This is a genomic window from Mucilaginibacter sp. GW822-FHT03E02 (assembly GCF_058801545.1).
In genome coordinates this window covers 4900610-4958280 of record NZ_JBXANJ010000001.1, presented here as the reverse complement: position 1 = coordinate 4958280, position 57671 = coordinate 4900610, and the positions used below count along the sequence as shown (strand labels likewise).

The window sequence follows — 57671 nt, the reverse complement described above, 5'->3', positions numbered from 1 at the left end:
TTTTGTACGTGTAATTAAGCAAGCCAACAACTTCGCGAAGATTTGCGCCCCAGGGATGCGCCAACGATTCGCCATTATCGGCGTAGTTTATCACCGAACTACGTTCTGAGTAAGTATATGGCTTAACATTATTGGTTTCAAGCAAATAATTCAGGCCTTTAATGTTAAACAAGTTTGCTCCCCTGAAGCCGACTTGCCAGGCATATTTGTTACGGGAGCTACCGTTACTGGAGAAGAAATTTTTACCTTCAAATTCATCCAACGCAAACTGGCCATAAGCCGTGATACCATCGGTAATTTTATACCTGCCGGTAAAGCCCAATAAAGCATTATCCGGCGATCCGTTGGAGGCCTCCACCGGCCTCAGGAATATTAATGGATTAATGTAGGTAAAATCAAACCCGCGCTGGTGGCCGGCATCGTCTTTGGCACCCCATATAATCGAATCAAAAAATCCGAAAGCTAAGCGGTCACTTACATTCCAGTCTAAATAGTGAAATACAGCAAACTTCTTACGGTCATTGTTATCAACCCTTGCCGACAAAGGATCGTCCATATAAGTCCACATGGCCATATACCTAACATCGCCCAATGTGGCCGTTACTTTAAAAAACGGGTAAGGCGACGCATAATCAGATAAAAGTACCGAACGGTAACCATCGCCTATAAAATTTTTATCGCGCCCCAGGCTAACATTTAAATATTTACTTGGGGTGTAAGATACCAGCCCCGTAATGTACGACCAGCGGTACTCGCTGCCGTAAAGGCTGCCGTATGCCTGGCCGCGCACTATGCCCACCTGGTTGGTGTAAGTAGCCAGGTACTCCGGCAACTGCGCCCGGTTTTCGTAACCTGTTATGTTATAAGATAGCTGGCTGCCCAGGGTACCACCAATTTGTAGGCCCAATGAGCCAAAGCTTGTATTTTTTTTACCCGAAAAATCGCGGCTCAAATTAAAATCGGGCAGCAGGTCGGCGTAAAAGGTGGCGTTATTGCTTTTTACATCTATCTGATGCTCGCTAAAAAAACGGCCTTTAAAGCCACCTGCATTGTTCATCAGTGAATCATAATGATGTTTCAGCAATGAATCGTCCAAAAACGGTTTTAAAGAACTATGTACCCGGGTTTTGGTGGAGTAAACATCTTCGTTAAGTTTTTGGTAAAACTGGTACGAATAGGGTTGATACTCAGACTGGGCCTTTACAATTCCACCTGTTAAAACAAATAATATAATAGCGGTAAATATTTTTTTCATATGTAGAATTGATAGATCAATTTTTGTTATTCAAAATAATTCAGCGTTGCAAAGCCGCCCTTTTTCAAATACTCGTCTTTTTTTACCAAATGCAAATCGGCCTGCATCATATCGGTAACCAGGGCCTGCAAATCATACTTAGGTTTCCACCCTAATTTTTCAAATGCTTTTGTGGCATCGCCAATCAACAGGTCAACCTCCGTAGGCCTAAAATACCTGGGGTCAACTTTAACTACGGTTTGCCCAAACCTTAAAAAATCAAGGTTTAAACCAAGTTCAAAAGCACGTTGTTCATCAATATCAATAATCACGCCGCGTTCATACTCATCTCGGCCGCTAAACTCAACTTCGATACCTAACTCGTTAAAAGCCATTTTTATAAAATCGCGCACGGTAGTTGTTACACCGGTAGCTATAACAAAATCCTCGGCTTTGTCTTGTTGCAGCATCAGCCACATGGCCTCAATATAGTCCTTGGCATGTCCCCAGTCGCGTTGCGCCGATAAATTGCCCACATACAGGCAATCCTGCAAACCTAAGCCAATTTTTGAAGCTGCCCGCGTAATTTTACGCGTAACAAATGTTTCGCCCCGGATAGGGCTTTCGTGGTTAAATAAAATGCCGTTACAGGCATACATGCCATAGGCTTCGCGATAGTTTACGATTATCCAATAGGCGTACATTTTTGCCACCGCATACGGCGATCTTGGATAAAACGGTGTAGTTTCACTTTGTGGCACCGCCTGAACCAGGCCATAAAGCTCGGATGTGGATGCCTGGTATATTTTGGTTTTTTTGGTAAGATCAAGCAGCCTCACCGCTTCTAAAATGCGGAGTGTGCCTATTCCATCAGCATTGGCAGTATACTCGGGGGTATCAAAACTTACTTTAACATGGCTTTGGGCGGCCAGGTTATAAATCTCATCAGGTTGCACCTCCTGAACCAGCCTTATCAGATTGGTAGAATCGGTAAGGTCGCCGTAATGAAGTTTAAATTTTACATTAGCTTCGTGCGGATCCGCATATAAATGATCAATCCTGTCAGTATTTAATAACGACGATCTTCTTTTTACGCCATGTACTTCGTAGCCTTTTTTTAGCAAAAACTCAGCTAAGTATGCGCCATCCTGACCAGTAATGCCCGTTATTAAAGCTTTTTTCATCAATATTAAAGTGCTAATACTTCTATATTACAATATTATCCAATTTAATTGTAAATACAGCCATTAGGCCATACTTAAGTTCATTAGATTTAAGCGTTGTATGATTTTTGCCGCGACGTTATGAATTTTCCCTGTACTTCATATTGGTTAATTTATTGGGCTTCAGGTACAGGTAATCGTTTTTAAAATCAAGTATCATATTAAAACGTTTTAACAAATCATTGCCCAAATAGTTTATCTCAAAACCAACCGGATTTTTAAAGCCTAATATTAGCGTTGGGATATTGGTAAGGTTAAAGCTGTTCAATTTAAAGGCCGGCGATAATACTGTCTTTGTTTCATATGCTGTTCCCCGCGGATCGTGAAGGACAACGGTGCGAATGAGTTTTAAATTGGCGGCAAATTTTTCTCTCGTGGCCCAGGCGCTATCTAAAATGATGGCTTGTTCAGATCCTATATCCATACTGAAATTACCTGTATGTTTTTTGCCGTTTATTACAAACGTGCCTTTAATGTACGGAAACGAACGTGCGAATTCCATTTTTGATCTGATATAGCCGCTTAAAGCGCGTGGTAATTCAGAATGGATAATCAGCAAATTATGGTCATAATCCACCTCTACCTGTTTGCCTTCAAACACGTTCCAGCCAATACGGCCATCCATTTCATGTGCGGTTACGTTGGTGGTAAGCACCTCGGGGTTGTTTACAACCAGGTTACCCATTTGCAGCTTAAAAACCTTGTTAAGGTTGTTGTAGTTGGGCTTGGTTTTACCGGCCAGGGCATCGGGCTGGTTTGATAATAATTTTGTTTTGTGCAATATGGCATCCCGGGTTAAATGAAAATCAAAAGAGCTGATATCAAAGTGCAGGTTTAATGTATCGGTATTATTAATAACGGCAACTATCTTAATAGCGTTAAAACCAGTAAGGGTAAAAGGAATGGTATCGTTTTTAACTGCTATATTTTTTATTTTATCATCGGGCGGGATGGCACTGGCAATTTGAGTGTAGCAGGAATCTTTACCGTTTAGCAGGATAATAAAATTGAACCGTGTACCCGGTTTTACTTTTACCCTGATGGAATCAATATCGGTATAAAATGTAACCCATTTGGTTTTTCGCGTCCTATCAGCGGTAAAAATATCAGGCCTGGCCGTTGGCGAAAGCGACCATACATTTTTATCAAAATAGCCACCATCATTTATTGATACACTTTTTGACGTAGCTTTTATAACCGGCGGTTTTGATTGCGCAAGGATTTGTTGAGTAACAATAAGTGATAGAAAAAGGTAGATATATTTCATGGTAAGGTTGGATGATTTGCATTACAACGCGACAAATCAAATATACGTATACCCGGTGCATAACAGCAAGTCGGCGGCTTTAGTTGTTATGTTTTATTATGATCTTATTGATATAATGAGCTATCAAGGAAGCAATCGCTTTTAAACATCTCAAGTAAAAAAGGGAGTAAAAATGATGGCTTGTTTCACGCAAAGACGGTAAGAAACAAAGGCGCGAAGAGATTTGCTCTTTTTTTCTTTGCTTCCTGGCGTTTTGCGAAAAAAATAACCGGCTTAATCAAATCCGATATCTTTCAATGCAATTATAACATAGAAAACACGACCGAAATCTTAAAAACGATTCCCTGAATGAGTTACGACATTGAATAGTAAAAGAAATTATTATGTAAATTTGTATATGGTGCGACCCTCATACCGTATATTACTAACTGCCGAGCAAGAAGGCGGATTTAGTGTTTCTGTTCCTGAGTTACCTGGCTGTTTTACCGAAGGAGAAACTATTAAAGAAGCCATTGATATGGCTAAAGAAGCAATCAGGTTATACATAGAAAGTTTCGATTCATGAGCACCGTAAAAGAACGCCGCTACATTAACACCGCCCTTGACAGTTACCGCGAAAAACTGGATACCATTCCTGATGAGCAGTTTACCGAAACTCCGCCGGGGGGCGGGTGGTCATACGCCGAGGTTTACAGCCACATATTGCAGGCTACCTTAGGTTCGTCAATAGCATTGGAGCGGTGTACGCATGGCAACTGCCCGCCAACTAAGGCTGGCGTAACCTGGAGTGGGCGCCTGTTATTGCTGATGGGGATGTTCCCGCCGGTAAAAGTTAAAATACCTGATGCTGTTTCTGATAAAATGGTTGCCGCTAAAATAAGCAAAGAAGACGCCAAAAACCTGATTATCAAATGCCGTAAGCGAATGGATACCACCGCGCCGCTTATTGACGCGGCCCCGGCAGCAAGCCGTTATAAACATCCGCGTTTGGGCATGCTTAACGCCAGGCAATGGTTCAGGTTTATCCGGATACACCTGGAGCATCATTTAAAACAGTTGGAACGTATCAAAAATAAATTATCGCAGACATGAAACCTTTCACATTTAACAGAGTCTTAACAGTGTGATAATGTTAGGTTTCTGATATTTGTAAAAATCATTGTGATGAATTTTGAATACACTTATTTGGTTGTTATAGCTTTGCTGCTGTTGGTAGGTATCTTCTATATCAGCCCTTATGAATTAACTGTTAATGAGGACGAAGACGACGAATAATCGTTTTTTCAATATTTATTTAAAATTCAATAACCGGCAAAACCTGCCGCCTGTGCAATTAACCCCCCCTAATTTAATGGCAAAACGTGAAGTAGATATTGTAGTAATATCCGATGTGCACCTTGGTACTTATGGTTGTCATTCAAAAGAATTGCTTAAATATTTAAAAAGCATTAAGCCTAAAATACTTATCCTTAACGGCGACATTATTGACATCTGGCAGTTCAGCAAATCATACTGGCCCGAGGCGCATATGAAAGTGGTTAGGCGCATTTTAAAATTTGTTACCGAGGGCATCCCGGTATACTACCTTACCGGCAACCACGACGAGATGCTGCGTAAGTTTGCCGATTTTGACCTGGGGTCCTTCAAACTGCTCAACAAAGTAGTATTAAATATCGACGGCAAAAAAGCCTGGATTTTTCACGGTGATATATTTGATGTTACCATGCAGCACTCCAAATGGCTGGCCAAACTGGGTGCCGTAGGCTACGATACCCTGATACTCATTAACAGCATGACCAATTGGCTATTAACCGCCATTGGCCGTCAAAAAATGAGTTTCTCGCAAAAGGTGAAAGCCCGTTTTAAGGAAGCTGTAAAGTTTATAAACCAATTTGAGCAAACCGCCGCCGACCTGGCTGTTGACAAAAATTACCAATACGTAATTTGCGGCCATATACACCATGCCGAGATCAGGCAGATAGAAAATACCGACAAAACGGGTTCTGTACTCTATCTTAACTCGGGCGATTGGGTTGAAAGCCTATCCTCGCTTGAATACCAGAACGGTAACTGGACTATCTTCAAATACAATCCCGAAGAATTTAACACAGATGCCGACGAGGACGACAAAACCGACGCCGAAGACCTTGATGCCAAAATGGATGTTAAAAATCTGTTAGACAGGTTTAGACAGGAAACTGAGTAAAACAAGCTATTTATCGACCATCGAATTACGCTAATGTCGTGTCAACGATAAATTGACGGACTGTATTTAGCCAAAAGTCTTAAGTTCTAAGTCAAAAATGGGAAAATTCAACTTTAGACTTATGACTTAGTACTGTTGGCTTAACACTAATAAGCTTTACGATGCGATGGTATGCGCGTTGCGCTGTGCGCCTAAGTTTTTAACCTGCCTGGCAATTCCGTCGGCATCAAAACCACATTCGGCCCAAAGTTCGGGTTGTTCGCCATGTTCAACAATCCTGTCGGGTATGCCTAAGCGTTTCACCTGGGTTTTCTGATAGCCGTTATCGGCCATAAATTCAAGTATCGCGCTACCCATACCTCCTTCAAGGCAGCCGTCTTCAACGGTAATTACTTTATCAAATTTCCTGAATACCTCGTGTAGCAAAGCCTCGTCAAGTGGCTTCACAAAACGCATATCGTAATGAGCAGGATAGTAGCCCTCGTTATTTAGCACGGCTATGGCTTTTATAGCCTCGTTCCCAATGGCGCCGATAGAGAGTATCGCTACATCTTCACCGTCGCAAATTTTGCGGCCTTTACCTACAGGTATAGCCTTGAAGGGGCGTTGCCAGTCAACCATGACACCATTACCACGGGGGTACCTTATTACAAAGGGGCCCATGTTTTCCTGCTGGGCTGTGTACATCAGGTTACGCAATTCTTCCTCGTTCATTGGTGCCGATACCGTCATGTTCGGGATACAACGCATATAGGCCAGGTCATAAGCGCCATGGTGGGTTGGGCCATCAGCACCAGCAAAACCGGCACGATCAAGACAAAGCACCACATTTAGTTTTTGTATGGCCACATCGTGTATCACCTGGTCATACGCCCTTTGCATAAAGCTGGAATAGATATTACAAAACGGAACCAGTCCCTGGGTTGCCAAACCTGCCGAAAAAGTTACGGCGTGCTGCTCGGCAATACCCACGTCAAAAGCACGGTTAGGCATAGCCTTCATCATCAGGTTTAATGAACAGCCCGAAGGCATTGCCGGCGTAATACCCATTATTTTAGGGTTTTGCTCGGCCAGTTCAATAATACTATGGCCAAACACATCCTGGTATTTAGGTGGCTGTGGTTTATCGTATTTAGCTTTCTTTATCTCACCGGTAATTTTATCAAACAAACCGGGGGCATGCCACTTGGTCTGGTCTTTTTCGGCCAGGGCGTAGCCCTTACCTTTGGTGGTAACGCAATGCAATATTTTGGGTCCCGGAATATCGCGCAGGTCTTTTAAAACTTTCACCAGATGGTTTACATCGTGGCCGTCTATCGGTCCAAAATACCTGAACTTTAAAGCTTCAAAAAAGTTGCTTCGTTTAAGCAGGGTCCCTTTTATGCTTTTTTCTAATTTCTGGGCAATTTTAAATGCATCCGGACCAATAGCAGATAGCTTGGCCAGCACATGCGCAATATCGTCCCTGAAACGGTTATAGGGTTTTGACGTAGTAATATCCGTAAGGTATTCCTTCAAAGCGCCTACATTAGGATCGATAGACATGTTATTGTCGTTCAGGATCACCAATAGGTTGGAGTTTTCGATACCGGCATGGTTCAATGCTTCAAAGGCCATACCGGCTGTCATGGCGCCATCACCAATAACGGCTACATGCTGCCTGTCGGTTTCGCCTTTGTAGTGCGATGCCACTGCCATCCCCAAAGCAACAGATATAGATGTTGATGAGTGGCCAACACCAAAAGTATCATATTCGCTTTCAGATCGTTTAGGAAAACCGCTGATGCCTTTATAAATCCGGTTAGTATGAAATTCTTCACGACGGCCGGTGAGTATTTTATGGCCGTAAGCCTGGTGACCTACGTCCCAAACTAATTGATCGTAAGGGGTGTTTAAAACGTATTGCAATGCAACTGTTAGTTCCACAACCCCCAGGCTGGCGGCGAAATGGCCGCCATTTACCGATACAACATCGATGATATACTGGCGCAACTCCTGGCAAATCTGTCCAAGTTGATCTTCACTAAGTTGCTTTAAATCAGAAGGGTAATTTATTTTTGATAATAAATCGCCGGCCGGTACCTGCATTGACATTTGTAATCTGTATTTAACCTACAAAGTAAACTAATTATTTATAAATAAAGCATATCGATTTGTATTAAAAAAGAGTGCGAATAAGGTGAAAGGCGAAAGGTAAAAGGGGAAAGGCATGGAGCGTTATTTTAAAAGGCTTCATTTTTGTTTTACCGTTGCGGTTTTGTTGCGTCTTTGATTTTATGGCAATTCATAATGTGTTGATTTTTAATTAAATATGACTTTTTACTGTTTCGCATGTTGCGCAACGCAACATCGGATTATCAGGATTTGAATTTAGATGAATGCATTTTTCGCAAATCCGAAATCGAACATCCGAAATCCGATATCAAAAATCGTTACTTTTACCGCTGATACATGATGACCGACGAGAGCTTTGCCATACATTTACCCCAGTTTGAAGGTCCGTTTGATCTGTTGCTGTTTTTTATTGAGCGCGATGAACTGGACATCCATGATATCCCCATTGCCAAAATCGCCGACGATTTTTTGAACTACATCCACCAGATGACCAGCCTGAACATGGAGCTGGCCAGCGAGTTTATATTTGTTGCCGCAACGCTAATGCGCATTAAGGCCAAAATGCTGTTGCCCCGCTACGAGGCCGAAAATGCCGCAGATGATACCGATACCAAGGAAAACCTGATTCGTAAACTGATAGAATATAAAAAGTTTAAGGAACTGTGCGACGAACTACGGCCGTATGAAGAAGAGCGCTTTAAACAGGAGAAACGCGGCAACATTAAGCACGACCTGGAGCAGGTAGAAAAAGTGGTGCTTCCCGGCGAAGAGCTATCAGAAATAAGCCTGTACAAGCTGATGATGGTGCACGAACGCCTGATGCGCAATTACCTTAACCGCAGCGAAGAGGTGAAGCATACTGTGGTTCAGTACCCTTATACTATCGAAAAACAAAAGCAAGCTGTTGCCGACCTGCTTAAGATCAATAAAATGCTCGATTTTAAGGCGCTCGCTAAAGAATCGGAAAATAAAGTTCATTTTGTGTACAACTTTTTGGCCGTGCTGGAGATGCTGCAACAGGAACTGATAGAAATACAAATAGGCCTGGGGTACAATAACTTTTGGATATCGCCTAAGGAGATATGAGACGTTAGATTTGAGATTTGAGACAGAATATGGCTGGCGAAATGAAGGTTTATTTACAACCAGATTGCCGCTGTTATATTTGACGGAGAATCCGCTGTTAATGTTAAAAAAATAAAAAAAGGTAGCGGCAACCAATCTAATAACGAACTTTGTTGGGCGATGGATAATTGACTGGCTGATGTTGCCCTTCGTATCGCAAATACATAATATCCAAATGAAAAATCAATCAGAAGTTCCCGCTCCCAAATCCGAAATTAAAAGGCATATCTTTTTCGATCTTGATCATACCATCTGGGATTTTGATAAAAATGCGGAGGAGGCTTTGCATGAACTTTATCACCTTCACCAGCTGGAACGCATCGGCCTTACTTCTGCCGGTTTGTTTATTGAAACTTATACCCGTAATAACCATCAGCTATGGGCACAATACCATAACGGGCAAATCACTAAAGACGAACTGCGTGATGCACGGTTTAAACGCACGTTTACCGATCTTGGTTTGCACCCCGACCTGATGCCTGTTGATTTTGAGGATGCTTATGTACAGCTGTGCCCCACAAAAACAAACCTGTTTCCGCACGCTCATGAAACACTCGCTTACCTGCAATCAAAATACACGTTGCATCTCATCTCCAACGGATTTAAAGACTCCACCCGGATAAAAATTGCAGGCAGTAACCTGGCAGGCTATTTTAAAAACATCATCATCTCTGAGGATGTAGGCGTCAACAAACCCGATAAAGCTATATTTCAGCATGCGATAGACCTTGCCGGAGCCAACAAAAAAGAAAGCGTAATGATTGGCGATAGCCTGGAGGCCGATATTTACGGCGCTTTAGGGTTTGGCATGGACGCCATTTATTTTAACCCCTTTAATGCGCCAAAGCCGGAAGATGTACCCGTACAGATAGGGCATTTGAAAGAGTTGGTGGGGATGTTTTAGGGTCTTAAACGGCTGTATATTTTTAGCCCGCACCAAGTGTTAATTATAGTGCGATAATTAACCTATTTTTTTTATTATTGGTTTATGCGAAGAAAAGACGATATCCTTTGGAAAGCTATACTGGAAGACGTGTTTGATGATTTTCTTTGCTTTTTCCATCCTGACGCAGCAACAATTTTTGACTTTGATAAAGGCTTTGAATTCCTTGATAAGGAATTAGAGCAAGTTTTCCCTCCCGAGGACGATCAGTATGCGCCAAAGGTAATTGATAAACTAGTGAAAGTATTTACACGTAGCGGAAAGGAGGAATAGATCCTGGTGCATGTTGAAGTACAGGGTCAATATCATAGGGACTTTGGCAGTCGTATGTTCACCTATTTTTATCGAATATTAGATAAATATAAAAGGCCCATTGTGGCGTATGCTATATTTACCGAAGCCAGTACAAAAGCGAGGCCCGATCATTTTTATATAGATTTTATGGGTACACGTTTGCATTATACTTTTAACGCTTATAAAATAGCAGAACAAAGTGATGAAATGCTTCTTGCCAGTAATAATCCTTTTGCACTGGTAGTGCTTACAGCAAAGACCGCACTTGCTGGCAAAGAGATTAAAAACAGCCTTGGGCGTGATGAACTTTTGCTGACATTAAAGGTTAATTTGGCAAGGTTATTATTTTCCAAACAGATAGCGAAAGAAAAGATACGGGGATTAATGAATTTTTTGAAGTATTACGTTCGCTTTGAAAATCAAGAGATAAATGTTAAATTTGAACAAGAGGTTAGGTATTTAACAGAAAGGAGCAGCACAATGGGTATAGAAGAATTTTTATTAGACAGGGCAAAAAAAGAAGGCGAAAAAAAAAGTAAGTATGCCATTGCCCGCGAAATGAAAAAAGAAGGATTGCCGATTGAACAGATAGCTAAATTCACCAAACTTTCTGCTGAAGAAATAGCGAAACTTTAAGCTTTGATAATAAGCACATTTTAGCGACAAATTATTTTGCCCACCTTGTGGTGTACGCAGGACAATAATAAACCTAATCAGCGGCTTTAAAAGCAAGCATCATAGCAAAGCAGTTTACCCCTAACAGTAAGCCCACTTACCTTCCGGCTACTTCATCTTCCAATTCCTGGTACCAATCAGCCCCATATTTGCGGATCAGGGGACCTTTTAAAAATTCGTGAACACGTACTTTTAGTTCGTCGCCAAATGTACACGCGGGGCTGCAAATGCTCCAGCGGTCGTAATTTAACACATCAAACTCCGGGTAGGCAGTAATGCGGATGGGGTATAAGTGACAGGAGATGGGTTTTTGCCAGGAAACGGCACCTTCTTCATAAGCTTTTTCGATACCGCATTTAGTAATCCCGTTTTCCCAAATCACGTAAGCACATTCTTTGTTGGTATCCACACATGGGGTAGTATAATCGCCTTCAAAATCCTTAACATAAGTGCCCACCTTTTCAATGGTTTTGATGCCCTTGGCTGTAAGATATGGCTTTACCTTTGGATATATTTCTTTTAAGATATCAAGTTCGTCGGCATTTAATGGTGCGCCCGAATCGCCTTCCAGGCAGCAGGCTCCTTTACATTTGTTTAAATTGCAAACAAAGTTTTCTTTTACTACATCCTCGTGCACCAACACGTTACCTACCTCAATCATATTTTAATTTACTTCATTATCGGGTTTAATGGATACTTTAATCCGCTTGCGGCCTGCAGCTCCATTGTTATACTGCCTAAAATAACTTCAACATGCGCCTTTACAGGTATCCTGTTGCCATCATTAGTAATCCAAAGGTACAACTTACTATCCTTACGAAAAATACGGCCAGGGATAATTGTAGGGTTAAATTTTAAACAGTTAAAAGTGCCCATATCACATTTAATAGTTTCTGTACCAACGTAGGTGATATTCATTTTATGAAAGCCATCCTCCAAAAAATATTGCAGATCAAATGTATCGCCGGTTTTAAGCCGGGATACATCAATTGTGCGGGCAAAATAATATGCCGATACAAAATCAAATGAATCGCCTTTGTATGAAAATTCGCCTTTATTGGCGGTTACTTTATTGTCTTTTTGATCAAAGGTAGCTTTGTCGGTATGCTTCCATTTGCCTTCGTGCCTGTCTTCGCTGTAAAAGTAAGGCAACAACGTATTTTGATCTACATACGAATCGTAGCGATTGCGCACCTTGTAAAATATATCAAAGGTTCCGGCTGTTTTTCCTTCGGCAATTAAATGAAATGCGTTACCCGGTAATTTTTTATCGCTGGCTTCAATCCTGATATTGGCTTCGGCGGCGGTAAAAAAACCATATTGCATTTTATAACTCAGCTTTTCGCCCACTTTAAATACCGGCTCACTTACTTTTGCAAGTTCCTGTGCAAAGCCCGAAGCGTAAAACAGTACAAAGAACAAGGAGCACGAGAAGATTTTTTTCATTAATGTTTGCTTTTAACTGAAGCCAATTTGTGTTTATAACCAGCACATGAATAGGACAACCGATACTATAAATGGTTTAAACCCATTTTTATTGCATGAGCCGGAAACTATTGGTCATGGGGGCAATTAAAAGCAAATAGTTAATATTAATCCTTACGCTTATAAATTGGCACGGTTGAGCATGGCTCGCCAAACATAATGCTTTTTACTATCGGGGTTAATTTTTTGGTAAGCTCCACATAAGCCGAAACCGGCACCGCTATATCTCCGCATCCTTTTAACACAATACGTTGGCCCGCGTATTGTTCCAAATTGGCTTTCGCTATCTCTTTTTCAAACAAAACAGTTTCCAATACATCCGCGTTGCCAAAAACAACTTCGCGGGCGTAAGGCGCCATACGGTTTGCCAGTAACATGTAGGCCCAGGTTGGCACAATAGCATCAGCGCTACAGGTAATGCCTACGTTTTTGTCCTGGTATTGCGTAAAGTCGTGTTCCTTTATAAAATCACGTAAATCTTTTTCACGCAGCATCAGGCCATGGAACAGGTTATCTTTAATGTCGTAAATAACGCGTTCGCCTGCCGGGTAAAACGATGCGGGATCTAAGGTAACCAAGCCGCTTTGGGCTACTTTGTTTACTATATTTTCCTGTATATCCATAAGTTTAAATTCTAAATCCTATTTGCACTAAATTCTAAATCCTAATTTTTAAACTCTAAAATGTAAATTGAGTTTGATTTTGCCTTGTAAATCTCCATTCCTACAGATGACATATCCCATTTTCCTGTCATCCTGAGGAACGAAGGATTTATCCAATTTCCCTGTCATCCTGAGGAACGAAGGATCTATCAGCTGTTCATGACTGATAGGAAAGTTCGCGAATAGATCCTTCGTACCGCCCCATGACATGTTTTCTTTTCGAGGTGCGCGGGCATGTCACCCTGAGCCTGTCGAAGGGTCGCGCGGAGAGGCCTTTGCCCACTATGGTTCGACAAACTCACCATGACAGCCTTTTTACGATGTCATTCCCCCTTCAGAATTTCGCGAAATTTTACTACTCAGCATGACAGTTTTTTATTTTTAACAACTTTAAAACCCACCGGCAAAAAAAATCCGGGAGACAGGTTTAACGCTGCTCCCGGATGTAAAATTACTTTAATTTATATTATAACAGTTTAGCCCTGTTATCTTTTACATTGGCATTATCTTTCAACGCATCTAATACCTGTCCGTCGGCACGTTGTACTAAGTTCTGCGCTATTTGTTGTTTTTGCCTTAAGTTGTTGGTAAGCGGTGCAGGATTGGTAAAGCCATCAACAATATAAACAAATACGCCTTGTTGGCCGTTAACCGGTTTTGAAAGCTTATTAGGCTGAGAACCGAAAATAGAACCCACAACTTTGTATTCGGCACCTGCCTGGCCCGGTATAATCGGGTTAGCAAAAACAATATTTTGTACCGGAACTGCTTTGGTACCCACTTTTTGAGCTACCTGATCAATTGATGATGATCCGTTGAGCGCAGAAGCAAATTTTTCATTCAGTTGTTTTGCTTTTACTTCGTTACGCACGGCAGGTTCAATTTGCTTTTTAACAACGTCAAGCGGTAAAATGCCCTTAGGTTTAATTTGAGTTAAACGAGGGATGATGTATTGATCGCCAACTGTAAATACTTTATCGGCAAGGTCGCCTTTATCGGCCTTAAACGCCCATCTAACAACTTCGCGGGCATTATCTAAGCCTGGCAGGCCTGAGGCGGTGCCGGCAACATCATCAGCAGTAAGTTTTTTAACACCTTCTTTTTTAGCTTCGGCATCAAAATTATCTTTTGTTAAAGCAGCTAAAAATCCCTGGGCTTTACTGTAAGCTACGGTTTGTGTTTTACTGCTGGCAACAATCGGTTTATCAACAACAGCAACTTTAATTACTTTTACCGACCCTTTTTGATCCTCAACCTGGATAAGGTGAACACCAAATTGAGAGGTAACCACAATCAAGCTTCCTTTACTTGCTTTAAATGCCGCGTTTGCATATTCAGAAGTTATCTGGCCCTGGCCACCGGCCATTAAACCATTTACATCAAATGACGGTATTTCTCCACCTTTAACAGCGCTGCCTTTATCTGTTGAAAAATTGGCAACAAAATCTGTAAACGGCCGGCCGCCTTCAATTAATTTTTTAAGTGAATCTGCTTTAGCCCTTGCTTTTTCGATGCCACCTTCAATTTGAGGGTTAATCAAAATATGTCTTGTCCGCACAGAGTCGAAAGTAGTTTTAACATCGCTCAGTTTGGCAATTTTATAGCTTCCGTTTGATACGTAAGGGCCATAAACAAAACCTTTGGCAGCGTTAAACATCAAAGTATCTAATTTAGGCTCAAACGTGCCCTTCTTCTGGAATACAAGCGGAGTTTTTGTTTCAGAGTTAATCTGTACAAAAAGCGAATCGTTGGTGCTTACTTTAATGCTATCAACCAGTTTATTTACTTCGGCTTTAATAGCCGCGCTATCCTCTTTAGAAGGGGCACCATTAAAAGCTACATAATCAAATGACCTGGTTTCCTGCTGATTTTTAAACTCAGCTTTGTGGGCATCATAGTAGGCGCTGTAATCGGCATCGGTTAAAGTAACCTTTGCATCGGGGATAGACGCGTAATCAAGTGTAGCGTATTTAAAGCTAACCAATTTATTTTTTGCCTGGTAATCATCATTAGCTTCCAATGAATTTACGTACAAGCCATTGGTAACAATAGCCATGTATTTGGTTTTTTGTTTGGCCTCAAATACCTGTGTCAAAAAATCGCTCCACTGGCGTTTGGCAGCGGTATCGGCTTTTGATGACGATATAAAGCTTAAATACTGGTTTAGCTTGTTTTTATCAAACTGGCCGGTTTGCTGATCGGCAAACTGGGGTACGCGGGTTATCTGCTGGTCGGGGTTGTTACCTTTAACCATAGCAATCGATTCGTCCTCGCCCACAGTTAAGCCCAATTTATCAATCTCTTTGTTCAGCAGCAATTCGCTTATAACCTGGTTCCAGGTTGTTTCCTGAACATAGTTTAATATCTGGGGCGAAAGACTTTGCCCTGATTGCCTGAACTGGCTTGTGTTTTGGTCGAGTTTTTTATTAAACTCATCTAATTGAACCTTTTCGCCGTTTACTTCGGCAAGTTCGTTGCGGTCGTCTTTAAAAAAAGACCCACCTGATCTTACTACCTCGCTCACGATGAATGCAAAAAGTGCAACCCCAATAAAGATTGCCAGGATTTTTCCCATCCGTTCGCGCAAGAAACCCATTATACCCATATACTTCTGTAATTATTATATTCTTTTAAAAGAGGGCGCAAGATACAATTTTTAGTAAAATTCTATAACACAAAATTTTCCTTAAAAAAACAACATTATTGTGTCACTTTTTCGTCAACGTGAAATATGCCGGTACTGCTTTTTAGAGTTGGGTGCAGGAAAGCGTCGTCGCTTTCAAAACTATCACCGTTCATCACGTTGCCACCGTTCATGGTTACCTGTACAGGTTTGTGCGAATAAACTTTTTTTGTGGTCTGGTCCCAGTAAAGTTCGTCAGATTTATAGGTTTCGCCTTTGGCATTGGTTGCCACTACGTTTTTGTGAAACTCAATAAGCTTTTTAGTATCGCGGGAAATACCCGTATCCGCAACAATATTGCCCGATTCCTGCTGGGTTTGTTTATCGTAAAGTATAACTTTTACGCCTTTAGGCATCACCTTATAGGGGTCTTTTGTTTGGTACTGCAACATAAGCGGTGCCAACAGGTGCAATTTAACCCTTGCCGAATCGCTCATAATCAAATCAACCCCGGTTGTTGGTTCAACTACTATCCCTACTTCGTTAGATGCAATCTCTTTAACCTTATTCAGGTCGTTTTCGCATGAGGCTATCAACAAGCCAAACAAAGGCAATAACAGCAGGCTCGCGCCCTTCATATATTTTGCCCCGCTGTACATGCTGTTATTAATCAAATTTGTATTTGGTAAACCACCTGTCGTTAAGCGTAAAGCCTAAGTGCAGGTTAACGTAGTTTTCTTTAACCAGGCCGTTTGCCAGCGTTCCTCTTTTACCAACCTCGGCCGAGAAGTTGATCTTGTAAAAACTACCGTTATTAGGGCGTAAAGGCAAGCCAAAGCCGGCAGTAACAGCTACCCTTTTTATACGGGTATTATTAACAACCATATAAGTTTCATCGTAAATACCACCTATGCGGTAATCAACAGTGGCCAGGTAGTTGCGTATGGTAGCTATGTTTGGCGTAATTTGCGCTCCTACATTAATGGTGCGGCTATTTACCAAACCCTGGTTTTGACCATCAATAGTGTAGTTTGACCATTGCCCCATCGAGTAGTCGGCTCCAATTAAAAATTTACCATCATTTTGGAACGATACCCCAAACCTGTTTATTTGTGGCAGTTTCAGTTTTACTGATGACCCTTGTTTATTTATCACACTATCAACTGCAATGTTGGGGTTACCGTTGGCATCGTTGGTATAGTGGCTTACAATGAAGCTTGATTGTGAGTTGAGTTTTGATCCCGCTGATGCCGAGTAACCCAGGATAACATGTTTGGTTTCGGATAGATCAATAGAATATTGTAAACCGTAATCATAATTTAAACCGCCAATAGCATTGGTTTGCTCAATTTTTGTATTTAAAAAGCCTGCAAGTCCGGGCGTTTCGGTGGTTGTATTATCTTTTAAATTACCGAATATATAGGAAACATTACCACCTATTAACAAATGTTTGGCAATTGTAAAGCCATAACCTATATACGCTTTTGATAAGCCGCCATCGCCATTATAAGTATAGTTAGTAGTATTGGTATCGGCCGGCGACGAAGTACCCAGGCTGCTAACCGATTTTTTATAGTTATATCCACGTTCGCTGTAAGGCAACAAACCAAAACTTAATGCCGAATGCTTGCTTACGGGAATACCAAAAGCGATGTGGCTTAACCTGAAGTTTTTATTGCTTTGGCTGGTTTGCCCGGTTTGGCTCAGGGTTGAAAAGTTGCTGTAGATACCTATATCGATAGTAGTTAAATTGATAGCCGCGTATGATGCCGGGTTAAGGAAGTTGATGTTATTAAACAAACTGATCCTGTTGGTAGCAACGCCGATGCCGCCTGTACCAAGGCTTTGGGCTGTTGATTGTGGGCTGATATCGCCCAAACCGAACCTTGAATATGGAGAACTGGTGGTAGACTGCGCGTTTGCTGCAAATACAATTACTGCAGAAAATAGAAGTGTTAAAAGAAACCTGGTATATTTAATCATTATGCTTTTGTATAGCTGCGTTTAATCCTTTTAAAACCAAATAAGGTTCAATTTTTATACAGGGGGCAAAGATGCTGTTTTTTAACAGCGTATCAAAAAAAATACTGTCGCCCCCACTTAGCACAATATTTAGTTGGTTATCAATGGCTTTATAGCTTTCAATAAACCCGGTTAACTCATATTTTATACCGTTTTGCACACCCGAGCGTATAGCGGTTTCGGTATTGTTTCCGTAGCCTGGCGTAAAACCTGCATCGGCATTTATAAGTGGCAAACCGGCAGTATAATAATTTACTGCCTTATAACGCATATTTAAACCCGGTGATATGCTGCCTCCAAAATAATTTCGGTTGGCGTCAACATAGTCGTACGTTATGCAGGTGCCGCCTGCTATTACCAGCGTATTTTGCCCTGGGTATATATGGCTTGCCCCTATTACGGCAGCCATTCTATCAGTACCAAGTGTTTCGGGGGTTAGGTAGTGGTTTTGTATTCCACTGGTCATGGTGTTATTAAATGTAACCAGCGGTATTTTTGATGTTAAGCTTGTTTGCCAGGGCTCCACATTTTTTTTTACCGACGATACTATTCCCTTGTCAACTTTATACTCACTGATCAGTTCATCCGGCCTGGTTATGGGTACATCTTCAAATTGTTCAACCGTAAGTAACTCATCAAGCTCAAATACAGCAATCTTTGTAAATGTGTTACCTATATCGATAACCAGGCTGGTCATCAGGCCCTAACTACTGATAATATTGATTCGAAAATAGCCAGTCCGTCTTCGTTAGCCAACAACGCGTCAGCAGCCCGTTCAGGGTGAGGCATTAAACCAAATACGTTGCGGGCAGCATTGGTGATACCGGCAATATTTTCCAATGATCCGTTAGGGTTGGCGTCAGCCGTAATATTACCGGCTTCATCGCAATAACGGAACATTACCTGGTCGTTATCATTTAAGCGTTTTATCACGTCGGCACTGGCAAAAAAGTTACCCTCGCCGTGGGCAATAGGAATTTTGTATGCCTGGTTCTGCTCTAAACCAACAGTAAGCAACGATTGGGTTGTTTGCGGTTTAAGATAAATGTTGCGGCAAATGAATTTACGATTTTCGTTATGCAGCAAAGCGCCATCCAGCAAACCGGCTTCGGCTAATATCTGGAAACCGTTACAAATACCCATTACGTAACCGCCTTTTGCAGCAAACTGGATAACTTCCTGCATAATTGGCGAAAAACGGGAGATAGCACCTGAACGAAGATAATCGCCAAAGGAGAAACCGCCGGGTAAAACAACAAAGTCTACACCTTGTAAATCATGGTCTTTATGCCATAACCTCACAACCTGCTGACCCATTATTTTTTCCAATACATATATGATGTCTTCATCACAGTTAGAGCCGGGGAATATAACTACGCCAAATTTCATCTGATTTGTTTTTTGTGTAAGTTTTTATGGTACTACAATCGCCTGGTTGTTTGTTTAAACAGCAGCCAATAATAGTTTCACGCTACAAAACTAATATAACCGCTGAAATTTGGACGAATGTAAAAGTTAAAATTTGTTAAACTGAAAGTAGATAATGCTGATTAACAGCAATAAAAACAGGCTTTCGTAGAACCATTTTTTAGTTGCATACAAAAAATAATAGGCAAAAAACACCGCGGCGGGCACTATGCACAACAAAAAATGGTTAAGGTGAAAGGAGGCGTTCACGTAAAATGAAAAGCCGGCAATCAAAAAAATAAAAAATAAAAGCTGGAAAGATTTACGGGTTTGCACGTAACTTTTAAAGAAATTTTGCTGCAATTTAAAAATGCAAAGCACCAATATCAATAAAACAGGTATCAGCAGCAGGTAATTATAGGAGTTGATGCTGATATGATCAGGAAACTTTTTACCCAGTGGCAGCCAGATATTGTAAAAAACGGCAATTTTATCATTTAGATAGTAAAACACCGCCAAAAAGAAAAAGATGGTGGCATACCCCAAAATGCCCGATACCCATTCGCGCCAGTTGAATGGCTTAAATAATATAAGCGATATCCAAATGATCAAAAACAGGTAAATAAACGGGAAGTAAATAAGCGAGCCAAGAGCCACTATCATGCCTGCATCATAGGATATTGATTTGGCATTATCGCCTTTGTACAGGCTAAATAGCTTAAACAGCATCCATATCAGCAAAAAGTTACAAATGAGCGGCGCACTCAATATCAAAAAAGGCGAAAACAACCCCGATAGCGTTACATACATCAAAGCAGGCAAAAAAGAGGGCTTGCTTAATAAATTATAGTGATTTATTAAATAGTTAAGCAGCAATGCTTGTATCAGTATCAATACTGCTGCAATAAAAATATTCAGCCCGGGCGACAGCGCGTATTCGTAAGCAACCGGCACCAGCAGGCGTGCAAACGGCTCAACAAACACAAACTCCAGTTTACCGGGCACCTGTATCATATAGCCCAGCCGGGTAATGAACAATACAACCACCAGCCACAATACATTCAAAGGATTAAAAGACCGGAAAACCTGGATCATAGCGGGCGATATTTTGCGGCGGTAAAATTAGCACAAAAAGCCAAAAGAGTGGTAATAGATTTAAGGTGATCTGTTTACTGTGCTCCTTCAGATTCGTGCAATTGCTTATTTATAGCCTGTAATTTTGCTATGGTGGCATTCATGTCGGCCTGCTGCCTTTTAAACTCACGGGGTGTTATATAAAAGTAGGCAAAGGCTAACCAACCCAATGAACAAACACAGGATACTATCGCCCCAAAAAAACTCATTTTTCTTTCAAACTCTATCATATATAAAAACAAGCCCAGTCCCAAAAACAGGAAGTATAATTTTAATACCCTGGTTTGAATGAACTGCTGCTTTTTTTGTATCGACGTTAATTCGGCCAGGTAAGTAAAGGTATCCGTTTCGGGGTGGCTTTTAAACAGGCCCATATACAGGCCATTGCTGACAATCATAAAAGCAACTATGGCAAATACAATAAGCACAACACCAATGGTAGTAGTAAGTACACGGGTATCTAAATTGACCCCAACGTATATTATCAAAACTACAGTTGCAAACAATACCAGGTTGGTCCATATCAGTTTATTCCTTGTTTTATTTTTTATGCCCATGGCCTTTTTTATTACGGCTTTAATATCGGGTTTGTCGCCGGCGGGCTGTTGCTGCCAAAGCACTTTTAAATCAATATTGCTGCTCATATTTTTTAAATTTTTGAGATAGTTTTTCTTTAATCCTGTAAACCCTTACCCTAATGTTGGTTTCAGATAGGCCTGTAATACTGGCTATTTCGGCTTGCTTTACATCTTCCAGTTCCAACGAAATAATGATGCGGTCAATCTCGGGCAGTTGGGCTATACATCTATACAGCAGTTGCACTTGTCCTTCGGTATCGGGTGGCGGTTTATCTTCCAGTTCGGCCGGCATCTCGCCTGGTGGCATCCGGTTTTGTTTTTCCAACTGGCGCAGGCAATGGTTTGATGCGATACGGAAAATCCAGGTACCTATTGCTGATTCGTTCCTGAACTGACCCAGCTTTTGCCAAACGGTAATAAACGTATCCTGCGTAACATCGCGGGCACGGTCATGATCGTTCATATAGCCCATGCATACACGGAAGATTTTGCTGTAATATGTATCGTAAATTTCTTCGAACGACATGCCCTTGTTTTGTTTTCGGTTGTTAGATACGGGATTGTTTAAAATGCTACATTTATTTTCGATGGCAAATTTGCCGTATCTTGAACCGGCAATTGAAATATATAAATTATTTTTAGCCTGCTGTCCTATTCCATAAAACCCGATCGTCTTACAGCTTTAATCACCAAAATTTAAATCATCATGAACGAATTTTTATTGATCTTCAGACAAGTTGAAGAAAACGCAACAGAGTCACGCTCGCCCGAGCAAATGCAGGCAACCATGAAATTATGGATGGATTGGCTGGGCGGCATTGCCGCGCAAAACAAACTGGTTAGTAATGGCAACCGCCTGTATAACGGCACAGGATCGGTGGTAAGGCCCGATGGTATAGTTACCAACGGCCCTTATGTTGAAATAAAAGAATTGATAGGCGGCTACTCCATGATCAAGTGCGATACTTTGGAAGAGGCTACCGAAATTTCAAAAGGCTGCCCCATTTTGCTGGTTGGCGGCAACGTTGAGGTACGCCAGGTTGTGCCCATGAATATGTAATTTTATGCTGCCACCTCCCTGCATCCGGGAGGTGGCTTTATACCACCATGAACAAAACTGAACTGCTGCCGCATTTATTCCGTACCGAGTACCGCAAAATAGTATCGGTACTGTACAAGCACTTTGGTTTTGAGCATCCCGAAATTGCCGAAGATATTGCCAGCGAGACTTTTTTAAGTGCCGCCGAAACCTGGGGGCTTAGGGGCCTGCCCGAAAACCCGGTAGCCTGGCTTTACGCCGTAGCCCGCAACAGGGCCAAAGATTATTTAAAACGCAATAAAATCTTCGACCAAAAAGTCACCCCTATCCTGCAATCGGCACAGGCAGATTACGCTGAGTTTGAAATAGACCTATCGGATAAACACATTAATGACAGCCAGCTACAACTGATGTTTGCCATTTGCCAGCCGGTGTTGCCTGCCGAAGCACAGGTGAGCCTGGCATTAAGAATTCTTTGCGGGTTTGGGATTGATGAAATTGCCGATGCTTTTTTATCCAACAAAGCCACCATCAATAAACGCCTGTTCAGGGCAAAGGAAAAACTGCGGGAAGAAAAAGTGAAGATTGAATTCCCGGCAACCTCACAAATAAACGAAAGGCTGCAGGCTGTTTTAACCACCTTATATTTATTGTTCAACGAAGGTTATTACTCTACCAGCCAGGATACCACTTTACGCAAAGACCTTTGTTTAGAGGCGATGCGCCTCACCTACCTGCTCATCGAAAATGAACTAACCAACCTGCCCGAAACTTATGCCCTGATGGCGCTGATGTGCTTCCACTCCTCGCGTTTTGATGCGCGTACCGACGAGCATGGCGAAATGGTACGGTATGACGACCAGGATACCAGCCTTTGGGTTGATGAGCTGATACACAAAGGAAAATACTACCTGGAACTGGCATCTAAAGGTAACCAGGTAAACAAATACCACCTGGAAGCCGCCATTGCCTACTGGCATACCGTAAAAGAGGATACGATAGATAAATGGGAAAGCATTCTGCAATTATACAACCGCCTGCTGCAAATTGCCTATTCGCCGGCCGCCGCACTCAACCGCACCTATGCTTTGTACAAAGCCCGTGGTAAGCGGGATGCCATTGTTGAAGCCGAAAAACTAAAGCTGAACGACAACCACCTGTACCATGTATTATTGGGCCATTTGTATAAAGATGCAGATAACACGCTGGCCAAAGCCCATTTGCAAACCGCGCTAAACCTGGCCAAAACAGCAAGCGAGAAAAACCGGATCAAAAAGGATTTAGCGCAATTAAGGTGACCTGAGTTTCGTTAATTTTATGACGGATAATATGGCTAACCATCGTCAATTATTTTATTGGCCTGGTTTAATTTACCTCCCGGCCACAAGGACGAAACGGTGCGAAGCCGGCAGTTTTAAAAAGTAAGATACCCGGTTTTTCAGGCTGCTTTTTCTGAACTTTTGCGCAAAAAAATCCATTTTATTTTTGTGTCAATAAATGCACTATTTGTGTCAATAAATAGCGCATTTATTGCTAAAAAATATAAATTAAATGCCTTATTTTTACCTATTTATGCGTGAATAAAGGATGGTTTTGAAATATAAAAGGAAGCGTGTAAATTTGTACTGTTTACCCACAAATAAAAACGGTTTCTATGTTATTTTGCAAGCATCGCGTTTGTGGAATTCGCTTTAATTTTGTGAATTAGCGCTTATCAATTTTAACCTTCCACATTACACGCCATAGATCCAATTTTATACCTCTATTTAATAATACCCACATGGCCTACGACGAACAATTAACTAACCGCGTACGCGAAGCATTAAGCGAACAGCCCAAAATTGACGAGATTAAAATGTTCCAGGGATTGTGCTTTATGGTTGATGATAAAATGTGTGTTTGCGTACGCGACACCGGCCTGCTTTTCCGCATTGGTCAAAATCAGGCAGCTGTTGAATTGGAAAAAGGCGATTGCCGCCAGATGATAAACGGTGGCCGGGTAATGAAGGATTATGTTTGGGTTGATGGCGACGACATTGGCGCCAATAAAAAATTTGACTATTGGATAGGTTTGGCTTTGGAGTTTAATAAGGTAGCTAAGAAAAGTAAAAATAAAAGAAGCAAGGATAAGGGATAAATTTCGTGTGCTTGTATTTCCACAGCCATCTAATATTGATAAATTCGGCAACTCAAATACGTGATAGCGGTTTCTCAGAATAAAAACCATCTAAAAATCTATTTCAGCTCAAGATCTTATTATTACAATAGTTTCTTTAATCAAAATGAAATCACCTTACCTTATTATCCTTTTTTTCTTATTTGGCTGCCAACATAATAAACAATGGGTCTGTAAAGGCAACTGCGACAACGGCTTTGGCGATCAGCAATGGAAAGATGGAAGTTATGCAATTGGACATTGGATAAATAGCAAGCTATCTGGATCCGGAGAAAAGTTCTTTGGCACTTCGTCGGAGTTTGTCGGAGATAAATACATTGGAGAATTTAAAAACGACAACTTTGATGGACACGGGATGTATTTCGATAGTAGTGAAGACTCACGTCACACAGGGGAGTTCAAAAATGGGATTCCTAACGGACATGGTGTTACACAATTTGGACCCCGTGCTAAATATCCCAACAGCCATTATGAAGGACAATATAAAAACGGTATTTATGAAGGCTTTGGCAAGCTTTCCTTTGGAACAACCGGTGCGTATGCTGGCAATAAATACGTTGGATATTTTATAAATGGAAAATTTGGTGGGCAAGGCAAATATTCATGGCCAGGTATTGGATACTATGCGGGTGCTTTTAAAGATAACTATCGGGAAGGAAAGGGAACCTTTGTATTTGAAGATGGCACCGTATTCAACGGTGTATGGGTTGACGATTATAATGCCGAGTTTTCGAAACTTTTAAAACTGCATAAACCCCCAATTAAATCTCCCGATACGCCATCGGTTTACCCGAACAAAGCGTACGGCCATTAGAATAACGGTTTGTGGGGACACAAGCCGAGGGAAAAACATCGCCATTTATTATTCTTCCGTGCTACCCTGTATAGCCGATGGCATTTCGTACCTGTCCAGCGATTTTTGTAATAACATTTTCATCTGTTTAACCAAAATCCTGGGCCCCAATACTTTTATTTTTGGACCGAAGCCCAGCAGTTCGCGCTCCAGTTCAAAATTCATGATCACGCGGATGGTAAAAACTTTGCCGCCATTCTCTTCGCTTACTACTTTTTGGGTATGGTGCAGGGGTTTGGTAATCACGTAAGGCGCGTTGGCATCGTCAATCCAGAACACCACCTGCGTATCGCGCTGGCCCGGTGATTTGGTTACGCCGATAACATCATTATAATAAGTGCCAAAATCTATCGATTTATTTTCGCGGTACTCATCGGCATGCTCTTCTATGGATTGAATCCTGTCGAGCGCCAGGTTTAGCATTTGGGCGTTTCTTTTATGCGGCATCCCCAGTACGAACCAACGGTTGCGGTATTCTTTTAGTAAATACCCACTAAAACAAAAGGTGTTAGCCTCACGTGCTTTGAATGATTGGTAGGTAATGCACATGGTTTTTTTGGCTACGATGGCTTTGCGGATAACCTCGATATACTCCAATCCTTTCAGGTTATCGTTCTTCTCAAAATCGATAACGGGCGTGCTGTGTGTTTTTTGGGAATAGATTTTATCCTCCAGCTTGCTTACCATTTCGTTCAGGTCGGTAAAGTGGTTAAAGCCTTTAAATTGTTTTAGCAGGCTTGATACCTCGCTCAAAACTTTTAAATCCTGCTGGTTGATGGGGCTGTTGGTAATACTGTAATTTTTATCGGCATAGGTGTAATATTTTTTATCAACCACAATAATTGGTGCCTCGTAGCCCAGCTTATTACTGCGCATCATCTCGATATCGGCCTGTACCGAGCGTCGGCTCACGCCTTTATCAATACCTTCAAATTCATATAAGGCATCTGAACACGCATCAATCAAATCGTCAAGCGTCCATTTTTTATAGCGGTTTTGCAGGCAATTGTCAATAGTACGATAGCGGATAAGGGCATTGCGGTTTACAGGCATATTTGTTGATTTCGGAATTCGGATGTTCGATTTCGGATTTATTTTGGATGAATTTATAAAATATTTTTTACTGCGCAAAAAGGCTGCGCAGTGGCTATTTTATTTTGTATCATCAACAAGATAATAATGGTCATGGAAAAAGAAAAGATCAGCAACAACGAGCTAAAAAATCTCGGTATTAATGACGTGGATATATTGGTAAGCTTTGGCCGCGTGGCATCGGGCTTATTGAAAAATGAGGTGATGAGCAAAGCGGATATACTGGCCAACCTGGAAGCTTTAATTAACGACCCGGCACCCTACCTGTTTAACAACGATGGCAAGTTTAAAAACCTTGCCGAAAATGTTATCGCTTTGCGTAAAGAGGGGAAATTTTTAAAACAGGAAAGTAACACATTTAAACTAAAAGAAGAAGCTGCCGATTTCCCAGTTTGGGGATTGGAACATATAGAGTCAGGCGCATTGGCACAAATGCGTACCGCCGTAAAACTGCCCATTGCAGTTGCAGGAGCTTTAATGCCCGATGCGCACCAGGGGTATGGCCTGCCTATTGGCGGTGTATTGGCCACCAGGGCCAACACCATAATACCCTTTGCGGTGGGCGTGGATATTGCCTGCCGGATGTGCCTGAGCATTTTTGATTTGCCTGCCCAAATGATAGATACCGAAACGGATAAACTGAAAACCATGCTGGGCGACCATACCTACTTTGGTATTGGCTGTACCACGAGGTTGCATTTCGATAGCTCGTTGTTTGACAGCAATACCTGGAAGGAAACCAAGGTGATCCGTTCATTAAAAGATAAGGCTTACGCGCAGTTGGGTACCAGCGGAACAGGTAACCATTTTGTGGAGTGGGGCGAGCTAAGCATTGCCGATGGCACTTTGGAAGGCATACCTGCCGGTAATTACCTGGCTTTGTTGTCGCACTCCGGTTCGCGGGGCTTTGGGGGTAGCGTGGCCAATCATTACTCTAAAATAGCCATGGACAAAACCAGGCTGCCTGCCGAGGCCAAACACCTGGCCTGGCTGGATTTGGATAAGGATGAGGGCCAGGAATACTGGATTGCCATGAACCTTGCCGGCGAGTATGCCAGCGCCAACCACCACGAGATCCATAACAAAATAGCCGGCGCGCTTAACCGGCAACCTGTTATGATGATTGAAAACCACCATAATTTTGCCTGGAAAGAACAACTGGCCGATGGTACCGACGTAATGGTGCACCGTAAAGGGGCAACGCCGGCAGGCAAAGGCGTGTTGGGTATCATCCCCGGATCTATGAGTACGCCTGGTTTTGTGGTTCGTGGTAAAGGCGATGCGGCCAGCATCAACTCGGCATCGCACGGCGCAGGCCGGTTAATGAGCCGGAGCGCCGCTTTTAAAACATTGGATAAAGCAGCCATTGCCGCCAATCTGATTGATAAACGCATCACGCTGATGGGTAGCGATATGGACGAAGCCCCAATGGCCTACAAAGATATACACACCGTAATGGCTGCCCAAAGCGACCTGGTTGAAGTGCTGGCCAAATTTGAACCGAGGATTGTAAGAATGGCAGATGCAAGGGAGAAGCCGGAAGATTGAAGCATATTTATACGATTATTGACAAAATTAATACCTAAACCTGCGTTGGTTCGTTTCACGGGCCAGCGCTAATTTTATTTAAGGTGAAAACTATCCCATCGACTGTCGAAATATTGCGTTGGATTGTTTTTTCCCTCAGTCAAGCCATATTATTTAATACTATTTTTTTTCTTCCTAACCCTATTGTAAATGAGCTATTTTCTGCTTAACTTCATACTACCAATTTCAAATAAACCAAATATACAGGAGAAGTCGTCATGAAGAAAAATGTCACCGTAGTTAATCAGCCCGAGAAGGCGGAGGCTACAAAATCTGAATCAGTACCCTGCCAAAGTTTTAACCCCAAAATGTATCGCGATCATACGCGTTGCGACCATTTGCATGGGCGGGTTAATAAGTTTCCGTTCGGCAGCAGCCACGGACCGTTATCGTTTTAGAGAGAACTTTATAACGACCTCTTTGCGCAGGCAGGCCATCCCTTGGCCTGTGTGTTTAAGGGTGCACACTTGCGTGCTTAAAAGTATGCGCCCTTAAATTTTTAGTCTTAAGTCTAAAGCCTTAAGTTCTAAGTCAAAAAAGAATTAATTAGCTTTTGATTATACACCTTAATACTATTAAGCGGGCTGCCTTTCATCGAAACCTTCAAATTCTACATCAACAAGAATAAATTGACTTTGGACTTAGAACTTAAGGCTTAAGACTTAGCCCTAATTCCCCCCAACCGGATCGGGCTTAGCCGGACTGGCCGGATCATAAACCGCCACCCCTACCCTCGAATCGGCGCAGCCGTAGTACAGGTACCATTTCTTTTTAAAGTAAACCATCCCCTCAATAAAAACTGTTCCGTTAACATATTGCCCGCTTTTTTCAAAAGGTTCCATCGGCCTTAAAAAAGGCAGGTCGAGCCGGGTGATATTCTTAGCCGGATCTTTACCATCAAACAAGGCCTGCCCCGCGCAGTACGAATTGGGGTTAAACCTGGTATCCCTGCCTTCGGCAGGTTTGTTTTTGCCGTTATAAAATAAGATGATTCCCTTACCGGTCATCAACGCGGGCGGGCCGCACTCGGTAAGGTCGCTGTCAAAATAGCCTGGGCGTGGCGATATCAGTTGTTTCAATGCCATGTTTTTATCTACCACCGGCGCCCAGTCAACCAAATTGGTTGATGTTGCTGCATACACATGCTGCTCACCCCAGTATAGCCAGTATTTGCCATTTATTTTAACGATCACCTGTTTGCCATTCACCACCTTGGTCAGTATCGATGCTGATTTACTGGCGATGTTAAAAAATTGGCCATGGTAAGCTGTTTCAAAAATAGGCCCGTGCTTTTTCCAGTGGATAAGGTCGGTTGAGGTAGCTACACCCAGGCGGGGCAGTTTACGGTTCCATTCGGTATAAAACACAACGTAGGTACCGCCAGGGGTAACGGCCACTCGCGGGTCTTCACAGCCACCGGGCCATTCATAGGGTTTGGCAGCGTCGTTGGCCGGATAAAGCACGGGGGCTTTTCGCCTTGTAAAATGCAAGCCGTCGCTACTTTCGGCATATCCCAGCCGCGATGTGCGGAAACCAATGCCAATACCAAACTTATCTTCGGCCCGGTATAAAACCACCACCTTGCCATTTTTAACCGCCGCGCCCGGGTTAAAAGTATCGTTAGCCTCCCAGGCCACCGGCTTTTTACTCATCGGGTCAATAAATGTCAGGTTGGTATCGGGCGATATAATAGGGTTCAACTTTGCCGGGCGCGCAAAACCGCCAAAAGCCCAGTCGGGCAGCACATTGGTTACGGCCTGCCCAAAACATGCCTGGCTTAACAGCAGCAACACGAAAGCCCTGGCTATTTTAAAAATTGGTTTCATAAACGGATTATATTGGTTTACAATAGTACGTGGTATTGCGGGGAATAAAAATTAAATGTTTGAGGGGGGGATATAGCGATTGGGTTTGAAACTTTGAGTGTTTGAACGTTTTTTAATTCCCTCCCCACGGGAGGGGTGCGGTTGGAAATGAGCGCAAAGGCAGGGAGGGGTTTATATGAGCGACGAGTTATAAAGCGGCTTGAACGCCTGATTTAACCCCTACCTTCCCTTCCCCGAGGAAGGAATCGCACAGGCCACACGATGAGCGACGAGTTATAAAGCGGCTTGAACGCCTGATTTAACCCCTACCTTCCCTTCCCCGAGGAAGGAATCGCACAGGCCACACCTCTTTTTTCTTTTAAATACCCAAGGTTTCAAACCAGCACTGTGCCTGTGTTACCCCAAATAAAACTCACTATTTCAAAATCCTCCCCCACTACGCAAAAAGGCTGCGCATTCTGCTCCTTACTTTGTATCCTATTACAAAACATCAATAAATAATTATACATTAAGCACAGCTATCAATTTATGTTACTCACTATATCCACCACCCATTTTCCGGCCGATGATCTGAGCTTTTTGCTGCACAAGCATCCGGCGAAGATCCAGTCTGTCGATATTTCTTCGGGCAAGGCCCATATATTTTATCCGGAGGTAAGCGCGCAAAAATGTACTGCCGCTTTGCTGCTTGATATAGACCCTGTAGGCCTGGTACGCAGCGCAGGCCCGAAAGGGAACGATTTTGCACTGGAGCAATACGTGAACGACAGGCCCTATGTAGCCAGTTCGTTCATGAGCGCAGCCATTGCCAAGGCTTATTCATCGGCCCTTAACGGCCGTTGTAAAGACAAGCCCGAACTGGTTGATATAGCCATGCCCTTTACCGTAAAGCTGGCCGTATTGCCTGTTAAAGGAGGCGAAATACTATTGAAAGCGCTTTTTGAACCTTTGGGATATACCATTAATGCGATACAGCATCCACTGGATGCAACTTACCCTGACTGGGGCAACAGCCGTTATTTTATCGTAGAGTTATGCAACCAGGTAACCCTGCAGCAATTGCTATCGCACCTTTATGTGTTAATCCCCGTTTGTGATAACGATAAACATTATTGGGTAAACCAGGAAGAGGTAGAAAAATTACTGGCTAAGGGCAAGGGCTGGCTGGAAACACATCCCGCAAGGGAACTCATCGTTCGCCGGTACATGAAAGGCCAGCATTCACTGGCAAACCAAACACTGGATGTTTTACTGAGTAAAGACCAGGCTGACCCCTATGCTGCTGAAATGGAAACTCCCCGAATAAATGATGCGGAAGAGCCGCAGTTACGCATTCACGACCTGCGTTTACAGGCGGCCAAAGATGAATTACTATCTGCCGGCGCCAAACGCGTAGTTGATTTGGGTTGTGGCGAGGGCCGCCTGATCAAACTGTTATTAGCCGAAAAGCAATTTGAGTTTGTTTTAGGGATGGATGTAAGCTACCGCTCGCTGGAAATTGCCAAAGATAGGCTGAAGCTGGACCGGATGACCGAAAGGCAGTTGCAGCGGGTACAACTCATGCAGGGCTCATTAACCTACCGAGATAAACGCCTGCAAGGCTTTGACGGCGCTGCCCTGGTAGAAGTAATTGAACACCTGGACGAACAACGTTTAACCGCGCTGGAAAGATCGGTGTTTGAATATGCCAAACCGGAAGTGGTAGTAATAACCACGCCCAACGCCGAATACAATGTTCGCTTTGCCGATCATGAAGCAGGTAAAATGCGCCATAACGATCATCGCTTTGAATGGACAAGGCCCGAATTTGAAGCATGGGCAAACCGGGTGGCCACACAGTTTGGCTACACCGTATCATTTAAACCCATTGGCGAGGTTGACCCCGAGGTAGGTGCATTGAGCCAGATGGCGGTATTTAAGCAAGGAGAAAGTGGGTTGTAAACTCGAATTTGGCGAAATACTGAACGGGGAATGACGTATATCGCACGGCGGCGACGACTCACCCCGACGAGGCTCCGCCCGTCATCCCTCTCTCCGACTGCGTTGCATAGAGGGGGCTAAAAAAAGAAAAGAAAAAAATGGAGTTTACCCTCTTTGCGGCGCAGCCGGAGAGAAGGTCGGCCAGCGCAGCGTAGCCGGGGTGAGTCGTGGCCAGCGTTCAAATCAAATGGCTATTTAAACCAAAACACCTCATGGATAACCTGTTTAAGAATCGCGGCAGAGGAATTAAAACAAAAAGAAGAAATGTCAAGAGATAAAAATATAAAAATACCCGAATTAGCTTTAGTAGTGCTGATAGGTGCAACCGGTTCGGGGAAATCGAGTTTTGCACGGAAGCATTTTAAACCAACGGAAATCATATCGTCAGATACTTGCCGCGGTTTGATAAGCGATGATGAAAATAACCAGGCTGCATCGGCGGATGCTTTTGCCCTGGCAAGGTACATTACCGGTTTGCGTTTAAAAAACGGACTGCTTACCGTGATAGACGCTACCAACGTACAGGAAGAAGCACGCCGCGACTGGGTAAAACTGGCCAAAGAGTACCATTGCCTGCCGGTGGCCATCATCCTGAATATGCCCGAAAAAGTTTGCGCCGCCAGGAACGCCCTGCGGCCCGACCGCAATTTTGGCGCTCATGTTATCCCGCAGCATATCTCGCAGTTAAAGCGCAGTTTTAAAAAGCTTAAGTTTGAAGGGTTCCGCAATATTATCGAATTACGGTCGCCAGAGGAGGTGGATGCCATAACCGGCATCGTCCGCGACCCATTGTATAATAACAAAAAGCATGAAAACGGCCCGCTGGATATTATAGGCGACATACATGGATGCTACGACGAACTGGTAACCCTGTTAGCCAAATTAGGCTACGTAAATAATGCAGAAACCTGGGCGCACCCCGAAGGCAGAAAAGCTGTATTTGCAGGCGACCTGGTTGACCGCGGCCCTAAAACGCCCGAAGTGTTAAAATTAGTAATGGCAATGACAGCCGCCGGTACGGCGTACTGTGTGCCAGGCAACCACGATATTAAACTGATGCGCTGGCTTAATGGTAAAAATGTACAGGCTAAGCACGGCTTAGAAAAATCAATTGAGCAGTTGAGCACGGAAACACCTGAGTTTAAGAATAAAGTAACCAAATTCATTGATGACTTAATAAGCCATTATGTATTTGATGATGGCAAACTGCTGGTTGCCCATGCCGGGTTAAAAGAAAGCATGCAGGGCCGGGGATCCGGCGCTGTACGCGAGTTTTGTTTATATGGCGATACAACTGGCGAGATAGATGAATTTGGTTTACCCGTAAGGCTTAACTGGGCTGCCGAATATACCGGCAAGGCCATGGTGGTTTACGGGCATACACCTGTACCGCTGGCGCAGTGGTTAAACAATACCATCGATATTGATACCGGCTGCGTATTTGGCGGTTCGCTTACAGCGTTGCGTTATCCCGAGCGGGAACTTGTTGCTGTAAAGGCCAAGGAGGTTTATTGCGAACCGGCAAAGCCTTTAAACTATGTTAAGCCCTCGGCAGATAACTTAACCCTGCAACAGGAAAACGACCAGGTACTGGATATTGCCGATTTTATGGGGAAACAAATTGTAGAAACCCGGCTGGGCAACAATATCACCATCAGGGAAGAGAATGCCATTGCAGCTTTGGAAGTGATGAGCCGCTTTGCCATCAACCCAAAATGGCTTATTTATTTGCCGCCGACCATGAGTCCAAGTAAAACCAGCATTTTGGATGATTACCTGGAGTTCCCGGCCGAGGCTTTTGATTATTACCAGGCTGCAGAAATTGGCCGGGTAGTTTGCCAGGAAAAACATATGGGATCAAGGGCGGTAGTTATTGTGGGTAAAAACGAGGCGGCTATCAGCCAAGCTTTTGGCATCAGCAATGAGGGCATAGGCACCATTTATACCCGTACGGGCCGGGCATTTTTTAACGACAAAAATACCGAGCAGGCTTTGTTGAGCAGGCTGAATGAAGCGTTGATCAATTCGGGATTTTATGAGCGTTTTGATACCGATTGGGTTTGCTTGGATACCGAACTAATGCCCTGGAGCGCCAAAGCCCAAGCTTTATTGCAAACACAGTATGCCGCTGTGGGTACAGCCGCCACGCATGTTTTAGCCGAAGTAACCGGAGCTTTAAAGCAACTGGCCGCCAGAGATGCCAATGGCGAAACCCTTTTGGCCGAATACACCGAAAGACAACAGGAGGCAGAACAATTTACTGCCGCCTACCAACGCTATTGCTGGCCGGTAAACAGTTTGGACGATTACAAGCTGGCGCCCTTCCACATCATGGCATCCGAAGGCAAGTTATGGACGGACGAAAACCATGAGTGGCATATGGAGCAGATTGCGAAGATCTGCGCGCATGACCCGGCCATATTACTGGCTACGCCTTACAAGGTTGTAAACCTGAATGACGCTGCCAGCATTAACGAGGCAACAGAATGGTGGTTGACATTAACAGCAAATGGCGGCGAGGGCATGGTAGTTAAGCCCTATAATTTTATCGAAAAAGATAAAAAGGGGCTAATACAGCCTGCCATTAAAATACGGGGCAGGGAATACCTGCGCATTATTTACGGCCCGGAATATACCGCGCCCGAAAATATGGAACGACTAAAATCACGGGGGCTAAACGCCAAACGGGGCCTGGCCCTGCGCGAGTTTTTACTCGGCGTTGAAGGGCTGCAGCGTTTTGCCGATAAGGAGCCCTTAAGGCGCGTGCACCAGTGCGTGTTTGGTGTACTGGCCATGGAAAGCGAGCCGGTTGACCCGAGGTTGTAATTTTTTGTAGAGACGCATAATTGCGTCTCCCGCGTTTAGGTGTAAGATTTGCAAGTGAGACTGTCCTGCGGGAGACGCAATTATGCGTCTCTACATTTGAAAAATATTTTAACATGAAACAAACCATCCTCCAAAAACTGCTCGAACTGGAGCAGTCGGAAAATATAAAAATATTGTACGCCTGCGAATCGGGCAGCAGGGCATGGGGCTTTGCCTCGCCCGATAGTGATTTTGATGTGCGATTTATCTACTCCCGCCCTGCCAACGATTATCTGAGCATTGTTGAAATGCCCGATGTGGTTGGTCTGCCGGTTAACGAGGTATTGGATATAGGCGGCTGGGATTTAAAGAAAACGTTAAAGCTGTTCATTAAATCAAATGCGCCTTTGTACGAGTGGCTGCAATCGCCCATAGTATACCGGCAGGATGATGCTTTTGTTGATGAACTGCGCAGTTTGATGCCAGGTTATTTTTCCTTACGATCTGCCGGCAACCACTATTTATCTATGGCGCATAATACCCTTCGGGATGATTTACAGGCTGAGGAGGTAAAACTTAAACGATATTTTTACGCTTTGCGCCCGGCGCTTGCCTGCCACTGGATAGTGGAGAAACAAACCGTACCGCCCATGGAATTTGATAAGCTGCGGGTATTGTTAGCCGATAACAAAATACAGGATGCAATAGACGTGTTATTGGCACAAAAACAAATGGCCGATGAAAAAGCGATGATAAAGCCGGTTAATATCTTAAATGAATGGCTGGCAGATACGCTGAATCAGTGCAGGGAACAATTGCAGCAATTTACATCAGAACAGCAACCGGCGCAGCCGTTAAATGAGCTATTCAGGAGGCATATACTATGATGGACTACAAGGAATTAAAACTACGTAAAGAATTCATCCTGCTGGATTGTGTAAGTGGCAGCACCGCTTATAACCTGAACGTGGTAGGATCGGATGTGGACAAAAAGGGCATCTTCATGATGCCGCAAAAACAACTGTATGGCTTTGAGCGGCAGGAGCAGATAGCCAACGCCACCAATGATGAGGTTTATTTTGAGATAGGCCGTTTTCTTGATCTGCTGGTTAAAAACAACCCCAATATCCTGGAGTTGCTAAACACCCCGGCCGAACATGTATTATACCGCCATCCGCTGATGGACCTGGTTAAACCTGCCGATTTTTTATCAAAACTGTGTATGGATACTTTTGCAGGCTATGCGCAAACACAAATAAAAAAGGCGCGGGGCCTCAACAAAAAAATAAACCGGCCAATGGATAGCGAACGAAAATCGGTATTGGATTTTTGCTATGTGATACACAACAACGGCAGTATCCCGCTAAAGGAATGGCTCAGGGAAAACAGCTACACCCAGGAGCAATGTGGCCTTGTTAACCTGGACCATTTCAGGAATGTGTATTTATTATACCATCAAAGCCAGCTGACGGAAGGCAGGTTAAAAGGGCTTATCTCTGGCGCCGGGGCTGATGACGTTCAGCTAAGCCAGGTACCCAAGGGGATTGAAAACCTGGCGGTAATGAATTTTAATAAAGATAGTTATTCCATTTACTGCCGGGAATATAAGGAGTACCAGGAGTGGGAAGATAAACGGAACGATTTGCGGTACCAAAGCACGCTGGCTCACGGTAAAAGCTACGATGCCAAAAATATGATGCACACCTTCCGCCTACTCAATATGGCCGAAGAAATAGCCTTGCATCAACAGGTAATAGTAAAACGCAACGACCGCGATTTTTTACTCAAAATCCGCAACGGCGAATTTGAGTTTGACGAACTGATGAAAATGGTGGAAGAAAAAATGGAAAGTGTAAAAGCTGCCTACGAAACATCAAGCCTGCCCGAAAGGCCGGATATGGATAAAGCCGGATTGCTTTTGGTGCAGATAAGGGAGGCTTTTTATAAAGGCTGAGTTTAATAACAACTTAAATTGCCACTTATAGTGAGTAAAAAATATGGCTATAGATTTTTATGATTTGTTGGATGGGGATAAAAAAAAGGTATTATTTGAAATCAGCCAGGAGGATTTTGATGAAATTGAATTTGCTTTTTCATATCTCAAGAAAAAAACAGGCGTGTATATAGACGCTTATGGCAAAAGCAGAATTTACAGGAGCCATGTTGAGCTGCTTGTTTCTTTTATGACCGAAAGCATGAAAGAAGCAGCTTCGAACAAAAGAAAAACCCTCTCTGAAACTATACTAAAGTTTAAAACCGTTGATCAGGGATTTTTAACGGAAGGCGATTAACCTGCCTAACTAATACGCACACTACCTTTCAACGCCCATTTTTCCAGCTTGTTCACCAGGTCATCCAGTTTAAATGGTTTGCTTATATAATCGTCCATACCTGCGTCCATACAAATTTGCAAATCGGTTTGCAGCGCGTTGGCTGTCATCGCAATAATAAAAGGACGTTCGGGAAAACGTTTTTTTATTATTCGCGTGGCTTCCAGGCCATCCATTTTGGGCATTTGCACATCCATCAAAATAACGTCGAATGTTTTTTTATTAACCAACTCCAGGGCTTCTAATCCATCTGCCGCTAAATCGGCTTCATATCCCAGTTTACTCAAAACTTTCATAATTAATTTCTGGTTCATCTGGTTGTCTTCAGCAACCAAAATATGCAATGGGTATCTTTCCGAGAAATTATCGGGCAGTTTATGTTTGGTGGCATCGGCTGGCATTGGCTCGTTGCCGGGCGCGTTTACATGTCTCGCAAGCTCTTTTATAATATGCTTGTATAAATTATTTTGCTTGGCAGGCTTGGTTAATATTGCACAAAAAAGACCTGGGTTATCCTTATGGAAAATATAACTTATCGAACTTAAAAGCATTATTGGTAAATCGGGATATTTAGCCCTTATTAAATTGGCCAGCTCAATCCCATCCATAAACGGCATTTGCATATCGGTAATAACCAGTTTAAAATCGTGTTGTTGCGATAAAATATCAAGGGCCTGCTCGCCTGAATTGGCTACCACCGGGCTTAATTGCCACTGCTCCAGCTGGCCTTTTAAAATCCGGCAATTGGTATCGTTATCATCGACAATCAAAATCTCGCTTTTTTCAAAACCATTCATACTATGGTTTATTTGCACGGGATCTTGCAGTAAACTTCTTTGTGTGTGAATATTAAACCTGAAAGTACTCCCTTTATCAATTTCACTCTCCACACTAATTTTACCGCCCATCAGCTTCACCAGTTGCTCGCTTATAACCAGGCCAAGCCCGGTACCGCCATACTGACGGGTGGTTGATGAATCGACCTGCGAAAACGCTTTAAATAACCGGTGCAGCTTATCGGCAGAAATACCAATGCCGGTATCTTTTATCTCAAAGCTTAATTCGATGTGATTGCCTTCTGACGTACTAAGCAAATGTACAGCAACATAAATTTCGCCCTTTTTGGTAAACTTGATAGCGTTACTTATCAGGTTAATCAGGATTTGCCGAAGCCTTAAACTATCGCCAACAATTTGCGCCGGTACATCATAGTCAATCTGGTAAACCAAATCGAGCTTTAAGTGGGCCGCTTTTAAAGCAAAAACATCAAAAACTTCTTCAATACAGGTGCGCAGGCTAAAATCCTTTTCCTCCAGTTCCATATTGCCCGATTCTATTTTAGAAAAATCTAAAATATCGTTGATAACTGCCAGCAGGTCTTCGCCACAGGTTTGTATAGACTCAGTGAAGGTTAGCTGTTCTTCATTCAAGGGCGTTTCGGCAAGTAAAGAAGCCATCCCGATTACCCCATTCATTGGCGTGCGGATCTCGTGGCTCATGGTAGCTAAAAATATACTTTTGGCCCGGTTAGCTTCCTCTGCTTCAATCGCTAATTTCTTTTCCACCTCTATAGCCCGTGCCAGCTGCTCGGTACGTTCTTTTACCTGGCGCTCAAGCTCGGCCTTTTGATTTAATATGGCACGCGTACGGATAATATAAAATGCCGGGCCGCTAGTGATAAAAGTTAAAGCCACAATTAACTTAAACCACCAGGTGAGCCAAAAAGGGGGCGCAATATTAATAGTGATAGCCGTGCCTTTGCTGTTCCATTTTCCGTCGTTGTTTGATGCCTTAACCCTGAATGTATATGTACCCGGATCAAGGTTGGTATAAGTGGCGGTTCGCTTATTACCAACATAGTTCCAGTCTTTATCAAAATTTTCCAGCTTATAAGCATATTGGTTTTTCTCTGGGATGATATAATTCAGGGCAGCAAACTCAAAGGTAAGTACCGAGTGTTTATAGGAAAGGTTTATAGAGTTTGTTTCGCTGATATCTTTTTGAAGCAGCGAATTTTTATCGGCGGTGCTTACCTGCTTGTTAAAAATTTGCAGCCCGGTAACATAAACAGGAGGAACAAAGTCATTATCTTTCAAACTATCCGGATAAAAAGTGCTGAACCCGTTTACCCCTCCAAAAAACATTTCCCCGTCGGCAGTTTGAAAACAGGAGTGTCCTTTAAATTCATCCCCTTGCAACCCGTCAGAAATACCATAGTTCCTGATGATTTTAGTTTTGGGGTTAAAACGGGAAATCCCCTTGTTAGTGCTCAACCAAAAGTTGCCTTTACGATCTTTCAAAATAGCATAGATCACGTTATTAGGCAAACCCTCCCTTTCGGTGTATATGGTAAATGTTTGGCTGCGCTTGTTCAGCAGGTTAAGTCCGCCGCCGTTTGTACCTATCCATATATCACCGTCATCCGTCTCGGTAACCGACTCGACTGTGTTGTTTGATAAACTGTGTTTATCCTCCTCATTGTGCTTGTAGTGCGTAAAGCGCCCGGTTTGGGGGTTTAACATATCCAGGCCGTTATCGGTACCTATCCACATATAACCCTTTTTATCCTGGTATACGGTGGTAACAATATCGCTGCTTACACTGTTATTATCCTGCGGGTTATTCCTGTATCGTGTAAAGAGGCCGGTTTTTACGTTAAAATAATTAAGCCCCCCTTTCCAGGTACCCAGCCATATGTTACCATCGTGGTCTTTATACACATTGTTGATATCTGAAAGGGACAGGCTGCGCGGATTATTTTCCTGCGGCATATGGTGTATAAAAGTCCCCTTCTTTTTATCAAACAGGTCAAACCCACCAATATGGTAGCCAATGCCGATAATATTTTTATCAATCGGCACTATGGCCATCGGGTAATTATCACTTATAGTGTTGGTGTTATTATCATCATGCAGGTAATGCACAAAGGTTTTTTTCTTCCGGTTAAATAAATTCAGGCCTCCCCCATCGGTGCCAATCCAAATATTTTCATCACTGCCATCACCGGATATGGTCAGCACATTATTGTTGCTTAAGCAATTGGGATTATTGGGGTTTTGGCTATAAGAGGTGAATTTATTGCCAAACGCCGGCAAAAAGTTAACACCACCCGAATAAGTGCCTATCCACATATTTCCTGTATCATCCTTATATAAACAATAAACAGAGTTACTGCTAAGGCTATAGGGGTCATTCGCATCAAATTTGTAACCAACAAACTTATTGGCCGGATAGTCCAGCACGCTTATGCCGCCATTTTCGGTCCCTATCCACAGCTTCCCGTTGTGCTCGAGTATGGAAAGGATATCGTTATGGCAAATGCTATTGCTGTTTTTAGGGTCGTGTTTAAAATTTATAAATGAGTTGCTTCCGGGGGCATATAACGCAAGCCCTCCGCCGTGTGTACCTGCCCAAATATTGCCCTTGCTATCTTTATAAACTGCTTTTATCCAGCTGGCCCCTAAACTGCTATTATTTGCCGCATCATGAAAATAACCAATGAACTTACCGTTTTGGGGATTAAAATGATACAGGCCATCGTCGGTTGCTATCCATAGCCAGCCATTATTATCTTCAGTAATCTGGTTTACAAAATCGTTAATTAAAGTATTTGTATTTTTACCTGTATGCGTAATTTTTTTGAATGAACCATTTGTAGTATTAAACAGATATAAGCCCTTACTGGTGCCCAGCCACATCCTTTTTTTACTGTCTGAAAAAACAGATCTGACAGCGAAAGTTAAATGACTGGAGTAATGGATAAATGTATTTGTAGCCCGGTCAAATCTCTCGAGCCCGCTTTCGGTTCCAATCCATAAATTGTGGGAACTATCTTCCATTATTGATAGTACATAATTATCAATAATCGTTGTCTTGTTATTCTGGTCGTGCTTATAATGGGTAAATTTATAGCCATCGTATTTGTTAAGGCCATCTTCGGTTCCAAACCACATAAAGCCACGGCTATCTTTTAGAATGGTGACCACATGGCTTTGGGAAAGGCCTTGGTTTGTACTAAGCTGTTTAAATTTAAGGGCGGGTGTTTGCGAATAGGATGATCCGACAAAAAGCTGGTATAAACACGAAATAAAAAGAAATATTCGACTCATTTTGTTGTGTTAATACTTTTTATTGCAGCGTATCCGTAACGGGTAAAATAATATTGTAGAGTATAAAGAAACAATCAATCTGGTGCAGAAATTTAACATCAATATTTGTACTGCAAATAAATCGCAATGTTGATAATTGCTTAACTCTTCCGTAATATTTACATTTAATCCACAATTACGCTAATGATCATTCTAAGTTAGTTTGGCGTGTACTCATACGGGATTTAAATCGAATTGTTTCAAATAACACTCACATAAAACGATTTATTTAACTTGCTAATTATTTAACTTACAAGCTATTTAGGTAAGACAGGGTAAAAAATTTCGGATAAAGAAAATTACCGGGCGATATAGCTGAATGTCTCTTAAGCAGAGATAGCCCGATTTAAGTGTTCCTGGTGCGCTGTTACAATGTGATTTACCGGCCTAAAGCAGCCGTGCTTCTGCCAGGGAGGGCGGATCTATGTTATGATAGCAATGCAGTCTAAATAAATTGCAGTTTTTCTTCCTCCAGGTCAAGGTATAACAGGTGCCGACGGATGATTTCTTCGTCGATGTTCACGTCTTCTTTATTCTTGCTGATCAGCCATTTCCTTTGCAGGTTCAGTACATCGCGGTAAACGGATTTAGATTCTTCTGTCATCAATAAACCATCAGCTGATTGATCGTTATTTTGCCACTTAAGTGCCATTTGCTGAAGCATTGGCTGCCTGCTCACTTGCTCGCAGCAGTTTGAATTTAAATATAGCAGCGCATGCTGGTTTAATTGCTTCCTGATATCGTTGTAGACCTCTTCGTCGGGCGCCACTTCATCCGGGTCGGTTAAATTCAGCTTCCTGATCAGGTAAGGCAAGGTTAAACCCTGCAGCAATAAGGTGGTTAAAATGACTATAAATGTGATGAACAAAATAAGGTTCCGCTGCGGAAAGGCAGATCCGTTGGCCAGGTAAACCGGTATCGATAAAGCGGATGCCAATGACACTACGCCACGCATACCCGACCAGCCAATCAAAAAAGGAAGCTTAAAGCCGGGGTTTCTCGCATCGGCAACAGTTATAAAATTTCGGGCTACCAGGGTAACCAACACGGCGGCAAAGGCCGATAAAATTCGCCCGGCTATTAAAACCCCGGTTACCAATAAACCATAACCAATAGCTGTAGCAATGGATACACGTTCGAGCCCGGCCGTAATCTGGGGCAAATCGAGCCCTATGATCATAAATACCAAACCGTTGAGCACAAAGCTAAGGCTGTCCCAAACGTTTAAACCACCCAGCCTTGAACTACTGCTCAGGTAGCGTAACCGGTAGTTGGATAGCAGCAGGCCGCCACTCACCACGGCCAGCACGCCCGAACTATGGACGGACTCGGCAGCTATATACATGATATAGGGCGTTAACAGGGATAATGCGATATCTGTATTGGTATCAGTTGGCAGATATTTATGTGTTTTCATAAACATGTAGCCAATAATAAGGCCGATGCCGATGCCGCCTGCCAGCATCCACACAAAGCTTAAAGCAGCCTGATGCCAAACAAAGCTGCCGGTTGCCACCGCTATCAGCGCAAAGCGAAAAATGATGAGCGAGGACGCATCATTTAAAAGACTTTCGCCCTCTAAAACATAAGATAGCCGCTTGGGTACTTTTACAAATTTTAAAATGGCCCCCACGCTTACCGCGTCCGGCGGCGAAACTATTGCTCCCAATAAAAAACCAAGGGCCAGCGTAAAGCCGGGGATAAAATAATTAACAACCAATGCTACTGCCAGGGCAGTAAAAAATACAACCAGGAAGGCAAAGCTTCCGATGATCCGTCGCCAGTGCCAAAGTTCTTTCCATGAAATGTGCCATGCCGCATCATATAGTAAGGGAGGAAGGAACAAAATAAAAATCAATTCCGATTCGATATGCAATGTAGGCAGGCCCGGGATAAAACTGATCCCCAATCCGGCCAATACCAGTAAAACAGGATAGGCAACTTTTATTTTCCTGCTCAGCATTATCAGTAATAATATCACAATAACCAGGCATAAATAAAACGGAAAATCGTCAAGCATTTGCACAGTGTTTAAACTACAGCCTAATTTATAAAAAAGCGGATGTAATTTATAATGATTGAACAAATCTGTTTACCGTATAGAAATTGAAATAAATAGACATTGTAGTTATTGTTCCACCCCCCTTTAGCTAAAGGCTATCAACATACCTGGCCTTAATAAACGTTGTGCAGTCATTTTGAAATTCGTCACAACGATCAATCAATATGGCGGCGCCTCCGGAGTTTACCATCGTTTTAACAATTCTATAAATATCCTGCCCTCCCTGGGGGCCAATGCCTGCCAAATCAAAAACAATATTATTTGTCCATGATAATGTGGTATAAAGGGAAATGAGTCTTCTTAAAGTGTTGTCTGCCGTTTTTACCTTAGTTTGCGGAGTAATCCCTTCTGTTCCGTAGATATTTGTATAAACCGGATTAGCCTTGTTAGCATATTTATTGTGATAGCTACCAATCGTAGTGGGAAAGAAGCGGTATCGAAAATAAGGCTCTTTAAAATCGGCAACAAATTTCAACGGGGAAACAATTTCAATACCATCATTAACAACCTTACCAGTAAGCACTTCCACTATTTGCTGTTTAAGAGGATAAAAAAGCGCTCCCTCCGGAATCTGAATAATTACGATTTCGCCTTTTGCCAAAGAAAATGACGGCACTAAAAAGTTATTTATTATTTGCTCAGAAAATTGCAGTACCATCAAAAGCTGGATTAATTGGCTGTTTTATAAACCTTTTTAATCCACAATTAGTATCTCCAAATTATTCTAAAATTTATTAATCCGAAATCGAAAATCCCAAATCCGAAATCACACTACACCTTCTCGCCAAACGCCAGATCGCCGGCATCGCCCAGGCCGGGTACAATATAGGCTTTGCTGGTCATTTCCTCGTCAATAGCACACACCCATAGTTTGGCTTTAGGCAGGTTGGCACGCACATGTGCTATACCCACAGTACTTGCAATCACGGCGGCAATGTGCAGCTCTTTAATATTATATTGTGCCATCAGCTCCTTACAAACAGATACCAGGCTTTGGCCGGTAGCCAGCATGGTATCGCACAGGATCAGGATTTTATCATCCAGGTTCGGGGTCGAGATATGGTCTACCTGGATAAGGAACGAACCTCCACTTTTTACCTTACGATAGGCGGTTATAAATGCCGATTCGGATTGATCGAAAAAATGCATAAAGCCCTGGTGAAATGGCAGCCCGGCCCGCAGGATGGTACCTAACACGGGCTGGTCGGCAGGAGTATTGATATTGGCTATGCCCAAAGGGGTTTGTACTTCTTTGGATTGGTAATGCAGGGTTTTGCTAAGCTCATAGGCCAAAATTTCGCCCAGTTTTTCCTGATTGCGCCTAAAGCGGGCCTTATCCTGCTGAATTTCCGTATCGCGCAATTCGGCCAAAAACTGGTTGGCAATTGTGTTGGTTTTATTGAGGACGAAAATCATGTTTAAAATTAAGTTATTTTGAATGAAAACGGGATTATTTATTTTGCAGCAGGCCTTTTAGCCACATACTATTAAAAACAAAACCTGTATTGTTGCCCCTGGGCGGCATCGGCCTTTGCTACCTGTCCCGGAATAAAGAACTCCGTCACAACATAAAATATTAATATCTCGTAAAAAGCTGTATGTTTAGTTTCAAAAATGTAACGCTCAAAATTTACCTTAGTCACTAACCAAATTTCAATTTTAAGCGAATTGAACTAAAATTATGAAATTTTACCCTTTCAGATTAGTTGTCACTTATTTTATTTTAATATCATGTTTCTTTTCCTTTGCCTGTAATAAGGCGCAACCGGTAAATGATACCAACAAAACTGTTTACATTAAAAATGAAAACGGCAAATATACTTTATACCGCCAAGGTCAGCCTTTTTTGGTAAAAGGGGCAGCGGGTTATACCAATCTTAAACGGTTAAAAGAAGCGGGGGGCAATACCATAAGGGTTTGGGATACCGTGCACCTGGCTAATATATTAGATTCGGCACAGGCCAACAATTTAGCGGTAATAGTAGGTTTGCCCATGCCGCCCAGCCTCCGGATGGACGAGTTTTATAATACAACGCAGGCTGCTGTTTTTACCGAAAAAATTACCGCTATAGTTAACAAATACAAAAATCATCCGGCTCTTTTGTGCTGGTGCCTGGGTAACGAGCTCACATTCCCGTTCAGGCCCCGGTTTAACCAGTTTTATACTGTTTTTAATAACCTGGTCGATGTCATTCACCAGAACGATCCGCAGCACCCGATAACCACAACGGTGATGACATTTCAAAAAGAAAATATCTTTAATATAAGGTACCGTACAAAAATTGATTTTATATCTTTCAATATTTTTGGTTCGATACAAACCTTAAAACAGGACCTGCAGGATTTTAAATGGCTTTGGAGCGGTCCGTTTTTAATAACAGAGTGGTCTGTTGAAGGCCCTTGGGTGGCAGCCAGCCAAAATGTATGGGGCGCTTATGTAGAAAATACCAGTACAAAAAAAGCAGAACAATATTTAGCCACCTATCGTAACTACATGCCGGTTGATAACCCGAGATTTTTAGGCTCGATGGTTTTTTACTGGGGACAAAAGCAGGAACTTACCCCCACCTGGTTTAGCCTTTTTGATGAGCATGGCGGGCAAACCGAAATAGTTAACGCCATGCAATATTTATGGACGGGAAAAAAGTCGCCCGCCAGGGCGCCTGATATAAAATACATGCTGGTGGAGAATAAAGGCGGGCGCGATAATATTTTGCTTAGCCCCAAAACCACCTCTTTCGCTATTGCATACATGAATGAGCCTGGCACTGCTAAACTGACCTATAAATGGCAGCTGTTTGCCGAGGACTGGTTTAAGCCAAATGGTATTTTTAACGATAAGCCGTTAAAGGATATCAAAAACGCAGTTACCGAAAATAATGGGCCTATAATTAAATTTAAAGTACCGGAAACCGAAGGCCCATACCGCTTATACGTGTATGTATATAACAATAACGGCTATTTCGCCACTGCTAATGTCCCTTTTTACGTGCTGTATAATCCATGAATAGTAGTAATATAAAACCACCTTCAAAAAAGCAATTGCTTAATTTAAGGCTGATGATAGTGATAGGGCTGGCCTGCATGTTTTTTTTCATGTATAGCTTACTTCACGAATCGGTTATTGGTTATAGGCCCCTTTACTGGCTGCTTATTGTAACCTTTGTTTATACCTTTTTTAAGGTGATTTATGAGTGGTACCACTATTGGTCTATCAGCGTACCAGCTACGCCGCCGGTTACCAGGCAATATACGGTAGATATTTTTACAACATTTTGCGCGGGCGAGCCCTACGAAATGATTTTAGAAACGCTTACCGCCATACAAAATATAACCTACCCGCATCAAACTTATTTATGCGATGAGGCCGACGACCCGTACCTGAAGTCGGTTTGCGAGCAATTGGGGGTACACCATGTTACCCGTATTAAAAAAATAAATGCCAAAGCGGGTAATATCAATAATGCTTTGGCGCAATCATCAGGCGAGTTGTGCCTGGTGCTTGATCCTGACCATGTACCTTTCCCCGAATTCCTTGATCCTATTGTGGCGCATTTTGATAATCCCGAAATAGGGTATGTGCAGGTAGTACAGGCGTATTATAACCAGCGCATTGGCTGGATTGCAAAGGGCGCGGCGCAACAAACCTACCATTTTTACGGCCCCATGATGATGTGCATGAACAGCTATGGTACCGCCCAGGCTATTGGCGCCAATTGTACCTTCAGGCGCACCGCGCTGGAGTCAATAGGCGGGCATGCCGCGGGGCTGGCCGAAGACATGCATACCGCCATGCAATTGCACGCCAAACAATGGAAATCTGTTTATGTGCCGCAGGTACTTGCCCGCGGCCTGGTGCCTGCTACTTTATCAGCCTATTATAAGCAGCAAATAAAATGGTCGCGCGGGGTTTTCGAGCTACTGGTTACTTCATATGTAAAGCTGTTTACAAAATTTACCTGGCGGCAAAAAATTCATTACGGGTTGCTGCCCCTTTTTTACTTATCGGGTTTTATATTTTTAATCAATTTTTCTATCCCTATTTTATCGCTGTTCATGGATGTGTATCCGTTAAAAATGGACTTTTCAGAATTTTTGGTCATCAGCATTCCTTTTATTACATCGGTTGTTTTGATAAGACACTTTGTACAGGAATGGGTAATGGAGGATAACGAAAGGGGCTTTCATGCAGTTGGCGGACTGTTACTCATCGGCACCTGGTGGATTTTTATATTAGGTTTTGTATACACCATCATCCGTAAAAATGTTCCGTACATCCCAACCCCTAAAGATGTTAAGGACGAGAAAAATTTAAAAAACAACCTGCCTAACATTGCCGTGCTGGTGGTGTCACTGGCGGCCATAGCTTATGGCCTTTATACCGACTGGAGCCCGTTTACATTTTTCATGTCGGCAATTGCGTTGTTAAATTGCATGTTTATGGTATTTATGCTGATAGCCAGTTCTGAGCTTAAGCTACAGATGTATTTGGGCAACCATAGCACCATGTTCAATATTGCAAGTAACGTAAAAACCGGAAAAAAATATTTTTGGCTGCTACGAAGAAAGATTTATACCGGCGTACGAAAAGTAAGCATGATACTTACGGTACTTGTTATCTGCATCAGCGTTTACGTATCAAGTAAGGACAACGATGATGATGCCGACATGGGTAATATCAACTTTGAAGGAGTGCATAACGGCGAAAACTCCATTATTAAAAATACGACCACAGATACCGCCGGTTTATGGCAAGTTGTTAATCAAAACAGATTGTACGCCCCCGTTGCAAGGCCGGCTTCATCTACAGATAGCGTTAAAGCCGAAAACGACAGGCTTGCCGAAGTGAAGAAGATCCTGTTAAATCCCCGTGTATTTACAGATGTTCAGGGCGTTATTTATCCAAAGGGCCACTATTGGTATAAAAACATATCGCCGCTCACAAAAAATATAATCGTCAATGATTTTGACGAGATGCGTAAGGCTGGTGTAAATACCGTAAAAATATACGGGCCCAATATTTACGATCACTCTACTTTTGAGGCTGCCGCGCAACATGGGCTTAAAATTCATTATAGTTTTTGGATACCCGATGCCCAAAACTTTATTGATGACGCTGACAATTTAAACGACCTGGCCTCGCTCATCTTAAAAACCGTAAATAAAAACAAAACCAATACCAGTATCACCGCCTGGAATTTGGCCAATTACAGCTACCAGCAATTAAACCGTTTTTATCATGCGCCGCAAATATTTTATGCCCGGTACCGCTACATCAGGTGGTTAAAACATTTGGTTAACGATATTAAACTTGCAGATCCGGCACGGCCCGTAACGTTTGATGTACTGTCGGTACCTGAATTGGCAACCACCGTAAATTTACTGCACGCCCAAATACCGGCCATAGATGCTTTTGGCCTTATTGTTAAGGATAAGCAATCGTTAAAATATGTTACCACCGGTATCGGCGCCCCTTACTTTATGAGCAATGTAAATCCAAAAGGTTTACAAAAAGCCGTATGGCCACGAACAGGTGTTTTTTATGCCAGCTGGCAGGACCAGCAAAGCGGTTCGGTTACCACTTTTGATGGGTTGAAAGATGTATGGGGCCGCAACAAGCCTTATTTGTATCAAATAAGCGCAACCTGGCACGGTAAAATACCTGGTAATGATTTGCCACCGGTAAGAATTTTAAGACCTGCATTAACAACTACCACAGGCGCCTTATTACCTTATAGCGCGTTGGTATATGCGTATGATAAATGGAATGTTGCCACTTTTTTAAAAACCAACCTGCGTTTTGAATGGTACCTGGTTAAAACCAATGCGCTTGGCACAGCTACTAATATGAGCAAAGTTGGCGAAGGCCCCACCGTTTATGTTAATATACCGCCAAACAACAACAGCTACCGTTTATACATGGTGGCTGTAAACGGCACCAATGTCAATGATGATTATGTTACATTAAATACTCCACTTAAAAATTAACAACCTTGAAAAGTACCCGTTCAAAACGTTATTTATTTATTGGTTTGGGCATTGTGTTGCTGGGTTTGGCGCTTTGGCTGCTTAATCCGCTGTACCGTTCTTATTATCTTAACATTTATTACCCGGCCGATGACCGTTTACTTGCCGTTTTTAACGCTAACAATCCGGGCAGCGATTTGCAGCCGGGTAATGTAGCGGCATATAAGGCAGTTTGGCGAAACAACGCGCTATGGTCGGACAAGGGCGATATTGAAAACGAGCTGGCAAAGCACGATGTAATGTTAACTGTTGAAACGTGGCTATCGGGCGTAAACTATAATACCGATGTGTTAACAGAGTTAAAAAAAGGAAAATTTGACGACCAGATACGCGAATTAGCGTCCATCATTGTAAAAGCACCCCACCAGGCATACATCCGCTGGAACCCGGATATGGAGGTGCCTACAAATTTTTATCCCTGGCAATATCAATCGCCGGCATCGTACATTACCGCATTTAATTATTTTTCAAAAAAGCTAAAGCAGTATGCACCCAAGGCTAAAGTAGTGTGGAGCCCATCCGGCTATCCCGGCGATACCGAATATTGGCCCGGAAATAAAAATGTTGATTATGTAAGCATCACCCTTGGCAGTCCATCTGAATACAGCCTCAATTATTTCCCGATGGTGAAAACACCACAGGAGATGATGAGGCAGAAACTGCACCGCTTACGGTTTATTAATAAGCCGGTTTTAATTGTGGACGTTTGGAACATTACCAAAGGCGCTTTCAATGCATCATGGCTGGCCGAGGAGAAGGCCTACATTAACAAATACCGCCAAACGGTATATTCGGATAGCAATTACGCAGATAGCTGCAAACCCAAATCTGCCAGGAAAGCTTTGATGGTTGGCGTTTTTGACCCGAATAAACGATTGCTTAATCAAAAAGCCATCAGCGTTGAACATTTATTTACCGATTTGGGACAAGTAGAGCGCGGCGAATTTGAAAAAAGCTTTTTAGAAGTTACAGGCCGCCACCATGACGTTATTGTTACCATGGAGCCCTGGAAAGATGTTGCTCACAAAGCCGATACCCTTACTTTAGAAAGGATATTGAATGGCACTTTTGATCAGCAGATTAAAACGTTATTCCGCATTATTTCGGCAACCAACCAAACGGTTTATTTGCGATGGATGCACGAAATGGAGATCCCGATTCACCGTTACGCATGGCAAAGCCAGGATCCGGTTACCTACATTGCCGCTTACCGTTATTTTATGCAGTTTAACGGCGGGCCAGGCAAAAATGTAAAAAAAGTTTGGGGCCCTGCCGGCGATAGGGGATCAGCTGATTTTTGGCCTGGCAGCGATGTGGTTGATTATATAAGCATTGCCATTTATGGCCTGCCCGATAAAAACATAACCGACCAGGATAAGCAGGAAGCCTTCAGCAACATCTTTAGCAGAAAGTATTTCCGGATGAGATTTTTGGATAAACCCTTATTTATAACCGAGTTTGGCGTTAAAGGATCAGAGAATTTTCAAGACAAATGGCTTGCCGATGCCGCCAAAACAATAAATGCCAATCCGCATGTTTTTGGCGTGTGCTACTTTAACTTATATGATAACCCCAAAGCCTGGGGCAGCATTAAAGCCCCCGACTGGAGCATGACCCCCAAATCTATGGCCAAATTTTGCAGCCTGTTGAAACAGTAAAATAAACGCAAAAATTAATCGCGCAATTTTACAACATTTTTTGTGGCTCCTGCAGCAAATGATAAAGCAACGCCGGCTTTTGAAATATCACCGCCATCAATTTTAATATTGCTGCTGGCGGCACCTTCAACATGCATAAAAACAGCTGCCTGGCTAAGCACACGCGTTGCGGTTAATAAAACATCCTGCGTATTAATCAACCGCAACACCGATTCGGCATCTTTATTACCCTGGGCGTTCAGGCCATTTATTGCGGCATCTGTTACCTTATCAAAAACCAAGGCTGGCCTTAGCTCGGGCGTGGCAACTTCAAACCTTACGTTATTCAGTGTAAGGCCCTGAGCATAACGCGCATATAAACCATAAGCCGGAAAAACCCCATCGGCATAATATTCGCCCGCATTTTTAGGCACATCGCGTACCGCCGCGTCTTCTGCCGTGCCCCCTCCGGCAAAGGTGATATGAACATCATTAAAGCTGATATTCTGAAGTAAAAAACCTTCGGCGCCATTAATGGCTATACATGATTTTATTTCGCCGGGGTGGTAATTGCTGGTGAATTCGGCATCGGCAAGCTGAACGGGCACAACAACATTGGCGTGAATGCCATTGAATGATATATTACGCGCAATACCCGGGTCATCTACCGAGCCCATGCCTATTGATATGGGGCCGGTTACCTTATGCATCACCAGGTTGGAGAACGAAATATTTTCCATCCGCGAGTGGCGCTCGCAGCGCATTTTTATAGGGCAGCCATAGGCTTCTAAAATAATGCAGTTGGAAATTGTAATATTTTCGGCAACCCCGCCGCCAAAACGAAAAACTGACCACCTGGTACTGAACGTACAATTGGTGATGGTAATAAACTTGCAGCTGCCAAACAATGCGCAGGCATCATCCTGCGATTGTACATCGCAATTAACCATATGAACATGCTGGCAACTGATGAAATGGAAACCATCATTATTATGGATTACCCGGCCGCGGATATGGATCCCATCGAGTTTAACATAACTGCTTTGGATAATCCGTACTGAATGGTAGGCACAATCTTTCAAAAAAATATCATTAACAATAACGTTTTGACATTGGTAAAAAAGCAAATGATAAGGGCGGTGATTGCCGCTGATACCCGCCGGCGAAGGCGCTCCTTTTGTGGGGCTGCGGAATTGCGCACCCTGCCCGTCAATAGTGCCTGGCCCTTCCACACGAATATTATCGGCTTTTACCGCAAATAGCAGGCCTACATTGCCATCATTTAACGTGGTATCGCCTGTAAGCGGGATGGCCTGTGCAGCGTAGTATTGTTTACCATCGGCGCTGCCCAATAACTTACCTTGTGCGGCTATGTGCAGGGTAACATTGCTTTTCAGTTCAACCGTGCCTATAACAAACACCCCGGCAGGCACCAGTACCGTGCCGCCCTGGTCTTTATTGCAGGCGTCAATAGCAGTTTGCAGCGCCTTGGTATCAAGTGTTACGCCATCGCCTTTGGCGCCATAATCCATAATGTTGTAAATGCGGGTACCCAACAGCGGGTCGGCTTTTTGGATATTTGCAGGTTGTGCATGCAAAAGCGCGGGTGCGGCGGCAATTATGCCTGCGCCGGCAGAAGCTTTTGTAACTGTTTTTAGCCAGTTGCGTCGTGAAAAATTATCGTCGTAAGTTTCCATTGATCATCAGATAGTAAAGTGTTTCTCAGGGCCCGTTGTGCGCGTTTAACCGGTTATAATTGGTTGTTAAGGGTCATTGGCCAAATCAAAATTAAGTTTATTTTTATGGGGATATCAACCACTTTTTGGCTAAACAATAATCCGGATTGTCATTTATCCGGCCAGTCTTTTGTTTAAAAACAAACAATACTATCTTTATTTATAAAATGACAACTTATGACCTGGAATACCAATAGCCTTTGGGTGGAAGCAGCCGTTGTGTCCGTCTTTTTTCTGCCCGGCAATATATTTCTTGCCCATTTTGAGGAGCGAAGCCCCGATTACCGCCGGCACGGTAGCCAACAATGAATGGCGTACCTACATCAACGAAATTCGCAGTAAAAAAGCCACCTGAGCAAGTGTGCTTTTATTAGGTTGTGTTCCAGAGCCGCGCGGAGGTTTGCTACTTCAACTCAGAATTTCTTGCTGTTAATGATTTCCATAAATCCCTCCCTGAATTTTTCGCTGACGGGGATTCGTTTATCGGCAATATAAATATGGTTATCCTCAATTTTGCTAAGCTGTTCATAGTTGATAATATAGGAATTATGAACCCTGATAAATGGCGGATTAAGCTGCTCTTCAATATCTTTTAAACGCCGGTATATCAACAATTGTTCGCCGCCGGTTACCAGCCTTACATAATCCTTTTCGCCCTCAAAATACAGTATATCCCTTAACACTATCCTCCTTAATGTTTTACCCGATTTTACGAAAAAAAAATCCTGAGCCTGCACGGCATCCGGCTGCTGCTCCGGTTGGGGTTTTACAAAATAAGCCTCTACTTTTTGTACCGATGACAGGAAACGTTTTAAGGTAATGGGTTTCAGCAGGTAGTCGATGGTGTTATACGTGTAGCTTTCCGCAGCATATTCTGAATAAGCTGTGGTGAAAACAATCCTGGTTCGGGATGGCAAAAGCGCAGCCAACTCCATGCCGGTAAGCTGCGGCATATTAATATCCAAAAAAATAAAATCAACCTGGTTTGTTTTTAAAAACGCAAGCGCTTCCAAAGCGTTATAGCATTTAGCTTTTAACTGCCACCGGGTGCTTTGTTTCATCAGCAATTCCAGCAGGTCAACCGCGTCTGGTTCGTCATCAATAATAATGCAGCTTAAATTCATTGGAGCGGTATTTTTAGCAATGCGGTGTATAACCCGCCCGTAGTATCAATATCCAGTTCAAAATTCGAACCATATAGCATGGAGAGCCTTTTGGTTAAGTTGGCTATCCCAAACCCCTTTGATGGCCCGGTAACCGTTGATGCAATTGTACGATTGCTTGTTTTAAAAAGCAAATAGCCTTCCTTTTGGACCAGCGAAATATTCACCTCATTTTGCATGAGCGACTTATCAATACCATGTTTGAAAACATTTTCAACAAAGGTCATGAGCAACATAGGTGGGATACGCAGTTCGGGGTTATATGCCTTCTCGAAATTAATGGTAGCGCCATGCCTTATCCGGATTTTTTCGAGTTCCATATAGTTTTCAATAAACGCCACTTCGGTATTTACCGGTACTATATCTTTGGGGCTTTCGTCAACAAAATAACGCATGATATCCGATAGCCGCTCTATTAACCCGGCCGATAAGGGATCAACCTTATACACTTTATAATAAATGTTATTTAACGTATTGAACAGAAAGTGCGGCTGCACCTGCGATTTAAGCAAATTAAGTTCGGCCTGGCTTTTTTGCAACATTATTTCTTCCGTTTGTTGTTTAAGGGCAAAATAGGCAATGGATATCCGGAAAACCAGGCTGAGAACATAGATAAGTATACCGCCAGGAACATAGCCAAGCAGTGTGGGCAAACTTAGCGGCGCTGTTTTCATCAATGCATAATGCTGGTATAAGGTTATTAATGCGTAGCCCCGCAAAATCCCCATAACTAACAGAAAAATTACCACCAGGGTGCCATACCAAATAAATTTGCCCTTCTGATAAAATACAGGGTATAAAATAAGAATGTTGCCATAAATAATAACGGCATACGATGTTGTGTTGACTACCGTATAGATAACCGATTTTGGCAAACCATCCATCGGTAACAACGAAAAGAAAATTAACAGCAGTACAGCCACCCATATCAGCACCTGGAGCTGAATAATGCCCGGTTTGTACCTGGATATTTCCATCAAATTTTTTTGTTTTTAAATTGGGGAGCCAGCAGGCAGCATTATGAATGAATTATCTATTCTTACTGCATGCGGGCTGCTCCTATTCAAAAATACCAACCTTTTTTGTTTTCGGGTACTGTTTTACATCGTTGGGGTATTTTCCGCGGTAATTGCCGCAAAAATTCAGGTAACCGGGGTATTACGGATGGTTTTTGGGGTGCAATAAGTCTTATCAATTTAAAAGCATCCCAAGAGTTGCATCTTATTATTCTTTAGCCTAAAATTCAGGAACCGGATCCATTGGATATGGATAAACCAGCAAGGGTACTGTAGTATTTGCAGCAATTTTTTTAGTAACGCTCGATTTAAAAAAGAAATCAAGCAGGTTGCTTTTCCGGTGAACCATCACCAGCATATCCGGCTTTTGGCTTTCCAATACCCAGGCCAATCCCTTTTTTACATCTTCGCTGGGGAAATTGCGATAACTAATGCGTCTGTAATCAACCTTAAGTACCACCTCCTGCATAAACGAATTTTCTGCTTTGTTATGTTTGGTATCTGCGGGCAACTCGGGGTTAACATTCCCAATCACTATGTTGGCCGCATATTGATGCGCCAGGCCTGCTACTGCATTTATATATTTAACATCGTTAGGATCCAGGTCGCTTGCAAAAATAATCTTTTCAATATTTTCGACAGGGGCATTTTCAGGAATCAGCAATAAGGGCAGTTTGGTATCGTCAATAAGCTCGCGGCAATTATTACCTAAAACAAATGTAGAAACGGTGTCGGCCGCGTGGGTACCGGCTACCAACAGCACAATATTTTTATTTTCATCCAATACTGCCATTGCATTTACAACCGGGCCTTCTTCGCACCTGCAGGTAATAGCGGGCATAAATGCACCTGGTAAAGGCCTTTCGTGGAGGCCGTGCTTTAGCTTATCGCATAACTTTTTTAAAGTTTTTTCAGCATCTTTTTTTATTTCTTCGTACTCATAAACGGGCCAGGCCAGCTGGGCGGCGGCCATAGGTACATCTGCCGGCACCAGGAATGCATTAAACAGCAAAACATCTGCTTTTATTTTTTTGGCCAGGTGCAGGGCATATTTGGCTATATGCTCTGAACGCTCAGAAAAATCGATAAGTACGGCTATAGTTTTCATGATGACTCAACTTTAATAAGATATTATAAAGTTGGGTAAAAGCTTTGGGCCAAAAAATGAGCCCCGTCACTTAAAAGCTTGTCCTCCATCAATATCTGCCATAAAGCAAAACCCTGAAACAAAAAAAGCTACCTGCTTAGCAGATAGCTCCCGTAATATATGATGGACTTTTGCAAAAGTCGGGCTTATATGCCAATTACACTGCGGCCCATACCGGCGGCTAAGATGGCTTTGTTTTCAACTAAATGGGTTACAGCAAAGTTGCTGCTTTTAACATTCGACTGAATTGCCCTGTTAAGGTTTAATTCTTCTGTTGCGCCTTTCAAATCTGCTGTCGCGTTATCTTTTACAGTTAAGGTAGTGCTAAAAGCATCTAAGTTTAAACTGGCTGCCGCGTTGTTATGTAAATCAACGTTAAATTCAATTTTTGACAGTTTACCAAAAGATGTTACGGATGAGTTATCAAATACCGAAACTGAACGCAGGTCGGCAGCGCTTACCCAAACTACCAGCTTTTCGGTGGTATAAGAGGCAATACTTAATACACCATTTTTAGTTTGAACCAAAGCACGTTCGGCATAGTATTTATTGTAAACTTTTACCTGGTCGCGGGTGGCATCAGAGATGTATAACTCTACATTACCACGAACTTCTATTTTATTGATGGTGCTGATATCATTTAATACAGTGAAGGCATCAATTGTTAGTGACCTGGCATAGGTTGATTTTGTTAATCCTAACACAACAACAAACATTGTGATTACGGATAAAATTTTGGTTTTCATTTTTCTATTTTTTAATTGTAATTGTTAATTAATTGCATTGCTTATCTATAAATGCAACCAAAAAACGGGGCCAATTTTAACCCGATATTGTCGCCCTGTGGGGTTGTATATTGGTGTCCTGTTTTCCACTGCAAAGGTGTGATTTCCTGGCATCATAATATTCATCTTAGTGTAATAATTACACTATTACATCAAACGGGCTCCACCCTGCATAAAAACCAATTAAACAAGTGATTATCATCATATTATACAATATTCATAACTTTTACCATGCTATATAATGTTGTTTATACCAGCATCCTATCCCTCAAAAACAGTTTTCAGGCGGCGTAAAATGGCGTGGCATGCTGAGTTTTTTCACGGCGAATAGTGCGTTTATGATACACATCGGGCAGGCAAATACATCTTGGTTAGCATGAACCGCACCAATCACAGGCCTATACTGGCCCTGGCTAATTATTGAGCTACAACAATAGTAGATTTGGCTACGCCGTGGAATCTCCGGATGCATACCTTTGAAGTGACAAAATAAAGAGCGGTGAAGATGCTTAGTTAGGAAATTGCCGTTGCCTTTTATTAAAATTAAGTATCTTGTGATATGCCAAATATGCAACCCAGGCGGTTTAAAACCATAAGCGAGTTTCACCAGTTCAGGGGTTTGCCTAAGCCGGAGCATCCGTTAATAAGCGTTATAAACTTAGAAACCGTTACCCAGGTACCCGGCGCCGAAATGAGCATGGTAAAAGATTTTTATTCGGTTGCATTAAAAAGAAATTTTAACGCGCGGATGAAATACGGGCAGCATGATTATGATTTTGACGATGGTATTATGTTTTTTATGGCGCCCGGCCAGGTTTTAAAAATTGAGACCGATTTGAATGCCGCATCAAATCAGTCCGGTTGGATGTTATTGTTTCATCCCGATTTTTTGTGGAACACGCCTTTAGCTAAATCAATTAAGCGCTATGAGTATTTTGATTATTCGGTAAAAGAAGCCTTATTTCTGTCGGAGAAGGAGGAAAACATAATTGGAGGTATCATGCAAAACATCCGGCAGGAATATCATTCAAACATCGATAAGTTTAGCCAGGACATCATTATTGCTCAAATTGAATTATTGCTCACCTACTCCGAACGGTTTTATCAACGCCAGTTTATCACCCGTAAAATAGCAAACCACCAGGTTCTTGATCGTTTGGAAGCTATTCTTACCACCTATTTTGGCAGCGAGGCCCTGGCACAAAAAGGACTGCCTACGGTTGCTTACGTTGCCGAAACACTAAATGTATCGCCCAATTATTTAAGCGG

General features: G+C 42.7%; 48 protein-coding genes (2 of these 48 running past the window's edge). 22 read left to right on the top strand and 26 right to left on the bottom strand.

Annotated elements, in window-relative coordinates:
- The 3 genes from AC1RM2_RS20540 to AC1RM2_RS20530 all read right to left on the bottom strand — a co-directional run.
- On the bottom strand, positions 1–1255 hold the 5' portion of the coding sequence (locus AC1RM2_RS20540; RefSeq protein WP_492987026.1) for a gliding motility protein RemB. Its footprint begins 332 nt before the window's first position; only the first 1255 of its 1587 coding nucleotides appear in the window; it begins with the start codon at positions 1253–1255; its stop codon lies off the left edge, out of view.
- Positions 1256–1281: 26 nt separating this feature from the next.
- Positions 1282–2418: a GDP-mannose 4,6-dehydratase gene (gmd, locus tag AC1RM2_RS20535; protein ID WP_492987025.1), complete on the bottom strand. Its 1137-nt coding sequence runs from the start codon at positions 2416–2418 to the stop codon at positions 1282–1284.
- A gap of 118 nt (positions 2419–2536) precedes the next feature.
- On the bottom strand, positions 2537–3724 hold the full coding sequence (locus tag AC1RM2_RS20530) for a hypothetical protein (protein WP_492987024.1): 1188 nt from the start codon (positions 3722–3724) through the stop codon (positions 2537–2539).
- Positions 3725–4121: 397 nt separating this feature from the next.
- Here AC1RM2_RS20530 and AC1RM2_RS20525 point away from each other — a divergent pair, with 397 nt between their 5' ends.
- The 3 genes from AC1RM2_RS20525 (at position 4122) to AC1RM2_RS20515 (ending at position 5930) form a co-directional block, all read left to right on the top strand.
- Positions 4122–4289 (top strand): type II toxin-antitoxin system HicB family antitoxin, encoded by a 168-nt coding sequence (locus AC1RM2_RS20525; protein WP_492987023.1) that lies wholly within the window; start codon positions 4122–4124, stop codon positions 4287–4289.
- On the top strand, positions 4286–4816 hold the full coding sequence (locus tag AC1RM2_RS20520; RefSeq protein WP_492987022.1) for a DinB family protein: 531 nt from the start codon (positions 4286–4288) through the stop codon (positions 4814–4816). Before AC1RM2_RS20525 ends, AC1RM2_RS20520 begins: the two co-directional genes overlap by 4 nt.
- Positions 4817–5075: 259 nt before the next feature.
- Complete coding sequence (locus AC1RM2_RS20515; RefSeq protein WP_492987021.1) at positions 5076–5930, top strand: UDP-2,3-diacylglucosamine diphosphatase; 855 nt, start codon at positions 5076–5078, stop codon at positions 5928–5930.
- Between the two features lie 156 nt (positions 5931–6086).
- Here AC1RM2_RS20515 and dxs read toward each other — a convergent pair whose 3' ends face one another.
- The gene (gene dxs, locus AC1RM2_RS20510) at positions 6087–8018 is read right to left on the bottom strand and encodes a 1-deoxy-D-xylulose-5-phosphate synthase (protein WP_492988262.1); all 1932 of its coding nucleotides are present in this window, start codon (positions 8016–8018) and stop codon (positions 6087–6089) included.
- A gap of 363 nt (positions 8019–8381) precedes the next feature.
- On the opposite strand from dxs, the gene AC1RM2_RS20505 reads away from it, so the two are divergent.
- The 4 genes from AC1RM2_RS20505 (at position 8382) to AC1RM2_RS20490 (ending at position 11043) form a co-directional block, all read left to right on the top strand.
- A complete protein-coding gene (locus AC1RM2_RS20505) occupies positions 8382–9131 on the top strand; it encodes a segregation and condensation protein A (protein ID WP_492987020.1) in 750 nt (249 codons plus the stop codon).
- Between the two features lie 214 nt (positions 9132–9345).
- Positions 9346–10074 (top strand): YjjG family noncanonical pyrimidine nucleotidase, encoded by a 729-nt coding sequence (locus AC1RM2_RS20500; RefSeq protein WP_492987019.1) that lies wholly within the window; start codon positions 9346–9348, stop codon positions 10072–10074.
- Positions 10075–10158: 84 nt separating this feature from the next.
- A complete protein-coding gene (locus tag AC1RM2_RS20495; RefSeq protein WP_492987018.1) occupies positions 10159–10386 on the top strand; it encodes a hypothetical protein in 228 nt (75 codons plus the stop codon).
- Positions 10387–10554: 168 nt separating this feature from the next.
- Complete coding sequence (locus AC1RM2_RS20490) at positions 10555–11043, top strand: RpnC/YadD family protein (RefSeq protein ID WP_492987017.1); 489 nt, start codon at positions 10555–10557, stop codon at positions 11041–11043.
- A 136-nt stretch (positions 11044–11179) separates the two neighbouring features.
- Here the strand turns inward: AC1RM2_RS20490 and AC1RM2_RS20485 are convergent, their stop codons facing one another.
- The 11 genes from AC1RM2_RS20485 to AC1RM2_RS20435 all read right to left on the bottom strand — a co-directional run bounded on the left by AC1RM2_RS20485 (position 11180) and on the right by AC1RM2_RS20435 (position 21519).
- On the bottom strand, positions 11180–11743 hold the full coding sequence (locus AC1RM2_RS20485) for a DUF3109 family protein (RefSeq protein ID WP_492987016.1): 564 nt from the start codon (positions 11741–11743) through the stop codon (positions 11180–11182).
- 8 nt (positions 11744–11751) lie between these two features.
- Positions 11752–12528 carry a DUF3108 domain-containing protein gene (locus tag AC1RM2_RS20480; RefSeq protein ID WP_492987015.1) on the bottom strand — a complete coding sequence of 259 codons (777 nt, stop codon included), beginning with the start codon at positions 12526–12528 and terminating at the stop codon, positions 11752–11754.
- 146 nt (positions 12529–12674) lie between these two features.
- Complete coding sequence (locus AC1RM2_RS20475) at positions 12675–13190, bottom strand: DUF2480 family protein (RefSeq protein ID WP_492987014.1); 516 nt, start codon at positions 13188–13190, stop codon at positions 12675–12677.
- 505 nt (positions 13191–13695) lie between these two features.
- Positions 13696–15825, bottom strand: coding sequence for a peptidylprolyl isomerase (locus tag AC1RM2_RS20470; protein WP_492987013.1), 2130 nt, complete (start codon positions 15823–15825; stop codon positions 13696–13698).
- Between the two features lie 104 nt (positions 15826–15929).
- Positions 15930–16526 carry an LPS export ABC transporter periplasmic protein LptC gene (lptC, locus tag AC1RM2_RS20465; RefSeq protein WP_492987012.1) on the bottom strand — a complete coding sequence of 199 codons (597 nt, stop codon included), beginning with the start codon at positions 16524–16526 and terminating at the stop codon, positions 15930–15932.
- The gene (gene bamG / locus AC1RM2_RS20460) at positions 16519–17835 is read right to left on the bottom strand and encodes a BamG family beta-barrel-assembly machinery protein (protein WP_492987011.1); all 1317 of its coding nucleotides are present in this window, start codon (positions 17833–17835) and stop codon (positions 16519–16521) included. Before bamG ends, lptC begins: the two co-directional genes overlap by 8 nt.
- Entirely contained in the window at positions 17828–18571 is a 744-nt protein-coding gene (locus tag AC1RM2_RS20455; protein WP_492987010.1) for a type III pantothenate kinase, read from the bottom strand. The genes bamG and AC1RM2_RS20455 overlap by 8 nt, the downstream gene beginning before the upstream one ends.
- On the bottom strand, positions 18571–19263 hold the full coding sequence (gene purQ, locus AC1RM2_RS20450) for a phosphoribosylformylglycinamidine synthase subunit PurQ (protein ID WP_274211534.1): 693 nt from the start codon (positions 19261–19263) through the stop codon (positions 18571–18573). Before purQ ends, AC1RM2_RS20455 begins: the two co-directional genes overlap by 1 nt.
- 126 nt (positions 19264–19389) lie before the next feature.
- Complete coding sequence (locus tag AC1RM2_RS20445) at positions 19390–20376, bottom strand: DUF6427 family protein (RefSeq protein WP_492987009.1); 987 nt, start codon at positions 20374–20376, stop codon at positions 19390–19392.
- A gap of 74 nt (positions 20377–20450) precedes the next feature.
- Positions 20451–21059: a hypothetical protein gene (locus AC1RM2_RS20440; protein WP_492987008.1), complete on the bottom strand. Its 609-nt coding sequence runs from the start codon at positions 21057–21059 to the stop codon at positions 20451–20453.
- On the bottom strand, positions 21043–21519 hold the full coding sequence (locus tag AC1RM2_RS20435; protein ID WP_492987007.1) for an RNA polymerase sigma factor: 477 nt from the start codon (positions 21517–21519) through the stop codon (positions 21043–21045). The genes AC1RM2_RS20440 and AC1RM2_RS20435 overlap by 17 nt, the downstream gene beginning before the upstream one ends.
- Before the next feature lie 180 nt (positions 21520–21699).
- Between AC1RM2_RS20435 and AC1RM2_RS20430 the strand changes: the two genes are divergently transcribed.
- The 4 genes from AC1RM2_RS20430 to AC1RM2_RS20415 all read left to right on the top strand — a co-directional run bounded on the left by AC1RM2_RS20430 (position 21700) and on the right by AC1RM2_RS20415 (position 25022).
- The gene (locus tag AC1RM2_RS20430; RefSeq protein WP_492987006.1) at positions 21700–22053 is read left to right on the top strand and encodes a YciI family protein; all 354 of its coding nucleotides are present in this window, start codon (positions 21700–21702) and stop codon (positions 22051–22053) included.
- A 47-nt stretch (positions 22054–22100) separates the two neighbouring features.
- The gene (locus tag AC1RM2_RS20425) at positions 22101–23330 is read left to right on the top strand and encodes an RNA polymerase sigma factor (RefSeq protein ID WP_492987005.1); all 1230 of its coding nucleotides are present in this window, start codon (positions 22101–22103) and stop codon (positions 23328–23330) included.
- Positions 23331–23812: 482 nt separating this feature from the next.
- Positions 23813–24169, top strand: a complete 357-nt coding sequence (locus tag AC1RM2_RS20420; RefSeq protein WP_492987004.1) for a TfoX/Sxy family protein — start codon at positions 23813–23815, stop codon at positions 24167–24169.
- 145 nt (positions 24170–24314) lie between these two features.
- Positions 24315–25022 carry an MORN repeat-containing protein gene (locus AC1RM2_RS20415; protein WP_492987003.1) on the top strand — a complete coding sequence of 236 codons (708 nt, stop codon included), beginning with the start codon at positions 24315–24317 and terminating at the stop codon, positions 25020–25022.
- Between the two features lie 48 nt (positions 25023–25070).
- On the opposite strand, the gene AC1RM2_RS20410 is transcribed toward AC1RM2_RS20415, so the two are convergent.
- Entirely contained in the window at positions 25071–26114 is a 1044-nt protein-coding gene (locus AC1RM2_RS20410) for a helix-turn-helix transcriptional regulator (protein ID WP_492987001.1), read from the bottom strand.
- A gap of 132 nt (positions 26115–26246) precedes the next feature.
- Here AC1RM2_RS20410 and AC1RM2_RS20405 point away from each other — a divergent pair, with 132 nt between their 5' ends.
- A complete protein-coding gene (locus AC1RM2_RS20405; protein ID WP_492987000.1) occupies positions 26247–27701 on the top strand; it encodes an RtcB family protein in 1455 nt (484 codons plus the stop codon).
- A gap of 707 nt (positions 27702–28408) precedes the next feature.
- Here the strand turns inward: AC1RM2_RS20405 and AC1RM2_RS20400 are convergent.
- Positions 28409–29566 carry a beta-1,2-mannosidase gene (locus AC1RM2_RS20400; protein WP_492986999.1) on the bottom strand — a complete coding sequence of 386 codons (1158 nt, stop codon included), beginning with the start codon at positions 29564–29566 and terminating at the stop codon, positions 28409–28411.
- A gap of 528 nt (positions 29567–30094) precedes the next feature.
- On the opposite strand from AC1RM2_RS20400, the gene AC1RM2_RS20395 reads away from it, so the two are divergent.
- The 5 genes from AC1RM2_RS20395 (at position 30095) to AC1RM2_RS20375 (ending at position 36642) form a co-directional block, all read left to right on the top strand.
- A complete protein-coding gene (locus tag AC1RM2_RS20395) occupies positions 30095–31507 on the top strand; it encodes a 3' terminal RNA ribose 2'-O-methyltransferase Hen1 (protein ID WP_492986998.1) in 1413 nt (470 codons plus the stop codon).
- Between the two features lie 303 nt (positions 31508–31810).
- Positions 31811–34372: a polynucleotide kinase-phosphatase gene (locus AC1RM2_RS20390; RefSeq protein WP_492986997.1), complete on the top strand. Its 2562-nt coding sequence runs from the start codon at positions 31811–31813 to the stop codon at positions 34370–34372.
- Between the two features lie 113 nt (positions 34373–34485).
- Positions 34486–35238 (top strand): nucleotidyltransferase domain-containing protein, encoded by a 753-nt coding sequence (locus AC1RM2_RS20385; protein WP_492986996.1) that lies wholly within the window; start codon positions 34486–34488, stop codon positions 35236–35238.
- Complete coding sequence (locus AC1RM2_RS20380; RefSeq protein WP_492986995.1) at positions 35235–36305, top strand: DNA polymerase beta superfamily protein; 1071 nt, start codon at positions 35235–35237, stop codon at positions 36303–36305. Before AC1RM2_RS20385 ends, AC1RM2_RS20380 begins: the two co-directional genes overlap by 4 nt.
- A gap of 43 nt (positions 36306–36348) precedes the next feature.
- Entirely contained in the window at positions 36349–36642 is a 294-nt protein-coding gene (locus AC1RM2_RS20375) for a hypothetical protein (RefSeq protein ID WP_492986994.1), read from the top strand.
- A 5-nt stretch (positions 36643–36647) separates the two neighbouring features.
- Here the strand turns inward: AC1RM2_RS20375 and AC1RM2_RS20370 are convergent, their stop codons facing one another.
- The 4 genes from AC1RM2_RS20370 to upp all read right to left on the bottom strand — a co-directional run bounded on the left by AC1RM2_RS20370 (position 36648) and on the right by upp (position 44307).
- Positions 36648–40790: a two-component regulator propeller domain-containing protein gene (locus AC1RM2_RS20370; protein ID WP_492986993.1), complete on the bottom strand. Its 4143-nt coding sequence runs from the start codon at positions 40788–40790 to the stop codon at positions 36648–36650.
- Positions 40791–41274: 484 nt separating this feature from the next.
- The gene (locus tag AC1RM2_RS20365) at positions 41275–42849 is read right to left on the bottom strand and encodes a Na+/H+ antiporter (protein ID WP_492986992.1); all 1575 of its coding nucleotides are present in this window, start codon (positions 42847–42849) and stop codon (positions 41275–41277) included.
- 130 nt (positions 42850–42979) lie between these two features.
- Positions 42980–43549 (bottom strand): hypothetical protein, encoded by a 570-nt coding sequence (locus tag AC1RM2_RS20360; protein ID WP_492986991.1) that lies wholly within the window; start codon positions 43547–43549, stop codon positions 42980–42982.
- A 113-nt stretch (positions 43550–43662) separates the two neighbouring features.
- The gene (gene upp / locus AC1RM2_RS20355; protein WP_492986990.1) at positions 43663–44307 is read right to left on the bottom strand and encodes a uracil phosphoribosyltransferase; all 645 of its coding nucleotides are present in this window, start codon (positions 44305–44307) and stop codon (positions 43663–43665) included.
- Between the two features lie 265 nt (positions 44308–44572).
- On the opposite strand from upp, the gene AC1RM2_RS20350 reads away from it, so the two are divergent.
- Genes AC1RM2_RS20350 through AC1RM2_RS20340 form a run of 3 tightly spaced genes read left to right on the top strand, consistent with a single transcriptional unit; the run spans position 44573 to position 50576 of the window.
- Positions 44573–45898 carry a glycoside hydrolase family 2 TIM barrel-domain containing protein gene (locus AC1RM2_RS20350; RefSeq protein ID WP_492986989.1) on the top strand — a complete coding sequence of 442 codons (1326 nt, stop codon included), beginning with the start codon at positions 44573–44575 and terminating at the stop codon, positions 45896–45898.
- On the top strand, positions 45895–48879 hold the full coding sequence (locus tag AC1RM2_RS20345) for a glycosyltransferase family 2 protein (RefSeq protein WP_492986988.1): 2985 nt from the start codon (positions 45895–45897) through the stop codon (positions 48877–48879). Before AC1RM2_RS20350 ends, AC1RM2_RS20345 begins: the two co-directional genes overlap by 4 nt.
- Positions 48880–48884: 5 nt before the next feature.
- Positions 48885–50576: a glycoside hydrolase family 26 protein gene (locus AC1RM2_RS20340; RefSeq protein ID WP_492986987.1), complete on the top strand. Its 1692-nt coding sequence runs from the start codon at positions 48885–48887 to the stop codon at positions 50574–50576.
- 14 nt (positions 50577–50590) lie between these two features.
- On the opposite strand, the gene AC1RM2_RS20335 is transcribed toward AC1RM2_RS20340, so the two are convergent.
- A complete protein-coding gene (locus tag AC1RM2_RS20335) occupies positions 50591–52252 on the bottom strand; it encodes a glycoside hydrolase family 28 protein (protein WP_492986986.1) in 1662 nt (553 codons plus the stop codon).
- A gap of 216 nt (positions 52253–52468) precedes the next feature.
- Between AC1RM2_RS20335 and AC1RM2_RS20330 the strand changes: the two genes are divergently transcribed.
- Entirely contained in the window at positions 52469–52600 is a 132-nt protein-coding gene (locus AC1RM2_RS20330) for a hypothetical protein (RefSeq protein ID WP_492986985.1), read from the top strand.
- 104 nt (positions 52601–52704) lie between these two features.
- On the opposite strand, the gene AC1RM2_RS20325 is transcribed toward AC1RM2_RS20330, so the two are convergent.
- The 4 genes from AC1RM2_RS20325 to AC1RM2_RS20310 all read right to left on the bottom strand — a co-directional run bounded on the left by AC1RM2_RS20325 (position 52705) and on the right by AC1RM2_RS20310 (position 56363).
- A complete protein-coding gene (locus AC1RM2_RS20325) occupies positions 52705–53415 on the bottom strand; it encodes a LytR/AlgR family response regulator transcription factor (RefSeq protein ID WP_492986984.1) in 711 nt (236 codons plus the stop codon).
- A complete protein-coding gene (locus AC1RM2_RS20320; protein WP_492986983.1) occupies positions 53412–54431 on the bottom strand; it encodes a sensor histidine kinase in 1020 nt (339 codons plus the stop codon). Before AC1RM2_RS20320 ends, AC1RM2_RS20325 begins: the two co-directional genes overlap by 4 nt.
- Positions 54432–54690: 259 nt before the next feature.
- Entirely contained in the window at positions 54691–55578 is an 888-nt protein-coding gene (locus tag AC1RM2_RS20315) for a universal stress protein (RefSeq protein WP_492986982.1), read from the bottom strand.
- 185 nt (positions 55579–55763) lie between these two features.
- A complete protein-coding gene (locus AC1RM2_RS20310; protein ID WP_492986981.1) occupies positions 55764–56363 on the bottom strand; it encodes a GIN domain-containing protein in 600 nt (199 codons plus the stop codon).
- 598 nt (positions 56364–56961) lie between these two features.
- Here AC1RM2_RS20310 and AC1RM2_RS20305 point away from each other — a divergent pair.
- On the top strand, positions 56962–57671 hold the 5' portion of the coding sequence (locus AC1RM2_RS20305) for a helix-turn-helix domain-containing protein (protein WP_492986980.1). 208 nt of this gene lie beyond the right edge of the window; only the first 710 of its 918 coding nucleotides appear in the window; its start codon is at positions 56962–56964; the stop codon falls past the right edge of the window.

Bases quoted from the DNA above. Each gene is read 5' to 3' on its own strand.
- gmd (WP_492987025.1), bottom strand. From the start codon at position 2,418: ATGAAAAAAGCTTTAATAACGGGCATTACTGGTCAGGATGGCGCATAC.
- AC1RM2_RS20530 (WP_492987024.1), bottom strand. From the start codon at position 3,724: ATGAAATATATCTACCTTTTTCTATCACTTATTGTTACTCAACAAATC.
- AC1RM2_RS20525 (WP_492987023.1), top strand. From the start codon at position 4,122: ATGGTGCGACCCTCATACCGTATATTACTAACTGCCGAGCAAGAAGGC.
- AC1RM2_RS20520 (WP_492987022.1), top strand. From the start codon at position 4,286: ATGAGCACCGTAAAAGAACGCCGCTACATTAACACCGCCCTTGACAGT.
- AC1RM2_RS20515 (WP_492987021.1), top strand. From the start codon at position 5,076: ATGGCAAAACGTGAAGTAGATATTGTAGTAATATCCGATGTGCACCTT.
- dxs (WP_492988262.1), bottom strand. From the start codon at position 8,018: ATGCAGGTACCGGCCGGCGATTTATTATCAAAAATAAATTACCCTTCT.
- AC1RM2_RS20505 (WP_492987020.1), top strand. From the start codon at position 8,382: ATGATGACCGACGAGAGCTTTGCCATACATTTACCCCAGTTTGAAGGT.
- AC1RM2_RS20500 (WP_492987019.1), top strand. From the start codon at position 9,346: ATGAAAAATCAATCAGAAGTTCCCGCTCCCAAATCCGAAATTAAAAGG.
- AC1RM2_RS20495 (WP_492987018.1), top strand. From the start codon at position 10,159: ATGCGAAGAAAAGACGATATCCTTTGGAAAGCTATACTGGAAGACGTG.
- AC1RM2_RS20490 (WP_492987017.1), top strand. From the start codon at position 10,555: ATGGGTACACGTTTGCATTATACTTTTAACGCTTATAAAATAGCAGAA.
- AC1RM2_RS20485 (WP_492987016.1), bottom strand. From the start codon at position 11,743: ATGATTGAGGTAGGTAACGTGTTGGTGCACGAGGATGTAGTAAAAGAA.
- AC1RM2_RS20480 (WP_492987015.1), bottom strand. From the start codon at position 12,528: ATGAAAAAAATCTTCTCGTGCTCCTTGTTCTTTGTACTGTTTTACGCT.
- AC1RM2_RS20475 (WP_492987014.1), bottom strand. From the start codon at position 13,190: ATGGATATACAGGAAAATATAGTAAACAAAGTAGCCCAAAGCGGCTTG.
- AC1RM2_RS20470 (WP_492987013.1), bottom strand. From the start codon at position 15,825: ATGGGTTTCTTGCGCGAACGGATGGGAAAAATCCTGGCAATCTTTATT.
- bamG (WP_492987011.1), bottom strand. From the start codon at position 17,835: ATGATTAAATATACCAGGTTTCTTTTAACACTTCTATTTTCTGCAGTA.
- AC1RM2_RS20455 (WP_492987010.1), bottom strand. From the start codon at position 18,571: ATGACCAGCCTGGTTATCGATATAGGTAACACATTTACAAAGATTGCT.
- purQ (WP_274211534.1), bottom strand. From the start codon at position 19,263: ATGAAATTTGGCGTAGTTATATTCCCCGGCTCTAACTGTGATGAAGAC.
- AC1RM2_RS20445 (WP_492987009.1), bottom strand. From the start codon at position 20,376: ATGATCCAGGTTTTCCGGTCTTTTAATCCTTTGAATGTATTGTGGCTG.
- AC1RM2_RS20440 (WP_492987008.1), bottom strand. From the start codon at position 21,059: ATGAGCAGCAATATTGATTTAAAAGTGCTTTGGCAGCAACAGCCCGCC.
- AC1RM2_RS20435 (WP_492987007.1), bottom strand. From the start codon at position 21,519: ATGTCGTTCGAAGAAATTTACGATACATATTACAGCAAAATCTTCCGT.
- AC1RM2_RS20430 (WP_492987006.1), top strand. From the start codon at position 21,700: ATGAACGAATTTTTATTGATCTTCAGACAAGTTGAAGAAAACGCAACA.
- AC1RM2_RS20425 (WP_492987005.1), top strand. From the start codon at position 22,101: ATGAACAAAACTGAACTGCTGCCGCATTTATTCCGTACCGAGTACCGC.
- AC1RM2_RS20420 (WP_492987004.1), top strand. From the start codon at position 23,813: ATGGCCTACGACGAACAATTAACTAACCGCGTACGCGAAGCATTAAGC.
- AC1RM2_RS20415 (WP_492987003.1), top strand. From the start codon at position 24,315: ATGAAATCACCTTACCTTATTATCCTTTTTTTCTTATTTGGCTGCCAA.
- AC1RM2_RS20410 (WP_492987001.1), bottom strand. From the start codon at position 26,114: ATGCCTGTAAACCGCAATGCCCTTATCCGCTATCGTACTATTGACAAT.
- AC1RM2_RS20405 (WP_492987000.1), top strand. From the start codon at position 26,247: ATGGAAAAAGAAAAGATCAGCAACAACGAGCTAAAAAATCTCGGTATT.
- AC1RM2_RS20400 (WP_492986999.1), bottom strand. From the start codon at position 29,566: ATGAAACCAATTTTTAAAATAGCCAGGGCTTTCGTGTTGCTGCTGTTA.
- AC1RM2_RS20395 (WP_492986998.1), top strand. From the start codon at position 30,095: ATGTTACTCACTATATCCACCACCCATTTTCCGGCCGATGATCTGAGC.
- AC1RM2_RS20390 (WP_492986997.1), top strand. From the start codon at position 31,811: ATGTCAAGAGATAAAAATATAAAAATACCCGAATTAGCTTTAGTAGTG.
- AC1RM2_RS20385 (WP_492986996.1), top strand. From the start codon at position 34,486: ATGAAACAAACCATCCTCCAAAAACTGCTCGAACTGGAGCAGTCGGAA.
- AC1RM2_RS20380 (WP_492986995.1), top strand. From the start codon at position 35,235: ATGATGGACTACAAGGAATTAAAACTACGTAAAGAATTCATCCTGCTG.
- AC1RM2_RS20375 (WP_492986994.1), top strand. From the start codon at position 36,349: ATGGCTATAGATTTTTATGATTTGTTGGATGGGGATAAAAAAAAGGTA.
- AC1RM2_RS20370 (WP_492986993.1), bottom strand. From the start codon at position 40,790: ATGAGTCGAATATTTCTTTTTATTTCGTGTTTATACCAGCTTTTTGTC.
- AC1RM2_RS20365 (WP_492986992.1), bottom strand. From the start codon at position 42,849: ATGCTTGACGATTTTCCGTTTTATTTATGCCTGGTTATTGTGATATTA.
- AC1RM2_RS20360 (WP_492986991.1), bottom strand. From the start codon at position 43,549: ATGGTACTGCAATTTTCTGAGCAAATAATAAATAACTTTTTAGTGCCG.
- upp (WP_492986990.1), bottom strand. From the start codon at position 44,307: ATGATTTTCGTCCTCAATAAAACCAACACAATTGCCAACCAGTTTTTG.
- AC1RM2_RS20350 (WP_492986989.1), top strand. From the start codon at position 44,573: ATGAAATTTTACCCTTTCAGATTAGTTGTCACTTATTTTATTTTAATA.
- AC1RM2_RS20345 (WP_492986988.1), top strand. From the start codon at position 45,895: ATGAATAGTAGTAATATAAAACCACCTTCAAAAAAGCAATTGCTTAAT.
- AC1RM2_RS20335 (WP_492986986.1), bottom strand. From the start codon at position 52,252: ATGGAAACTTACGACGATAATTTTTCACGACGCAACTGGCTAAAAACA.
- AC1RM2_RS20330 (WP_492986985.1), top strand. From the start codon at position 52,469: ATGACCTGGAATACCAATAGCCTTTGGGTGGAAGCAGCCGTTGTGTCC.
- AC1RM2_RS20325 (WP_492986984.1), bottom strand. From the start codon at position 53,415: ATGAATTTAAGCTGCATTATTATTGATGACGAACCAGACGCGGTTGAC.
- AC1RM2_RS20320 (WP_492986983.1), bottom strand. From the start codon at position 54,431: ATGGAAATATCCAGGTACAAACCGGGCATTATTCAGCTCCAGGTGCTG.
- AC1RM2_RS20315 (WP_492986982.1), bottom strand. From the start codon at position 55,578: ATGAAAACTATAGCCGTACTTATCGATTTTTCTGAGCGTTCAGAGCAT.
- AC1RM2_RS20310 (WP_492986981.1), bottom strand. From the start codon at position 56,363: ATGAAAACCAAAATTTTATCCGTAATCACAATGTTTGTTGTTGTGTTA.